Consider the following 57,671-nt stretch of genomic DNA (forward strand, 5'->3'; position numbering starts at 1 on the left):
CTGACGGCGCTTAGTGCTGAATTCACTATCGGCGAAGGTGAGTTGATGGCTCATGATGTCCCTCTGGGATGCGCTCCGGATGAATATGATGATCTCATATCAGGAACTTGTTCGCACCTTCCCTAGTTGTCTTATAGCGTTGTAAACGCTGTCTTAATTTTTCCCTAAGGAAAGAGAGATACTTTGATATAAGTTTATGGTTCGTTGAAATAAACGGGCCAGCATTTGGTTAATATCAAAAACGTGCCATTTTGATTGCAAGGAAATTAATAATGAGTGATTTTCTGCCTTTTTCGCGACCGTCGATGGGCGCTGAGGAAATTGCGGCGCTTCAGGACGTTTTGATGTCGGGCTGGATCACCACTGGGCCTAAGAATCAGGAACTCGAAGAGGCATTCTGTCAGCTTACCGGGAATCAACACGCAATTGCCGTCTGTTCCGCCACCGCGGGAATGCACGTCACGCTGATGGCGCTGGATATTGGCCCTGGCGATGAAGTCATTACCCCCTCCCAGACCTGGGTCTCCACTCTGAATATGATCGTATTGCTGGGCGCCACGCCGGTCATGATTGATGTGGATAAAGACACATTAATGGTGACGCCAGAAGCCGTGGAAGCCGCTATTACTTCGCGTACCAAAGCCATTATTCCCGTTCACTATGCCGGCGCGCCGTGTGAAATCGACGCCATTCACGCCATTGGTGAACGTCACGGTATTCCGGTGATTGAAGATGCGGCCCATGCCGCCGGAACGTACTACAAAAACCGTCACGTTGGCTGGAAGGGAACGGCAATTTTCTCCTTCCACGCCATTAAAAACATGACCTGCGCGGAAGGCGGCCTGGTGGTCACCGATAATGCCCAGCTGGCACAGCGGATCCGCAGTCTGAAATTCCATGGCCTGGGCGTAGACGCCTATGATCGTCAGACGCACGGCCGCGCGCCGCAGGCGGAAGTGATCGCACCGGGCTATAAATACAACCTGGCGGACATCAACGCCGCGCTGGCGCTGGTGCAGTTAGGCAAGCTGAAAGAGGCCAACAAACGCCGCCAGGAAATCGCTGAACGCTACCTGCGGGAGCTTGCCGATACGCCGTTCCAGCCGCTCACCATCCCGTCATGGCCGCACGTGCACGCCTGGCACCTGTTTATTATTCGCGTTGATGAAGCGCGCTGCGGGATCTCACGCGACAACCTGATGGCGGCGCTGAAAGAGAAAGGCATCGGTACCGGCCTCCATTTCCGCGCGGCGCACACCCAAAAATACTACCGCGAGCGTTTTCCTGATGTATCGCTCCCGAATTCTGAATGGAATAGCGCGCGTATTTGTTCTCTCCCTCTTTTCCCGGACATGACTCATGACGACACAACCCGCGTCATTACCGCACTCCATCAGCTTGCAGGACATTGATATGTTCAGTGCACCGCCTGTACAAAAAGTTTCCGTGGTAATCCCGGTTTACAACGAGCAGGAGAGCCTGCCCGAACTGATCCGCCGTACAACGGCCGCCTGCGACACGATGGGCAAAGCCTACGAAATTCTGCTCGTGGATGATGGCAGTAGCGACAATTCCGCGCTGATGCTGACCGAAGCCGCACAGGCTGAAGGCAGCCACATTGTGGCCGTGCTGCTCAACCGTAACTACGGCCAGCACTCGGCGATTATGGCGGGGTTTAGCCACGTCACGGGCGATCTAATCATCACCCTGGACGCGGACCTGCAGAACCCGCCGGAAGAGATCCCGCGCCTGGTTGCCAAAGCCGACGAAGGCTATGACGTGGTCGGCACGGTACGTCAGAACCGCCAGGACAGCCTGTTCCGTAAGCTCGCCTCGCGTACCATCAACCGTCTGATCCAGCGCACGACCGGTAAAGCGATGGGCGATTACGGCTGCATGCTGCGCGCCTACCGCCGCCATATTGTCGACGCCATGCTGCATTGCCATGAGCGCAGCACCTTCATTCCGATTCTGGCGAATACCTTTGCCCGTAAGGCAACTGAAATCCCGGTCCTGCACGCCGAGCGCGAGCACGGGGAATCGAAGTACAGCTTTATGCGTCTCATCAACCTGATGTACGACCTCATCACCTGCCTGACCACCACGCCGCTGCGTCTGCTGAGCGTTTTCGGCAGCATCATCGCCGTTGCCGGTTTTGGGCTGTCCGTTCTGCTGGTGGTACTGCGACTGGTCTTTGGTCCGCAGTGGGCGGCGGAAGGGGTCTTCATGCTCTTTGCCGTGCTGTTTATGTTCATCGGCGCCCAGTTTGTCGGGATGGGTCTCCTCGGTGAATACATTGGCCGTATCTATAACGACGTTCGCGCGCGTCCGCGCTACTTTATTCAACGTGTTGTCCGTCAGGAAAACAAAGCATCTCAAGAGGAAATTCACCCATGAAAGCTGTTGTATTTGCCTATCACGATATGGGGTGCACGGGCACGCTGGCCCTGCTGGAAGCGGGCTATGACATTGCGGCAATCTTTACCCATCCGGACACGGCTGGAGAGAACAACTTTTTCGGCTCCGTGGCGCGTATCGCCGCCGAGCGTGGAATTCCGGTTTATGCGCCGGACGACGTCAACCACCCGCTGTGGGTGGAGCGCATTCGCGCCCTCGCGCCTGACGTCATCTTCTCGTTCTACTATCGCAACCTGATCTGCGACGAGATTTTAGGCCTGGCCGCAAAAGGCGCCTTTAATCTTCATGGTTCTCTGCTGCCCGCCTACCGTGGCCGCGCCCCGCTGAACTGGGTGCTGGTTAACGGTGAAACGGAAACGGGCGTGACGCTGCACCGCATGGTACGCCGTGCGGATGCGGGCGCTATCGTGGCACAGCAGAAGGTCGCTATTGATGCGGACGAGACCGCGCTGCAGCTGCATCAAAAGCTGAACGCGACGGCACAGACGCTGCTGCGTGATGCGCTGCCGGGTATCCTTAACGGTAACTTCAGCGAAACCGCACAGGACGAGAGCAAGGCAAGCTGCTTTGGCCGCCGCGCGCCGGAAGATGGTCGTCTGGACTGGAACAAACCGGCACGCCAGCTGCACAACCTGGTGCGCGCCGTAACCGATCCGTGGCCGGGCGCCTACAGCTTTGCGGGCGTAAGCAAATTCATCGTCTGGAAATCCCGCGTGCGTGACGACATCCCGGCCGCTAAACCGGGCACCGTCGTCTCCGTCTCCCCGCTGATTGTGAGCTGCGGCGAGCAGGCGCTGGAGATCGTCACAGGACAAACCGACAACGGCCTGTACGTTCAGGGCACCCAGCTGGCGCAGTCTCTGGGCCTGGTGGCCGGGGCGCTGATCACCAGCGCGCCGGTTGTTGCCATCAAACGCCGCACCCGCGTGCTGATCCTCGGCGTGAACGGCTTTATCGGTAACCACCTGACCGAACGTCTGCTCAAGGACGATAACTACGAAATCTACGGCCTGGATATTGGCGCGGATGCAATCAGCCGTTTCCTCGACAACCCGCGCTTCCACTTCGTGGAAGGGGACATCAGCATCCATTCCGAGTGGATTGAATACCATATTAAAAAATGCGACGTGGTGCTGCCGCTGGTCGCCATTGCCACCCCGATTGAGTACACCCGTAACCCGCTGCGCGTGTTCGAACTGGACTTCGAAGAGAACCTGAAGATCATCCGCGACTGCGTGAAATACGACAAGCGCATCATCTTCCCGTCCACCTCTGAAGTGTACGGCATGTGTACCGATAAGAACTTCGATGAAGACACCTCTAACCTGGTGGTCGGGCCGATCAACAAACAGCGCTGGATTTACTCCGTCTCCAAACAGCTGCTGGACCGCGTGATTTGGGCCTACGGTGAGAAAGAGGGCCTGCGCTTTACCCTGTTCCGTCCGTTCAACTGGATGGGGCCACGTCTGGATAACCTGAACGCGGCGCGTATCGGCAGCTCCCGTGCAATCACCCAGCTGATCCTGAACCTGGTGGAAGGCTCGCCAATCAAGCTTATCGAAGGCGGGAAACAGAAACGCTGCTTTACGGATATCAGCGACGGTATCGAAGCGCTGTTCCGCATCATCGAAAACAAAGATAACCGCTGCAACGGTGAAATCATTAACATCGGTAACCCGGACAACGAAGCGAGCATTCGCGAGCTGGCCGAGATGCTGCTGGCCAGCTTTGAGCGCCATCCTCTGCGCGATAAATTCCCGCCGTTTGCCGGTTTCCGCGAAGTGGAAAGCAGCAGCTACTATGGTAAGGGCTACCAGGACGTTGAGCACCGTAAGCCAAGCATTCGCAACGCGAAGCGCTGCCTGAACTGGACGCCGACGGTGAAGATGGAGCAGACCATTGATGAAACGCTCGATTTCTTCCTGCGCACCGTGGAGCTGTCGGAACAGGTCTCATGAAAAAAGTCGGTTTACGCATTGATGTCGACACCTTCAGGGGAACGCGTGACGGCGTACCCAAACTGCTGGAACTGCTGAGCAAGCACGGCGTGCGCTCCAGCATTTTCTTCAGCGTGGGGCCTGACAACATGGGGCGCCATTTATGGCGTCTGATTAAACCGGCATTTCTGTTCAAAATGCTGCGCTCGCGCGCAGCATCCCTCTACGGCTGGGATATTTTGCTGGCAGGCACCGCCTGGCCCGGCAGACGCATCGGCGCGGGTAATGAAGCGGTTATCCGTGAGGCGGCGCAGCATCATGAGGTGGGGCTGCACGCCTGGGATCACCATGCCTGGCAAGCCTGGGCGGGCGTTTGGGATATCCCGCGCCTGTCCCGTGAGGTCGAGCGTGGGATGCTGGAGTTGGAGGCCATTATCGCCCAGCCCGTGCGCTGCTCCGCCGTGGCGGGATGGCGTGCGGATCAGCGCGTGGTGAAAGCTAAAGAGGCCTTCGCGTTTCGCTACAATAGCGATTGCCGCGGAACCGGGCCCTTTTTACCGCTGTTAGGCGAAAATCGCTACGGTACGGTGCAAATTCCGGTCACGCTTCCTACCTGGGATGAAGTGGTCGGGCGCGAGGTGAAAGCGAATGAGTTCAATCGCTACATTCTGGACCGCATTCATCGTGACGCCGGCACGCCGGTGTATACCATCCATGCCGAAGTGGAAGGGATTGCGTATCAGCATGATTTCGACGAACTGCTGACCATGGCCGCTCAGGAGGGCATCGAATTCTGCCCGTTGAGCGAGCTGCTGCCAGACGACCTCAGCACCCTGCCCGTAGGCAAAGTTGTCCGTAATGAAATGGCTGGCCGGGAAGGCTGGCTTGGCTATCAACAAATCGTGAGTCCGGCCCCATGAAAACAGCCCGTTATGGCTTAGCGCTTCTCGCACTGTTTATCGTTTACTACCTCATTCCGGTCGATATCCGCCTGCTCTGGCAGCCTGATGAAACGCGCTATGCGGAAATTAGCCGCGAAATGCTGGCCTCCGGAGACTGGGTAGTCCCGCATTTTCTGGGGCTGCGTTACTTTGAAAAGCCGATTGCTGGCTACTGGATCAACAGCATCGGACAGATGCTGTTCGGGCACACGAACCTCGCCGTGCGCGCCGGGTCTATCTTCTCTACCGGCTTAGCCGCGCTGCTGGTCATCTGGATGGCCTGGCGTCTCTGGCGGGATAAGCGGACCGCCATTTTCTCCGGGCTGATCTTCCTGACCCTGTTCCTGGTGTATGGCATCGGCACGTATGCGGTACTGGATCCTATCATCACCCTGTGGCTGGTGGCGGCGATGTGCAGCTTCTGGCTCGCATCACAGGCCCAAACCGTTGCCGGAAAAGCGGGTGGCTATGTGCTGCTTGGGCTGGCCTGCGGGATGGGGGTGATGACCAAAGGCTTCCTGGCGCTGGCGGTACCGGTGATTGGCGTGCTGCCGTGGGCGATCGCCCAGAAGCGCTGGAAAGAGGTGCTGATTTTTGGCTGGCTCGCGATCCTGAGCTGCGTGCTGATTGTTCTGCCATGGGGGCTGGCCATTGCGCAGCGTGAGCCTGACTTCTGGCGTTACTTCTTCTGGGTGGAACATATTCAGCGTTTTGCCCAGAGCGACGCGCAGCATAAAGCCCCGTTCTGGTACTACGTGCCGTTCCTGATCGCGGGTAGCCTGCCGTGGCTGGCACTGCTGCCCGGCGCTTTTCGTCTCGGCTGGAATGACCGACAAAACGCGGGCGGTGGGTTCTATCTGCTGGGATGGGTGGTGATGCCGCTGCTGTTCTTCAGCATCGCCAAAGGCAAGCTGCCGACCTACATCCTGCCGTGCTTTGCCCCGCTGGCGATCCTGATGGCGCGCTATGCCTGCCTCGCGGCGGAGAAAGGCGCCAGAGCGTTGCGCATTAACGGCGGAATTAACCTGGCGTTTGGCGTTATCGGCGTGGTGGCCGCGCTGGTGGTCTCGCCGTGGGGGCTTTCTAAGCATCCGGTCTGGACCTCGGTCGAACTGTATAAAGTGTTCTGCGCGGTGGTCGCGTTCCTCATCTGGGCGGCGGTAGGCTGGTTTACGTTCCGGCAGAGCCAGCAGCGCTGGTGGCTGGCGGCTCTGTGTCCAGCAGGCCTGGCGCTGCTGATTGGTTTTGCTATTCCTAACCTGGTGGTGGATTCCAAACAGCCGCAGTCGCTGGTCGATACCGTGCGCGAGCCGCTGCAGGAGAGCCGATTCGTGCTCGCCAATAACGTAGGCGTGGCGGCTGGCCTGGCGTGGGAGCTGAAGCGCAATGACATCACGCTGTTTGGTCAGAGCGGCGAACTGCGCTACGGGCTGGATTATCCCGATGTGAAAGATCGTTTTGTCAGTGAAGACGACTTCGCGCAGTGGCTGGTAACGCATCGTCAGCAGGGGCGCGTGTCGCTGGTCATGCTGCTCTCAAAACGCGACGATATTTCACGGGCGAATTTACCGCAGCCGGACAATCTCTATATCCAGGGGCGTCTGGCCTTGCTGGAGTACCTGCCAAAGTGATGACCTGGATCTGGCTGATACTGGCAAGCCTGCTCAGCTGCGCGGGTCAGCTGTGTCAGAAACAGGCTACCCGTCCGGCGAAAGCCGGGCGGCGCGGGACGCACATCGCGCTGTGGCTTGGTCTGGCACTGCTGGCGCTGGGCAGCGGGATGCTGGTCTGGCTGGTGGTGCTGCAACGCCTGCCTGTCGGCATCGCGTACCCTATGCTGAGCCTCAATTTTGTCTGGGTGACGCTCGCGGCCAGGGTATTCTGGCGTGAAAACGTCGCGTCGCATCACTGGCTGGGGGTGGGGTTCATCATCATGGGGATTGTTATCCTGGGAGGGAGCCTGTGAAAGGGACTTTCTGGGCCTTATGCAGCGTGCTGTTAGTCAGCGCGGCGCAGCTGTTGCTGCGCGAGGCCATGCAGGCACTGCCGCCGGTCAGCGATGTTCTGGCGCTTATTTCCGCGCTGTGGCACTTCTCATCCGGTACGGGGGCGCTGCTGCTGGGGTTGATGGGGTATGTGGCCTCCATGGGCTGCTGGTATCTGGCGCTGCATCGTATGGCGCTCAGCAAAGCGTATGCCTTGCTGAGTCTTAGCTACATCCTGGTGTGGGCCGCGGCGATCCTGCTGCCCGGCTGGGGAGAACGCTTCTCCTGGCACGGGCTGGTGGGCGTCGGGTTTATTATTCTGGGTGTGTTAGTGATTTTTCTGCCCCGAACGTCCCGACGTGAATAATCGATTCGTGGGTCAGGGTGTAAGGGGTCGATGTACAGACGGCAAGGCTCAGCGAACCGACCTGTAGCTGGCTGACCGCGTGCGTCTGCGCCGTGCTGTCGATGCTGACAATCTGCCAGGCGCTGCCGCCGCGCTGCTTTATGATTGCCTCTTTTCGCGTCCAGATGCGCCAGAAGGCGGCAAGCCGTTCCTCTGGCGCTTCGCGCTCAAGCTCATCATGCTCCGTCATGCTGAAGACCGCATTCGCCAGCGCCTGCCAGTTTTTCCTGGGGCGAATCACTTCGATATCGCAGCCGACTTCGCCTTCATCGCTCATCAGCAGGGCGATATCGTCACCGCTGTGGCTCAGGTTAAACCACAGCGGATGACCCTTCGCAAAGGCCGGTTTCCCCTGCTCGCCGTAAATAATGTCGGGGAGTGGGTGAGGGGATAACGTTCTCGCGAGCAGCGTCCTCCCGGCCAGCCAGGAGGCCTGTTGGGCACCCTGAGGTGCCCTGTCTGCGAGCGTTGACGCCAGCGGGTCCGCGCAAAGGGTGGAGATTTTTCCCAGTACAAACTGGTACATAGTTACGCCCAGCGTTTAATGATAATCGAGGTATTGATGCCGCCAAACGCGAAGTTATTGCTCTGCAAATACTCGCAGTCAATCTGACGGGCTTCTCCCATAATATAATCTAAAGCACCGCATTGCTCATCCGGCTGCGTTAAATTGAGCGTCGGGGCAAACCAGCCTTCACGCATCATCTGCAGGCTCATCCACGCTTCCAGCGCGCCGCAGGCCCCAAGCGTATGGCCAAAATAGCTCTTCAGCGAGGAAACCGGCACGTTATCACCGTAGATAGCGGCAGTGGCCTGGCTTTCGGCGATATCGCCGCGATCGGTGGCGGTACCGTGCGCGGAAATATACCCCATATCCCGGGCGCTTAATCCCGCCATAGCCAGCGACTGCTCCATGCAAATCTGCATGGTGTCGCGCTGAGGCTGGGTGATATGGGCCGCGTCACAGTTGGTGGCAAAGCCCACGATCTCGCCATAGATTGTGGCCCCGCGCGCTCTGGCGTGCTCCAGCTCTTCCAGAATCAGGGTGCCAGCGCCTTCCCCAATGACCAGACCATCGCGCTGCGTATCGAACGGTGAAGGGGTGGTTTTGGGTTCGTCGTTACGCTGGCTGGTGGCAAACAGCGTGTCAAACACCGCTGCTTCAGACGGACACAGCTCTTCAGCGCCACCCGCGACCATCACGGTCTGATACCCGTGGCGAATCGCCTCCCAGGCATAGCCAATCGCCTGGCTGCCGGAGGTACACGCGCTCGACGTCGGGATCACGCGGCCGCGCAATCCAAAGAACAGGCCGGTATTCACCGCGGTGGTGTGCGGCATCATCTGGACGTAGGTTGTCCCGGTGATGTTATTGGTGTGCTTTTCGGTAAGCATGGTCGCGAATTCGCTGACCGGGCCGGTGCTGCCTGTCGAAGAACCGTAGGCGATACCCGTTTGACCATTGGTGAGCACCGCTTCGCCAATCAGCCCCGCCTGCTCCAGCGCCAGCTCGGTGGCGCGGGTCGACATCAGCGACACCCGGCCCATGGCGCGAATACGCTTGCGGGTATAGTGTTCCGGCAGCGTGAAATCATCGATCGGCGCGCCGAGCAGGGTATGCAGGCCATCATAGATCTGCCATTCCGGCATTTTACGCACCGCGTTTTCATACGCCAGCAGCCTGCTGGACACGGATTGCCAGTTTTCGCCAAAGGCGGTCACGCCGCCCATGCCCGTAATCACCACGCGACGCGTCATAGCATTCCTCCGTTAATGGAAATGACCTGGCGGGTAACGTAGCCCGCGATATCCGACATCAGATAGCTTGCCAGCCCGGCGACTTCTTCAGCCTGGCCCATACGTTTCATTGGAATGATGGACATCGCTTCCTTCAGCGCGGCTTCTTCCATCTCAATCATGCCGGTATCAATCAGCCCCGGTGCAATGCAGTTCACGGTGATTTTGCGTTTTGCCAGCTCAATCGCCAGCGCTTTGGTGGCGCCGATAATGCCCGCTTTTGCCGCGCTGTAGTTCACCTGCCCGCGGTTACCCATCACGCCGGACACGGACGATAAGGTGATAATGCGTCCTCCTTTACGGGTGCCAATCATCGGCATAATGCAGGGGTGAATGACGTTATAAAAACTGTCGAGATTGGTGTGGATCACGCTGTCCCAGTCGTCTTCGCTCAGCGCCGGAAAGGCGCCGTCGCGGGTAATTCCGGCGTTGCTGACAACGCCATACCATGCGCCATGGGTTTCAATCTCCTGCTCCAGCACCTCGCGGCACTGTTCGCGGTTGCCCACATCAAAGGCGAGTAGACGACCGTTCCCACCCGCCTGCGTGATGGCGTCCAGCGTCTCCTGCGCGCCTGCGGCATCACGATGGTAATGCACGCCTACGGTAAACCCGTCGGCGGCAAGCTGGCGGGCAATGGCGCGCCCTATGCCTTTGCTGGCCCCTGTGACCAGTACGGAACGACTCATGCGTTAGATCCCTGATTAAATAGCGATGTTAATTCTTCTGCGCTCGGCTGGAAGGTATTGACCCGGCCCGTGGCCAGCGTCTCTTCATTAGCGGAAATTGCGCATTCAAAACTGCCGAAGCGTTCGTCCTGCATCAGCAGCTTAACGGTAATGTCCAGCGTCAGGCCTGCGGCGAAATGCCCGCTGGCGCAGACCAGCTCGCGCGCGCCGAGCACCATGCCCAGCGCGATATGTTCCTGCCCCTGCTGCTGACGATGCCAGCCTGACCAGACGCCAACGGTCTGCGCCATTAGCTCAAGCGCGTACCAGCCCGGCAGGTCGCCATCGGCATTGAGAAACGGCGCCAGCACGCTTTGCCCGTTGACTGCCACGCGGCAGACCGCCATCTCGTCCGTAACTTTCTCTACGGACCCCAGCAGCATCATCGGCGCCTCGTGCGGCAGATAGGCTTCGGGTGATAAGTAGCTCATGAGGCTCTCCCCAGCAGAATGCTGGCGTTGTTGCCGCCAAACGCGAACGAGTTAGACAGAATAACCGGCTTTTTCAGCGCGATGTGCCGGTGCAGCAGGCCGCACGGCGCCAGCGTGTCGTCGGGCGCGTAGCGGGCGAAGTCCTGCGGCGGCAACGGTAGATCGCGCGAAAGAATCAGCCAGCTCAGGGCCGCTTCGGTAATACCGGCAGCGCCCAGCGTATGGCCGGTAAGGTGTTTGGTTGAGCTGCACGGCACGCTTTCCCCGAAGAGATCGTGTACCACCTGCGATTCAATCTGATCGTTAAGCGGCGTGGCCGTGCCGTGCAGGTTGATGTAGCCGATATCCTCCGGCTGCATGCCCGCTTCGTTAAGCGCCTGAGTAATCGCCCTTATCGCCCCTTCACCCTGCGGATGCGGGGCGGAAATATGGTACGCATCGCTGGATTCACCCGTCCCGAGCAGCGCCACGTCGGCGGGCTCGCGGCTCAATACCATCAGCGCGGCGGCTTCTCCGATGGTGATCCCCTTGCGGTCGCGACCAAACGGTTCGCAGAGCGTAGGGGAGAAGGATTCAAGGCTGTTAAAGCCGTTGACGGGCATCCGGCTCAGGGTATCTGCTCCGCCGACGATGGCGATGTCAACCAGCCCGGCTTCAATCAGACGTTTGCCGCCGATCATCGCCCGCGCGCTGGAAGAGCAGGCTGTTGAAATCGTATAGGCCGGGCCTTCGAGCTGAAGCCAGTTGGCGAGGAAGCGGGACGGATCGCCAAGCTCCTGCTGCGGATACTGCCAGCGCGTGCTTGCTTCGCCACGGGTCATGCGCTGCACGTGCTCATCGCCTTCATCCAGCCCGGATGTGCTGGTTCCCAGCACCACGGCCACACGGTCGCGACCGACGCGGGCGATAGCCTCGTCGACGGCTGGCTGAATCTGCGCCAGCGCGGCCAGCAGCAGCTGGTTATTGCGGGTGCGGTGTGCGGAGAAGGTGTCCGGGATGGGCGGCAATTCGCCTTCAACGCCGCCCAGAACGGCTTCGGGTGAGTCCTGCAACCAGCCGGTCCGGGCGTGCATACCCGGCGCCACGCCTGCCACCAGGTTCGCGGCAATCATATCAGGCGAGTTGCCCAGCGCGTTGACCATGCCAACAGCGGAAATATAAATCATCTCAGTCACCCAGATATTGAATGGTGATGTGGTATTTGAATACGTGTTGCTCGATGCTGATCGGCTCGCGCTTGCCTTTACGCTGCAGGTAGACAATCTCCGTCACCAGCTTGCCGCTGGCGTTACGCAGCTCGCGTCGATCGCCATTGTCCGTTAGCGTCCAGCCCTTCGGCAACTGCGGCTGCCAGGCGCTAATCGGCCAGTGGCTTAGCATCACGTCCGCCAGCACCTGGCTTGCGGGCGGCAGCTGCGGCACAACGATCGACTGTTCGGTATGAATACCGGTCTCATCGTACGTCGCCAGGAACAGACGGATCCCCACGGAAGAGAGCCCGGCCAGCGTCACCTTATGCGCATCCGCGTTGAGCATCACCAGCAGGGACTGCGTTTGTCCGTTAAAGCTGCCGGTCAGCAGCTGCTGGGAGCTTACCGCCGGGCTAATGCCGGGCGGCGGGAGCGTCACTCTGGTTCCCGGCTGGAGCCAGGCCTGAGGACGCGTCTCTTTGGTATCGGTCGAATGGCTGCAGCCTGCCAGCAGCAGCGCTGCGGTTAGCGCGACGGCGCGGTAAAAAGGGTTCATTTACGTTTTCTCTCTTTCTTATCCGGCATCGCCAGCGGCGCCAGCAGGAAGGCGGTAAAAATACCGCTCACCAGCACGATACCAAAGCTGCTGATGGCCTGGGTGGCGCTGAAGACGAGCATGCCCAGCGTCAGCAGCGTGGTCATCATGGCCAGCGTAATCGCCAGCATTGAGGTGAGCGGCGTACCGCGCGGATTGCTGAAAAACAGCGTGTAGTTAATGCCAATGCCGAGCACCAGTACCAGCGCCAGAAGTGAAAACAGATTCACCGGGTGGCCCGTTGCGGCCAGGACCGACAGCCCGCAGGTCAGCGACAGCAAGGACGGCACCAGGCTTATCAGCCCTTTACGCCAGCCGAGGCGCAGCATCGCCCCGCAGGCAATCACCGCCAGCGCCGCAAACAGTAGCCCCGTCAGCAGCGTGCGATAGAGGGCAAACAGGCTGTCAAAGCTGGCTTTGCGATCGACCCAGACGACGCCGTCATGGCGCGCGGCTAGCTCACCGAGGTAAGCGTTGTTTTTCGCACCGTCCACCGGCACAAGCACGCCGCTTTCCCCGTCGGGCAGGGTCAGCCAGAGCAGACGCCAACCTTCGCTCGCCGGGCTTTTAAGCCACGCGTCCACGCTGACCGGCATGGCGTCGAGATTCGGGGCGACGGCGTTGAGCCCGGCGCTTTTCAGCACGTTCATTACCGCAGGCGCGGCGTTCTGTAGAAGCGTAAGATCGCTTTTCTGGCGGGCCAGCGAGTTCAGCGGCAGGGTGCGCCAGCGGGCAATTTCTCCCGCTTTTTGCGCCTTCGCCAGCGCCGGGGTAAAGGCTTCCAGCCGCTCCAGCGTTTGCTGAGGCGAGGCGCCATGAACCACAAACCATTTCTGATCGACGCTCTGTCCGGTCAGGGCGGTAATGGCCTTCTCCTGCGCCAGAATATCTTTCGGCAGCGCCTGCAGCTGGGCGATGTCGTCGTCCACCCTCAGCGCACTCATCCCCACGGCGGAGAGCAGCGCCAGCGCGACGGGCAAACCAACGGACAATTTTTTACTGCGCCGCCAGGCGGCCAGCCAGCGCAGCATCAGGACCATAAATGGAACCGGGCGAACCGGTAACCCGCGGCACAGCCACGGATGCCAGAAAATCACCGTCAGGCAGGAGGCGCTCAGCCCCACGGCGGCGAACACCGCCATCTGGCGGATCCCGGGGAAGGGGGCCATCATCATAATCAGGTAGGCGGCGACCGTCGTCAGCAGCGCCATCAGCAGCGCATTGCGAACTTTGTCCAGGCTTTGCCAGGGGGAAAACTCCGCGCCGTGCACCATCCGTTCGGTCAGGTAGTAGAGCGTGTAGTCGGCTGAAATACCGATGATGCTCATGCTCATCACTAGCGTCATCAGATGCAGCTCGCCAAAGAGCAGCAGCGTCACCACCGTGCCCGCCAGCGCGCCGATGGCAATCGAGAGCACGCTCAGCAGCAGCGGACGCAAAGAGCGGAACACCGCCACGATGAGCAGGAACACGCCAAGCAGAGTGGCGATACCCAGCGTCGAGACGTCGCGTTTGGCCTGCTGGCTGGCGTAATCGCTGTAAAACACCGTCCCGCGGGAAAGCAGCTGCGCCTGCGGGTAACGCGCTTTTAGCGTCTCCTGCAGGGCGTTAAGCGTCGTCACGAGCAGGTGGGTCTGCTGCATATCAAATGACGAGCCCGCCAGCTCGCCGTGGAGCAGATACCAGTAGTTTCCCGCCTCATCTTTTGTGACCAGCCAGCCGTCCATCAACCGCAGCTTCTGGCCGTTTTGCGCCAGAGCGAGCTGCGAGCCGCGCATCAGCATCAGGGGATCGTTTTGCAGCTCTTTGCCGCTGACGCCGGAAAAGGCCGAATAAAGCTGAGATAAAATCCACTGCGCCTGCGCTTCTCCGCCGTTTTGCAGGCGGGCGCGGGTGGCGGGATCGATAAGGCCATTTCGGTGCTGCCAGAAGAACTCTCCCCAGGCCTTTTGCCCGGCGGCGTCCATCTGGCCTTTGACCTCGCTGAGCGCGTCGCTGCTTTGAAGCAGCGCCAGCCACTGCTGCGCCACGCGCGGATCGGGCTCTTTGCCGGGGCTGACCAGCCATACCAGCTGGCGGTCGAGACGCTGCATAAACCCGTCGTTGAGCGCCGGCGGGATCGCCCCCAGCGTCTGCTTCGGCAGCATGGCCAGCACGCTGCTGTTCAGACGCGCGCCGGGCAGCAGCGACAGCAACACGCCCAGCAGAATCAGGCATAGCGTGGCCCACAGCAGCGCCGGGCGCAGGGATTTACGGTGCGGCAAAGCGTTGGCGTTCGTCATCGGTCAGGCTGGCGGGCGTCAGTTGGTGGCGTGAAAGGGCGATATCGGTACGGTCGCCCTGTTTGTCGTTAAGGCGAATCGTCTCCAGATAGGTCGCTCCGCCCAGATCGAGGGTGGCGAAAATCTTGTCCAGCGGCGTCGTTTTTGGCGTAAGCACCAGCGACCAGCGGCCCGCTCCCAGGTCTTTAAAATCAATGCGGAAGTTCTCTTCCAGCACCTTGCGGTCGGCCTGGAACAGGGCGCGCAGAAGATGATTGAACTGGAACATCTGCGGATTATTGTCGGCAGTGATGGTCTGCGGCGGCTGGCCGTTGATTGCCTGAACCATCCGCTTGTCGTCCAGCAGCAGCGTCATCGGAAACGGCGCTTTTTGATCCCACAGCAGGCCGCTGTCGCGGGCGATCAGCATTTCGCCCTGCGAGCGCAGCGGCTGCGGCATATCTTTTATGGTGCGAACCTGTTCGAAGTGCGCGCGCACCACGGGCTGCTCGGTGAAGCGCTGCTGCAGCTCATCCAGCGTCACGGCGCTGACCAGCGGGCTGACGATCAGCGCCAGCAAAGGCAACCATTTCATGGCGTTACTCCCATACGTTCAAACAGTATTGCCGGGCTCACAAAGCACATTTCGCGGGTGGCTTCTTCCACCGCCACCTGGATGGTGTAACCGGTGGTCGTGCGTTTGCCGGTCTGCGCATCGAAAATTTGATAGGCAATGCGCAGGCGATTTTCATACTCTTCAACGTGCGCGCGGACGCGAATACGCTGCTCAAAGGTCACCGCATCGCGGTATTTCACCCGCGTGTCGACGACGGGCCAGACGTAGCCGGAGGCCTTCATCTGGCGATAGCCATAGTCAAACTGATTGAGCAGCGCCTCGCGGGCGATCTCAAAGTAGCGGAAATAGTTACCGTGCCAGACCACGCCCATCATATCGACGTCGTGGAACGGAACGGTGATCTCGACTTCAGTCGTAAAGCGGGGATCGGTCAGCACCCTTTACTCCTTTTCACTGGACTCTGGCAGATGCCAGAAATCGAAAAAATTAAACCAGTCGAGCGGCGACATGAGGGCGTAATGCTCCAGCCGCTGCGCGTAGCGATCGACGGTATCCTGCAGCGCCTGCTGGCGTTCACCGCGCGGCAGGCGCAGCGGATCTGCAAACGGTTCACAGTGCAGGACGAGCTTACCCTGCTGGCGCAGGGCAAAAATCAGCACCACCGGGCAGCGCAGGATGGAGGCCAGGATAAATGGCCCCTGTGGGAACGGCGCTGGCTGGCCCATAAACGTACTCCAGATCACCCGCCACTCGCCGCCACGCTGCGGATTCACCGCGATGCGATCGCCCACAATCGCGACCCATTCTCCCCGCTCAAGCTTCTCTTTGATGGCAATCGCGGTGTCCGGGCCGATGTCGGTGACCGACATCAAATTCACGCTGGCCTCGGGCGCCATTTCGCTCATGATCTGCTTAAAGCGCTGGGCGTTCTCGCTGAAGACCAGGGCGGTGATAATTTTGCTGCCGTCCAGCTGAGCCAGAGCCCGGCAGGCTTCTACGTCGCCAAGATGCGAGGCCAGCAGCAGCTTGCCCTGCGGCGCCGCGATATTAAGCGTTTCGCTCGCACCGGCGGCAAAGACCACGTCGCGATCAAACTTCAGCTCGCCGCGCCAGCCGGCGACCTTATCCAGCATCGCGTTGCCGAAGCGCATAAAATGGAAAAAGCTGTTGAGCCGTGAGGGAACGGGCATGTTCCGCTTATGCAGTTCTTGCTTGACCCTTCCAATCCACTGCCGCGAGGCCTGCCGTGCGGGACGTGCGATAAGCCAGTACACGCCGATCACCGGCCACAGCAGCACGGTAAAGGCCCGCCGACCCAGCAGTTTCCAGACGCGCAGCATCAGGCGCATCCCCCACAGACCCTTGACCTCGTCCTGCTGCGCCCAGTGCTGGCGGCGTCGACGGAAAAGCAGGCCGGGCATGCGGGGCAGCATGCCGAAGAAGAGTCGGGTATGCATCAGGGAGATCCGCACGTTATCTTTTAACGCATCGAAGTGGGACAAGCCGTCCTGTGGGTAAGTGACGCGGGTGGGCAAAAAGACGCTGGTGTTGCCCTGCCAGTAAAGACGGACCATCACTTCGGTGTCAAAGTCCATCCGTTTACCGAGCGTTTCACGCGCTGCCAGCCGCAGCGTGGGCGAGACCGGGTAGACCCGAAAGCCGCACATGCTGTCTTTAAGCTGCAGGGATAAGGTCTCAATCCAGACCCAGACGTGTGTTATCCAGCGCCCGTAGAGTCGCGAGCGCGGAATGGAATCATCGTAAATGGGCTGGCCGGAAATCAGCGCGTCCGGGTGGCGCTCCGCCAGCGCCAGCAGTTTGGGGATATCTTCGATGGCGTGTTGGCCGTCCGCGTCCACCTGCACGGCGTGGGTATAGCCCGCGCGCGCGCACTCTTCCAGCCCCCTGATGACCGCGGCACCTTTTCCGGCGTTTTGCGCCAGACGGACCAGCGTCATCTGCGGGTGCTCAGCCGCCAGGCGCTCAAGCTCCTGACGGGTGACTGCGTCGCTGCCGTCATCCACCACCAGGCACGGCAGGCCGAACGGCGCGAGACGTGAGAGCACGCTGGCGATCATGGCGCCGTGGTTGTAGCACGGGATCAGCACGCAGGGGCGGAAGGTTACTGACATAGCCGAATTTTCCCGCTGCTGGCGGTATGGCGCTCAGCCCCTGCGTGACGCTGGTAGCTGAAGGTCAGCATCTGACGTTCAGCATGCCACTCAAGCATCAGCGTCACCGTGGTTTCCGGCAGCAGAGGTGCCTGGAACTTCACGTTTTGAATGCTGTGAAAGCGGTAGCCCGGTGCCAGTAACGTCGTGGCGTAGTGCATCACCCAGTCAAGCTGCGCAACGCCGGGCAGCAGCGGCTGTACGGCAAAATGGCCCTGAAACCAGAACAGCGCCGCGTCGAGATGCAAAACGATCTCCAGCTTCTCCGGCTGTGTCTGGTGGCGCTCAATTTCATGAATTTTCATGAAATAACTCCTCTAACTGCGCATAGACACGCTTGTTCATACTGTTTACCGGCATTTCATCGACAATACGCCAGTAGCGTGGAACGGCGACCGGCTCAAGCCACGGCAGCAGGGCGCGACGCCAGGCGAACTCCTGCGCTTTTTTATCCTGCATATACCCGCGCTGGCGAACCGCTTCGTCCAGAACCAGCAGGGCGCCAATCCCCTGACGGCCCCCGCGCGTGACTGGCAGTGCCGCCGCTTCGCAAATGCCGTCGAGCTCCAGCAGGCGACGTTCGATCTCGTTAAGCGAGATGCGCTTTTCTTCAATTTTGACCACCCGCCCGCGACGCCCGGCGATGCTGAAAAGCCCCTCGCTGTCGAAGTGGAGGATATCGTCCAGCTGGAGTCCTTCAGCCTCGTGGATCAGTGGCGACGTGACGCGACAGGCGTCATCTTCCTGCTGGAAGATAACGCCGGGGAAGGGTTGCCACGGGACGTTATCCTGCTGGCGATGGCGCCAGGCGAGGATCCCGGTTTCGGTACTGCCATAAATTTCATCCGGGCAGATGTTAAGCCAGCCCGCGGTGGTGGCGACGTCACACCAGGGCAGCATTCCACCTGCTGAAATCAGCATCCTGACGGGCGGCGCGGGCAGTTCCGTATCCAGGCGCTTCAGGAACGCCGGGCTGCTGATGAACAGGTAATGCCGGTCATGAGGAAGGGCGGCCAGCTGCTCTGCGTAGTAGAGCATCGCAGCATGCAGCGGCAGGCCCAGCGCCATCGGCAAGACGATGCGGAAGGTCAGGCCGTACAGATGTTGCGGTACGACCGAAGCGACAACGCTACAGCCAGTCAGACGCTCGCCGAAGCGGTCAGCCAGCAGACGGGCTTCGCGATCCAGACTGAGGATGTGCTTAATCACCCGACGCGGCGTTCCCGTGGAGCCGGAGGTGAACAGTTCAACAAAGCGGCTTTCGTCAATGTCCGGCAGGGGCGCCCAGTGGCGAGCAGTCTGATGGCTGGAGGCCACCACAATCAGCTTGCCATGGAAATCGAGAGTCCTGTCGCTCAGGACGCCGCTAAACAACGACTGCTGTTCTTCAAGCTGCGAGACGCGGCTATGGCCGGGAATGACCGGCGTTTTACCGGCATGCAGCGAGGCCAGCAGCGCAACGATAAACAGGTAGCTGTTTTCAAAGCACAGCGCCCAGCGCTCGCCTTCCTGCTGACGCAGGGTGTCGACCAGCAAGGTCACGTCGTGGCGCAGCTGGCCCAGCGTCCAGGTACGATCGTCAAGCCAGGCAACGGGCATGTCGTCAGGGCGCGGGGCGTTTAACCACTGGCCCAGCGGAAGGGGGTTAGTCATTGTGCATCTCTTTTTTTATCACCCGCTGGCGGACCAGCCACTCGGTCACCATCAGCATTCCCATCAGGATATAAGCCACCATACCGTTCCACAGCGTCCACAGATGCAGGTCGCCGTGGAGAACGGTGAACAGCGCCATTGCGCCGTTTCCGATGAAAAAGCCGCACCAGACGAGGGTCACCCTGCGGGTATAGCGCACGCCCTCCGGGGGCAAATCCGGCTCGCGCAAGCGCGCCAGCCGTTCGACCAGCGGCATCGCGGTCCATAGCGAACCGCCAAACACGGCCAGCATCACAAGGTTGACGACCACCGGGTAGAACAGCAGCCACTGGTGGGTTTTCAGCAGGTAGCTTGCCGCGCAGAGCGCAATGCCCGCGAGCGCCACGCACTGCACCACATACCGCATCGGGCCACGGTTCCGCTGTGCCTGACGCAGCCGCAGCAGCAACATCAGCGCCATCACCGGTAACAGCCACTGCAGGCTGTTGTGCGTCAGCCCAAATCCAATCAGTAAAGGCCACGCCAGCAGCATCAGACCCGTCAGCAGTGGGATGACCGGGAACGTCCGTCCACCATGCACGACGTCTTACTCTTCGCGCAGAAGCTGTTCGACGGCGTCTACCACATCCTGAACGGTACGAACCGATTTGAAGGTTTCCGGCTTGATTTTCTTACCGGTTTTCTTCTGCAGGTGAACGATCATGTCCACCGCGTCAATGCTGTCCAGCTCCAGGTCTTCATAAAGACGGGCTTCGGGCGTAATGTCCTGCGGGTCGATTTCAAAGAGCTTGGTCAGAAGGCCGCAGACTTCCTGATAAATAGTTTCTTGTTCAGTCATCGTTCACATCTCAGGCGCGTTGAGCGTTGATAAAGGACGCCAGCGTGGCGACGGAAAAGAAGTGCTGGCGCATCTCTTCGCTTTCGGCAGAAAGCACCACGCCATACTGGTTTTTCACGGCCAGACCCAGTTCCAGCGCGTCAATGGAGTCCAGACCCAGCCCATCGCCAAACAGCGCGGCATCGGTATCAATATCCTCTGCGGTAAGCTCGTCCAGATTCAGCGTGGTGATAATGAGATTCTTAATTTCAAGATAAAGCGCTTGCATCATTAATTCCTGACAAAGATTGAAGGCCTGATGTTAATCGATGCTCCAGATGCCGGTTTAACTGCCTTGCCGCCAGCGCCGGTTCTTGTTCATTTGCATCGTAAAATTCGTCGATGTTCACGCGGTCGCGGACATCCACGGTGAAAACAGGTTTTTCTGGCGGTACATCATACCAGTGACTTTTTTTATCCAGCAGATGTTCGCTACAGTGGATCAGCACCACCCGCAGATCGCTGTTACAGCGCACGGCGATATTAGCCGCGCCGCGCTGGAGGGAGATAGCCTCGCCAAACCGGGTTCGCGTGCCTTCCGGAAAGATCAAAAGCGTGTCGCCCTGAGCCAGACGCTGCTGGCTGGCCGCGAGCAGGGGCTCGGCTTCGCTGTTAATCAGGTAATCCGCCGCGCGGATGACGCCGCTGACAAAGGGATTACGCAGCAGCGCACTCTTCACCAGACAGTCGGTTTCTGGCATCACCGACGCCAGGATCACGTAGTCAATTAACGTGGGGTGGTTAGCTACCACCAGACAACCCCGATCGCTGCGCAGCGCGTCAAGATTGTGAATGCGATAGTCCAGTACCCCGAGGCCGCGCGCAACGGTCAGGAAGAAACGGAAGCTGGCCGCAATGCTGCGACGCGCCAGACGGCGACGGTTGGCGCGGTCGCGCTGGACGATCAGCAGCAGGTTGAACCAGACCAGCGACAGCAGCAGTCCGCCCACGCCAAACAGCGCGAAGCAGAATCCGGTCATCACCAGACGCCATAACCAGTTGATACGGGCAGCCAGGTGGTTCATGCGCGCGTCCATTGCCACAGCAAACGTTCGCCGGGCACTACAAACTGACGTTCCTCGCTGAGATAGCGCTGCAGGAACATCAGGCTTTGCGGCAGGGCGGGTTCTTCACCCGTGCTGCCGCTGTGGGTTTCACACTGCAATTCCTGGCCGGATTCAATGACCAGCGCCAGCGCGTAGGGCCAGGTGGGCATCTGCTGCGGTAACGCCGGATGGTAAAATTCCGGCAGCGCGCCGTCAAAATCGACCAGCAAGACGCGGGAGTAGCCGGCATGCAGCAGGCTTAGCACTTCACATAAAGCCTGCTGGAAGGTGTCCAGCCCGGCAGAAATGGATGACGAGACGATGGGCTGGCGTGCGGTAATCGTGAGATTGCCCACCGCCGAGTTGTGCACGGACATGGCGAAGTCGGTGGGCGATACGGACTGGCTGGTTGCCAGAGCATGCAGAATACGGTAGTTGCGCTCCAGCTCGCCGTGGCGGCTGGAATAGACGACGGCATCAATGGCGTGGTTTTGCAGCATGGCAAGACCAATATCCACCGCCAGCTTACTGCCTGAATTGAGGCGGCGCGCGGTCATCATAGGTAAAGCGGTCAATCGGGGAAGCGGGGCAGCTGGATCGACGGCCAGCTGCAGGCGAGACCACGCCTGCCACTCTGTGGCATCGCTGAGTCCTGGCGCTCTGGCCTGCCAGTCGATAATGTTCAGTGAAAATTTCATCTACGCGCGTCCGCGAAAAAAACCGTATTCAAAAGGCAGACTGGGCCACCCGGGCAGCTAAGCTGCTCTATTGTTCACGTTTGGTGCATATCAGCAGGGTATGACCGACCCCAAGATTGTCCAGCCGCTGTTCAACGCTGAAACCTGCGCTCTCCAGGTAGCGATAAAACTTTTCTACGCTGTAAAACCGGCTATTGCCATTCGCCATACAGGTGAAATAGAGCGAGGTGGCATTCAGGCTGAAAGAGGCTGCTTCAAATTTCTGAGCATCCCAGAAAAGCTCCATAATGCACAAACGTGCGCCTGGCTTCATGGCCTGTGCGACGCGCGTCAGCATGGCGACAATCTGATCCGGAGAGAAACAATCCAGGAACTGGCTCATCCACCAGACGTCGGCGTCACCCGGCAATGTTGCTGGGCTAAGCATATCGACAGCATGGAATGCAATACGATGAGAAAAACCTGCTTTTGCGATGTTTTCCTGCGCCAGCGCTATCTGCTGCGGCAGATCGAGGATCGTCACGGCAACATTTTCGTCATAGCGGCAGCAGCGTAACGACCATTTACCCGTATTTCCGCCCACATCGTACAATTTTGTCGGCGAGCTTGCGAATATATATGGCAAAGCAGCGTCAAAAGCGGCGTCAGAATAGTAATGATCAAAGGCGAACCAGCTATCCTTCGCCGGAGCAGGTAATTGGGATAAAGCCGGGTAGATGGTTGGCCAGTTGCCAAACACGGCTAATCCGGCAGGTTTTTCTTCCTGCAGGGCGTCCGCCAGGTGAAATAGCCCCTGGTAACAAACGTCCTGGGTGAAATCCATATTTACGCGGGTCATTTCGTCGTGCAGTAAAAAATGGCCCACTTTCGCCAGGAAATAACGTCCATGCTGTTGGGTTACGATTCGACCGCTTAATCCCATATCCAGCAGTACGCTGACACCATAGCTACCTAGCGTGCTGTGTTCTGTTATTTCCTCAAGGCTGGCACCTTCTTTCCCTTGTTTATCGAGCCAGGCGAGAACGCCTGAGTTACGCAGACAAAGCGCAGTCTGGAATAACATCGGGGCAAAAGCGATGCGTTGCGCTTCGGTAATGGCATCCAGTGCGCTGAGTGGGTCCTTTTCGTACATTACTACGTAACCTTTGAGGATAATAAAGAGAGGTTATCGGGCCATACGCGGCCCGACTTTAGAAAAATATTACAGCGTGGCGCCTGCGGAGAGGTTCAGCTGAATATCGTGGTCGAGGTTATTCACCCAGCGGTTATAATTTTTGTGAATTTTACCGTCTGCCGCTTTCAGATTAAGGCTGTTTTCATAGTTGATTGAATAGCTTGTTGCCGTATACGGAATACTCACCTGGACCGAGTGATCGCGCGACTGCAGACGCCCCTTAATCATTCCCGGGCCCGCTTCCGTCATGATCCAGTCACGTTTTTGGCCTGCTTTCAAAATTGCCGTTTTTACCTGATCGGCAGTATGACCCGCGCTTACAATAGAGTGAACCTGAGCGATTGGGGCGGTACGCGCACAGCCAGCCAGTGCGCCAACGAATACGGCAGCAGCACACCATTTAACGATCTTTTTCATCAACAACTCCATATCAATATTAACAATTAAAGGTAGTGGTTTTTACAAATAATATTCATCCGGCTATCCGTTGGCGCCAGGCGTATTTTTAATCAATATTAATGTTTGCATTACGATGAAGCGAAGACGGAAATAATAACATGGAAAATAAGTAACTATTTCATTTTTTATAATTTGCGTTAAATCATAAATTGCGTTTGAGCGTAATGCGCACGACGTAAATAAAACAGGGTGAATATCGCCTTAACGCAAATAAAATACCGCGACGGATTAAGGACGCGGTAATTTACGGTGTATTACTGATGGTTTAAACCTACCTGTACAGGTAGGTCGGTTATCCGGGTAATCGGCTTTTCGGCCTCCCCGGACCGAGCAGGATCGCCAGCTTGCTGCCGCCTTTGGTGGTTTCCATCCAGATTTTACATACACTGGTCAGGGGGACCGACAGCAGCATACCGACCGGGCCCAGCAGCCATCCCCAAATCAGTAAGGATAAAAATACCACCAGCGTCGACATGCCCAGACGGTGTCCCATCATGCGCGGTTCAAGAATATTGCCCAGCACCATATGCACGACGAGGAACAGCGCGCCGACCAGCATGCATTCGTAGAAACCGTTGAACAGAAACGCCTGAATCATCGGCGGCACGGCGGAAAGCACCGCGCCAATATTCGGCACGTAGTTCAGCAGAAATGCCAGCACGCCCCACATCAGCGCGAACTGCACGTCCATCAGCATCAGCCCCAGCCAGACAATGACCCCGGTCCAGACGCTCAGAAGCGTTTTCAGCGCCAGATATTTTGAGACGCCCTTCAGTGCCCGGTGTAATCCGGCAATGTGAATTTGTGGGTTGTTCAGTGCAAAGCGCAGCTTATAGGGAACGTGGCGGACTTCGAACAGCATAAACACTACCGTCATGACCAGCAGCAGAATGCTGGCCATCGCGCCGGAAAGCCCCGTCATCAACGTGGTGGCGTAGGTCATGACCTTCTCGGAGTCCATTCTGCGCAGCATCCGTTCGGGTGAAATATGCAGATTAAGAAAGGGTACCATCTCCTGCAGCGCGACAATCTTACGCGTCAGCTCTTTGTTGTACTGTGGCAGCATGGTGGAGAATTCGCTCAGCGATGCCGCCAGTACGCCGAAGAGCGCCGTCAGGCCAATCAGCATAACAATAACCACAATGGTGATGGCTACCGGGCGGCTGACGCCCCGACGTAAAAACCAGGTGACCAGAGGATTAAGCACAATGGCAAAAAAGAGCGCCAGAAGGAGCTGAACAATAATGTCGGCGGCAGCATGAATACCCGCAAGGATAACCACCAGACAGGCGAGTTTTAATAAGATGTGAAGTCCTGCTTTGTCGGACGGGTTAGCGATCATGCGTGTTCCTTAATATGATGACCCGGTAAGTGTAGTGCCCGGGCTTCGCTTCGTCTGGAGCCGTTAATCTGAAAGTCGGTGCTGATTTTCTTATTGCGCCGTGGTAATAGTGAAACACGGTTGTAAAAAATCCAGGTAAAACCCCATGCCCGAACCTGCCGCTGAACCGGCACTGAGCGGATTGCGCCTCAATCTGCGCATCGTTTCCGTTGTGATTTTCAACTTTGCCAGCTATCTGACCATTGGCCTGCCGCTGGCGGTCCTGCCGGGCTATGTCCATGACGTGATGGGCTTCAGCGCCTTCTGGGCGGGGCTGGTCATCAGCCTGCAGTATTTCGCCACGCTTCTGAGTCGCCCCCATGCCGGGCGCTACGCGGACCTGTTCGGTCCAAAAAGCATTGTGGTGGTGGGTTTATGCGGCTGTTTCCTCAGTGGTCTGAGCTACCTGCTGGCTGCCGCAACCAGCCACTGGCCGCTGGTCAGCCTGGCGCTGCTCTGCCTGGGCCGCGTCATTCTCGGCATCGGGCAAAGTCTGGCGGGAACCGGCTCGACGCTCTGGGGCGTGGGGGTGGTAGGTGCGCCGCACATTGGCCGGGTGATCTCCTGGAACGGGATTGTCACCTACGGGGCAATGGCGCTTGGGGCGCCGCTCGGCGTGGCCTGCTATGCGCTTGGCGGGCTGTATGGGCTGTCTATCACCATTATGGCGGTCGCGCTGCTGGCAATTCTCTTTGCGCTGCCGCGTCCGAAAGTAAAGGCCAGCAAAGGCAAGCCGCTGCCGTTTCGGGCGGTGCTGGGGCGCGTCTGGCCGTACGGCATGGCCCTGGCGCTGGCAACCACCGGCTTTGGCGTAATTGCGACCTTCATCACCCTGTTTTACGACGCCAAAGGCTGGGACGGCGCGGCCTTTGCGTTAACCCTGTTTAGCTGTGCGTTTGTAGGTGCCCGCCTGCTTTTCCCTAACGGCATCAACCGTCTCGGCGGGCTGAATGTGGCGATGATCTGCTTTGCGATAGAGATTGTCGGGCTGCTGCTGACCGGAATTGCGATGGTGCCGTGGGTCGCCAAAGTGGGCGTGTTCCTCGCGGGGGCTGGCTTTTCCCTGGTCTTCCCGGCGCTGGGCGTGGTGGCGGTAAAAGCCGTGCCGCAGCAGAATCAGGGGGCGGCGCTGGCGACCTATACGGTATTCATGGATATGTCTTTAGGCATTACCGGCCCGCTGGCGGGGCTGGTGATGGCCTGGGCAGGCGTGCCGGTGATCTATCTTGCCGCGGCGGGTCTGGTTGTTATTGCGCTTCTGCTGACGTGGCGACTAAAAAAATGGCCCCCGGTGCAGGCACCGGAGGCCACGTCATCGTCGTGAGGCGTTACTGGATCACGATGGTGTTAATGATGTTTTCAGCGGCTGTCTGCGCTTTCTGCTGATCTTCCGCTGGCAGGGTGATCTGCAGGGTCAGCAGTTTGTTATCGACCTTGCCCAGCACGACAGAGGAGTAAGCGGTCTGGCCTTTTGCGGAGATGATGCTATCGAGCTGCTGCAGCTTATGGCCTTTCAGCTCGATGGATTTATTGGTCACGACCTGAAGCTGTGGGTCGCGTCCGCGCTGCTGATCTTCAAGACGTTTGGACAGGACGGCCAGGTCTTCGCTGGTGTCGTCGCCCACAATCACAATGACCGCTTTCTGCCCGGTTGCGTCGGAGTAAACGTGCATGTTGTTCGCCTGGGTGCCCAGCTTGCCGCTCTGGTCAGTCATATCGGCTGGCAGAGAGAAACTGAGTTTGCCATCCATCAGATTCACCGGCTGGCCGGTCGCATTGCTTTCTGCGGATGTGCCCTGAGCAGGCGTTTTCGTGTCGCTGTTATCACAGGCTGCAAGACCCACAACCAGCAGGCCAATCCCGACATATTTAACCAGATTGCGCATTGACTTCTTCCTTTCGATAAACGGCCATAACGGCTCATTCGCTCATCTTATCACAACTGATAAAGCGAACTCTTAACCAGCCTGCAATGCTGTGATTTCAGATTTATCTGCCAGCCTTTTCAGCAGCATATTGAGCAGCACGCCGTACATCGGCAGGAAGAAAACAATGCTGATGAGGACCTTGAAGCAGTAGTCCACCAGCGCGATTTCCATCCAGTGCTCGGCCATGAACGCATCCGGGCTGCGCCAGAAGGCGATGAAGAAGAAGGCCAGCGTATCGCTCACGTTACCGAACAGCGTGGAGGCGGTTGGCGCCATCCACCAGCGATGATTCTGACGCAGGCGGTTAAACACATGCACGTCGAGGATCTGCCCCAGCGCGTAGGCCATAAAGCTTGCCGCGGCGATACGGGCAACGAACAGGTTGAAGTGGGTTAACGCCTCAAAGCCCTGCCAGCTTCCCATATAAAACAGAGACGAAATCACGTACGAGATGAACAGCGCCGGGAGCATGACCGAAAAAATAATACGGCGAGCCAGCGGTGCGCCAAAAATACGCACGGTCAAATCCGTCGCGAGGAAAATAAACGGGAAACTAAACGCGCCCCAGGTGGTATGGAAACCAAAGATGGAGATCGGGAGCTGCACCAGATAGTTGCTGGAGGTGATCACCAGCAAATGGAAAAGCGAAAGCCAGAACAACGCTTTTACGCGCTGAGATTCAGAAAACTGCGTCATAATGTGACCTTTTTATACGTTGGGGTGAGGGAACCCAATAAAAACCGCAGCATGATACTGCTTTGTCAGGACATTGCAATGGTTAGTTTTTACGCAATCGTTAACCTGGTTTGCATTGATCGCAACCGGGCGTAAACTACAGCCGTTTTTATCAGACCGAGAAGATCATGACCGACCTGTTTTCCAGCCCAGACCACACTCTTGATGCCCAGGGCCTTCGCTGCCCGGAACCGGTAATGATGGTACGTAAAACCGTGCGCAACATGCAGACCGGTGAAACGCTGCTGATCGTTGCCGACGACCCGGCCACCACGCGCGATATTCCCGGTTTTTGTACCTTTATGGAGCATGAGCTGGTGGCACAGCAGACGGAAACGCTGCCGTACCGGTATTTGATTCGTAAGGGTTGAGTGGGCGCCTCTGCGGCCTGATACCCTCACCCCGGCCCTCTCCCACAGGGAGAGGGAGAAAGTCATCCCTTCATCCACGCCCGAATGCCGTCCAGGAACATCTGCGTTGCCATCATTACCAGAATCAGCCCCATCAGGCGCTCCAGCGCGTTTACCCCTTTTTCGCCCAGCAGGCGCAGGAACAGGGATGACTGCAGCAGGATAATAAACGTTCCGCCCCAGGCAATCAGCAGGGCAATGACCAGATGGCTCATCTGGTTCGGATACTGGTGCGACAGCAGCATCAGCGTGGCCAGAATGGTCGGCCCGGCAACGAGGGGAATCGCCAGCGGCACAATAAACGGCTCTTCACCCGCAGGCAGGCCGCTGCTGCTGCCTTCCGCGCTTGGGAAAATCATCTTAATCGCAATCAGGAAAAGAATAATCCCGCCGGAAATTGACACGGTTTCGGCGCGCAGGTTCAGGAATGCGAGGATTTTTTCACCCGCAAACAGGAAGATAAACATCACCAGCAGGGCGATGAGCAGCTCGCGGATCATGATCGCACGGCGGCGCTTCGGTTCGGTGTGCTTCAGCACCGACATGAAGATCGGCAGGTTACCCAGTGGATCCATAATCAGGATCAATAAAACCGCCGCGGAAATGATTTCACTCATCTTTAAATTATCCCTGATACTTAGTAGTGTTATTTCGATGATTAGCGCTTTTTCTGATTGCCGGGCAATCATCGATTAATTTCGCTTGCGACTTTGGCAGCATTTTGTAATGTGAAGCATATCCCAGTTCAATACTGGCTTGCACAATCAGCACACACCCTCAGCAGGAAAAAAATGCTATGAAAAACGTTGGTTTTATCGGCTGGCGCGGTATGGTCGGCTCTGTACTCATGCAACGCATGGTTGAAGAGCGCGATTTCGACGCTATCCGCCCGGTCTTCTTCTCCACTTCCCAGCTCGGCCAGGCTGCTCCGTCCTTTGGTGGTACCACAGGCACGTTGCAGGATGCTTACGATCTGGAAGCGCTGAAGGCACTCGACATTATTGTGACGTGCCAGGGCGGCGATTATACCAACGAAATCTATCCAAAGCTGCGTGAAAGCGGCTGGCAGGGCTACTGGATTGACGCGGCTTCTTCGCTGCGCATGAAAGATGATGCCATCATTATTCTCGACCCGGTGAACCAGGGCGTGATCACCGATGGCCTGAACAACGGCGTAAAAACTTTTGTTGGCGGCAACTGCACCGTCAGCCTGATGCTGATGTCCCTCGGCGGCCTGTTCGCTCAGGATCTGGTGGAGTGGGTCTCCGTGGCGACCTACCAGGCCGCGTCCGGCGGCGGCGCGCGCCATATGCGCGAGCTGCTGACCCAGATGGGCCAGCTGCACCAGAGCGTTGCGACCGAGCTGGCAAACCCGGCATCCGCTATTCTGGATATCGAGCGTAAGGTCACCCAACTGACCCGCAGCGGCGAGCTGCCGGTGGATAACTTTGGCGTACCGCTGGCCGGCGGTCTGATCCCGTGGATCGACAAACAGCTGGATAACGGCCAGACCCGCGAAGAGTGGAAGGGCCAGGCTGAGACCAACAAAATCCTCGCGACCGCGAACACCATTCCGGTTGACGGACTGTGCGTGCGTATCGGCGCGCTGCGCTGCCACAGCCAGGCCTTCACCATTAAACTGAAAAAAGATGTGTCTATTCCGACCGTGGAAGAACTGCTGGCCGCGCACAACCCGTGGGCGAAAGTGGTGCCAAACGATCGCGATATCACCATGCGCGAGCTGACCCCGGCTGCCGTTACCGGCACGCTGACCACGCCGGTTGGCCGTCTGCGCAAGCTGAACATGGGGCCGGAGTATCTCTCCGCGTTCACCGTCGGCGACCAGCTCCTGTGGGGTGCCGCCGAGCCGCTGCGCCGCATGCTGCGCCAGCTGGCGTAATAATTTGTTAACTACCGGGGGTGATTTTCACCCCTTTTTTTTGCGTACTACATGGAGTAACACGCGTATGTCTTATTTTTTATCAGGAGTCATCTAGAGCGTTGGCTATGCTTTAAGGAAGAGTCATTTCTTACCTGAGGTTCGAACGGAGCAGAATGGATGCACATTTTTGTGCTGTCCCGTTCAGGTCACATTAAAAGTCGTCCCGGAGCGCTTAAAAAGGACGACATAAAAAACAGGATGAATACCATGTCCGATCGTGTGGATAGAGACGTGATTAATGCGCTTATTGCGGGTCATTTCGCTGACCCCTTTTCTGTGCTTGGGATGCATCGTACTGAGGCGGGTCTGGAAGTTCGGGCGCTATTACCGGATGCCACAGAAGTCTGGGTGATTGAACCCAAAACCGGCCGCAAGGTCGGTAATCTTGAATGCCTCGATTCGCGTGGCTTCTTCTCGGGCGTAATGCCCCGTCGTAAAAACCCTTTTCGCTATCAGCTCGCCGTTCTCTGGCACGGTCAGCAAAACCTGATTGACGATCCTTACAGCTTTGGTCCGCTCTTAAAAGAGATGGACGCCTGGCTGCTCTCCGAAGGGACGCATCTTCGACCTTATGAAACGCTGGGTGCCCATGCCGATACCATGGACGGTATTACCGGCACGCGGTTCTCCGTGTGGGCACCTAACGCCCAGCGCGTCTCCGTTGTCGGCCAGTTCAACTACTGGGACGGTCGCCGCCATCCGATGCGCCTGCGCCGGGAAACCGGCATCTGGGAGCTGTTTATCCCCGGGGCGCACCCCGGGCAGCTTTATAAATTCGAGATGATCGACGCCAACGGCAAGCTACGCATTAAAGCCGACCCGTATGCCTTCGAAGCGCAGATGCGCCCGGATACCGCGTCGCTGATTTGCGGCCTGCCGGAAAAGGTTATCCAGACGGAGGAGCGTAAACAGGCCAACCGCTTTGATGCGCCGATCTCCGTCTATGAAGTCCATCTCGGCTCCTGGCGCCGCCACACCGATAACAACTTCTGGCTGAGCTACCGGGAGCTTGCCGACCAGCTGGTGCCGTACGCCAAATGGATGGGCTTTACTCACCTTGAGCTGCTGCCGGTCAATGAACACCCGTTCGACGGCAGCTGGGGCTATCAGCCCACCGGGCTGTATGCGCCAACGCGCCGCTTCGGCACGCGCGACGACTTCCGCTATTTCATTGATGCCGCGCACGCCGCCGGGCTGAACGTCATCCTCGACTGGGTGCCGGGCCATTTCCCTGCGGATGATTTCGCGCTGGCAGAATTTGACGGCACGAAGCTGTACGAGCATAGCGATCCGCGCGAAGGCTATCACCAGGACTGGAACACGCTGATCTACAACTACGGTCGTCGTGAGGTCGCCAACTATCTGGTCGGGAATGCCCTGTACTGGATCGAGCGGTTTGGTATTGATGCCCTGCGCGTCGATGCGGTGGCGTCGATGATCTACCGCGACTACAGCCGCAAAGAGGGGGAGTGGATCCCGAACGAGTTTGGCGGCCGTGAAAACCTGGAAGCCATTGAGTTCCTGCGCAATACCAACCGCATTATCGGCGAGCAGGTGGAGGGTGCCGTGACCATGGCGGAAGAGTCGACCGACTTTGCAGGCGTCTCCCGTCCGCCGTCATTGGGCGGCCTGGGGTTCTGGTATAAGTGGAACCTGGGCTGGATGCACGACACGCTCGACTACATGAAGCTGGACCCGGTTCACCGTAAGTATCATCACGATAAGCTGACGTTCGGGATGCTCTACAACTACACCGAAAACTTCATGCTGCCGCTGTCGCACGATGAGGTGGTACACGGTAAAAAATCGATTCTCGACCGCATGCCTGGCGACGCGTGGCAGAAGTTTGCCAACCTGCGCGCCTATTACGGCTGGATGTTTGCCTTCCCGGGTAAGAAACTGCTGTTCATGGGCAATGAGTTCGCCCAGGGACGCGAGTGGAACCACGACGCCAGCCTCGACTGGCATCTGCTGGAAGGCGGCGACAACTGGCACCACGGGGTGCAGCGTCTGGTGCGCGATCTGAACCTGACCTATCGCCACCACAAAGCGCTGCACGAGCTCGACTTCGATCCGTACGGCTTTGAATGGCTGGTGGTGGACGACCATGAGCGCTCGGTGTTTGTCTTTGTGCGACGTGACAAAGCGGGTAACGAGATCATCGTCGCCAGCAACTTCACCCCGGTGCCGCGCGAACACTACCGCTTCGGCATTAACCAGCCGGGCAAATGGCGTGAAATTCTGAATACCGATTCGATGCACTACCACGGCAGCAACGCCGGTAACGGTGGGCTGGTACAGAGTGACGCCCTAGAAAGCCACGGGCGACCCAACTCCCTGAGCCTGACGCTGCCGCCGCTTGGCACCATCTGGCTGATGCGGGAGGGCGAATGACGCAGCTTACGGCAGGTAAACCCGAACCGCTCGGGGCGCGTTTTGACGGAAAGGGTGTCAATTTCACCCTCTTTTCCGCTCACGCCGAGCGGGTTGAACTGTGCGTGTTTGACGGGGAAGGTAACGAGCACCGTTACGATTTACCCGCGCGCACGGGGGATACCTGGCACGGCTACCTGGCCGGGGGACGGCCCGGCATGCACTATGGCTTTCGCGTTCACGGTCCGTGGGATCCGGCGCAGGGTCACTGGTTTAACCCGGCGAAGCTGCTGATTGATCCGTGCGCGCACCGGGTGGACGGTGAGTTTAAAGATGACCCTCTGTTCCACGTAGGCTACGGCGAGCCCGACCACCGCGACAGCGCGCCCGTCGCGCCTAAAAGCGTGGTGGTGAACGATCTTTATGACTGGGAAGACGATGCCCCGCCGCAGACGCCGTGGGGCAATACCGTCATTTATGAAGCCCACGTTAAAGGGCTGACGTACCTGCACCCGTCGATCCCCAAAGAGATGCGCGGCACCTATAAGGCACTCGGGCATCCCACCATGATCGCCTACCTGAAACATCTCGGTATCACCGCCCTGGAACTGCTTCCCGTTGCCCATTTTGCCAGCGAGCCGCGCCTGCAGCGGCTGGGGCTCAGCAACTACTGGGGCTACAACCCGCTGGCGATGTTCGCGCTCGAGCCGCGCTATGCCGTCCATCCGGAAAAAGCGCGGGACGAGTTCCGCGATGCGGTGAAGGCTCTCCACGCGGCGGGCATTGAGGTCATTCTGGACGTGGTGCTCAACCACAGTGCAGAAAGCGATCTCGACGGTCCAACGCTCTCCATGCGCGGAATTGATAACCGTAGCTATTATTGGATCAGGCAGGATGGCGATTATGAGAACTGGACCGGCTGCGGTAACACGCTCAACCTCAGCCATCCGGCGGTCACGCATTTTGCGTATGAATGCCTGAAATACTGGGTGGAGACGTTCCACGTCGACGGTTTTCGTTTCGACCTGGCGCCCGTGATGGGGCGCACGCCGGCGTTCAGCCGGCAGGCTCCGCTGTTCGAGGCGATAAAAAACTGTCCGGTGCTCTCGCAGGTGAAGCTCATTGCCGAGCCGTGGGACATTGGCGAAGGCGGTTATCAGGTCGGGAATTTCCCGCCGCTGTTTGCCGAGTGGAACGATCACTACCGCGACGCCGTACGCCGCTTCTGGCTGGAGCGGAACCTGTCGCTGGGGGAATTTGCCGGGCGCTTTGCCGCGTCGAGCGATCTTTTTAAGCGCGACGGCAAACGCCCGTCGGCCACCGTCAACCTGTTGACGGCGCACGACGGTTTTACGCTCAGGGACTGCGTTTGTTTCAATCAGAAACACAATGAGGCGAACGGCGAAGAGAATCGCGATGGCACTAACAATAACCATAGCTTTAATCATGGTATAGAAGGGTTAGGCGGAAGTCTGGATGTGATAGAGCGGCGACGCGCCAGCGTTCATGCGCTGCTGACAACGCTTTTACTGTCGCAGGGCACGCCGATGCTGCTGGCAGGCGATGAGCATGGTCACAGCCAGCACGGTAATAACAATGCGTATTGCCAGGACAACACCTTAACCTGGCTCGACTGGGGGGAAGCCAACAGCGGGCTGATTCATTTCACCGCTGCGCTGATCCATCTTCGCCAGCAGATCCCCGCGCTGACCGCCAACAGCTGGTGGGAAGAGGGTGACGGCAACGTTCGCTGGCTGAATAAAGACGCGCAACCTTTAAGCGCGCAAGAGTGGCAACACGGCGTACCACGCCTGCAAATCCTGCTGTCGGATAAATGGCTGGTCACGCTGAACGCGACGGATGACGTCGCAGAGATTGTTTTACCTGACGGGGAGTGGCGCGCCGTTCCCCCCTTTGCCGGAGCGGATAATCCGGTAGTAATGGCTGTCTGGCACGGGCCTGCGCACGGAGTGTGCGTATTCCAAAGATGATAAAAAAGGAGTTAGTCATGGTTAGATTAGAGAAGAACGATCCCTTAATGTTGGCACGCCAGCTACCATTAAAAACGGTTGCCCTGATCCTTGCGGGTGGGCGTGGTACCCGTCTGAAAGATTTGACCATCAAGCGCGCCAAACCGGCTGTTCACTTTGGTGGTAAGTTCCGCATCATCGACTTTGCGCTCTCCAACTGCCTGAACTCGGGCATTCGCCGCATCGGCGTCATTACGCAGTATCAGTCGCACACGCTGGTTCAGCATATCCAGCGCGGCTGGTCATTCTTCAGCGAAGAGATGAACGAGTTTGTCGATCTCCTTCCTGCTCAGCAGCGCGTTCACGGCGAGAATTGGTACCGCGGTACGGCGGATGCGGTGACCCAGAACCTCGACATCATTCGTCGCTATAACGCGGAATACATCGTGATCCTCGCCGGGGACCACATCTACAAGCAAGATTACTCCCACATGCTGATCGACCACGTCGAAAAAGGGGCGCGCTGCACCGTGGCGTGTCTGCCTGTGCCCGTTGCCGAAGCGACGGCGTTTGGCGTCATGCACGTGGATGCCGACGACAAAATTATCGACTTCGTTGAAAAACCGGCGAATCCGCCAACCATGCCGGGCGATGACACCAAATCGCTCGCCAGCATGGGGATCTATGTCTTTGACGCAGATTATCTTTATGAGCTGCTGGAAGAAGACGACAAAGACGAAAACTCCAGCCACGACTTCGGTAAAGACATCATTCCGAAAATCACGAAAGCTGGCATGGCGTATGCACATCCATTCCCGCTGTCCTGCGTACAGTCCGATCCGAATGCGGAACCCTACTGGCGCGATGTGGGTACGCTGGAAGCCTACTGGAAAGCGAACCTCGATCTGGCATCGGTCACGCCTGAACTGGATATGTATGACCAGAACTGGCCGATTCGTACCCATATGGAGTCGCTACCGCCGGCCAAATTCGTGCAGGACCGCTCCGGCAGCCACGGTATGACGCTGAACTCGCTGGTGTCCGGCGGGTGCATTATCTCCGGTTCGGTCGTGGTGCAGTCGGTGTTGTTCCCGCGCGTGCGGATAAATTCATTCTGTAATATCGATTCGGCAGTCTTGTTGCCGGATGTCTGGGTAGGGCGCTCGTGTCGTCTGCGTCGTTGCGTGATCGACCGTGCCTGCGTCATCCCTGAAGGGATGGTTATTGGGGAGAATGCGGAAGAAGACGCGCGTCGTTTCTACCGTTCGGAAGAGGGGATCGTGTTAGTCACACGGGAAATGTTGCGGAAGCTGCAGATCAAACAGGAGCGATGATGCAGGTTTTACACGTATGTTCTGAGATGTTCCCGTTATTAAAAACGGGCGGACTGGCAGATGTGCTTGGCGCATTACCGGCGGCGCAAATCGCCGGAGGCGTGGATACCCGAGTCCTGCTGCCCGCCTTTCCGGATATCCGGCGCGGTATACCCGATGCAAAAGTGGTGACCCGCCGTGAAACGTTTGCCGGACGCATTACCCTGCTGTTTGGACATTACAATGGCGTAGGGATTTACCTGATCGACGCGCCGCACTTATACGATCGCCCGGGCAGCCCGTATCACGATACGAACCTGTTCGCCTACACCGACAACGTGCTGCGCTTTGCGCTGCTCGGCTGGGTTGGAGCAGAAATGGCGACGGGGCTGGATCCGTTCTGGCGTCCGGATGTGGTGCACGCGCATGACTGGCACGCCGGGCTTGCCCCGGCGTATCTCGCCGCGCGCGGCCACCCGGCGAAATCGGTCTTTACCGTGCATAACCTGGCGTATCAGGGGATGTACTACGCCCATCACATGAATGACATCGATCTGCCATGGTCGTTCTTTAACATGCACGGTCTGGAGTTTAACGGGCAGATCTCGTTCCTGAAGGCGGGTCTGTACTACGCCGATCACATCACGGCGGTGAGCCCAACCTACGCGCGTGAGATCACCCAGCCGGCGTTTGGCTATGGCATGGAAGGGTTGCTGCAGCAGCGCCATCGCGAAGGCCGCCTGTCGGGCATTCTGAACGGCGTGGATGAACAGATCTGGAGCCCGGAAACCGATCTCCTGCTGGCGGCGCGCTATGGCCGTGATTCCGTTGAAGACAAAGCGGAAAACAAACGCCAGCTGCAGATTGCGATGGGCCTGAAGGTTAACGATAAAGTGCCGCTGTTCGCCGTCGTGAGCCGCCTGACCAGCCAGAAAGGGCTGGATCTGGTGCTGGAGGCGCTGCCCGGTTTACTGGAGCAGGGCGGACAGCTGGCGCTGCTCGGCGCGGGCGACCCGGTGCTGCAGGAAGGTTTCCTTGCCGCCGCCGCGGAACACCCGGGACAGGTAGGCGTGCAGATTGGCTACCACGAGGCGTTCTCTCACCGAATTATGGGCGGCGCGGACGTCATTCTGGTGCCAAGCCGTTTCGAACCCTGCGGCCTGACGCAGCTTTATGGTCTGAAATACGGCACGCTGCCGCTGGTGCGCCGCACGGGCGGACTGGCGGATACCGTATCCGACAGCTCTCTGGAAAATCTGGCGGACGGTATCGCCAGCGGATTTGTCTTTGAGGACAGTAATGCCTGGTCGCTGCTTCGGGCGATTCGGCGTGCTTTCGTCTTGTGGTCCCGTCCATCACTCTGGCGTTACGTTCAGCGTCAGGCGATGTCCATGGACTTTAGCTGGCACGTCGCGGCGCAGTCATACCGCGATCTCTATCAACGCTTGATGTAACGAGGCGAAGTTACTGATATGAACGCTCCATTTAGCTACTCTTCACCCACGCTCAGCGTTGAGGCGTTAAAGCACTCCATCGCCTACAAGCTGATGTTCACCATCGGGAAAGATCCGGTTATTGCCAACAAGCACGAGTGGCTGAACGCCACCCTGTTTGCCGTGCGTGACCGCTTAGTTGAACGCTGGCTGCGCTCAAACCGCGCCCAGCTCTCGCAGGAGACGCGTCAGGTTTACTACCTGTCGATGGAATTTTTGATTGGCCGCACGCTGTCCAACGCGCTGCTGTCGCTCGGTATTTATGACGATGTCAAAACCGCACTCGAAGAGATGGGGTTAGATTTAGAAGAATTGATCGACGAAGAGAACGACCCGGGCCTCGGCAACGGCGGTCTGGGGCGTCTCGCCGCCTGCTTCCTCGACTCGCTGGCGACGCTGGCGCTGCCGGGCCGCGGCTACGGTATTCGCTACGACTACGGTATGTTCAAACAGAACATCGTCGACGGGCGTCAGAAAGAGTCGCCGGACTACTGGCTGGAGTACGGCAACCCGTGGGAGTTTAAGCGCCACAACACGCGCTACAAGGTGCGCTTTGGCGGGCGTATCCAGCAGGAAGGGAAAAAATCCCGCTGGGTGGAAACGGAAGAGATCCTGGCCGTGGCCTACGACCAGATTATCCCCGGCTACGACACCGACGCCACCAACACGCTGCGCCTGTGGAGTGCCCAGGCCAGTAGCGAAATTAACCTCGGGAAATTTAACCAGGGTGACTACTTCGCGGCGGTGGAGGATAAAAACCACTCCGAGAACGTGTCCCGCGTGCTGTACCCGGATGACTCGACCTACTCGGGTCGCGAGCTGCGCCTGCGTCAGGAGTATTTCCTCGTTTCGGCGACCATTCAGGACATCCTCAGCCGCCACCATCAGCTGCACAAAACCTACGCCAACCTGGCGGAGAAAACCGCGATCCACCTTAACGACACCCACCCGGTGCTCTCAATTCCGGAACTGATGCGCCTGCTGATCGACGAGCATAAGTTCAGCTGGGATGACGCCTTTGAGGTGACCTGTCAGGTGTTCTCCTACACCAACCACACGCTGATGAGCGAAGCGCTGGAGACGTGGCCGGTGGACATGCTCGGCAAAATCCTGCCGCGCCACCTGCAGATTATCTTTGAGATCAACGACTACTTCCTCAAGACGCTGCAGGAGCAGTATCCGAACGATACCGGCCTGCTGAGCCGCGCGTCCATCATTGATGAGTCGAACGGTCGTCGCGTGCGCATGGCCTGGCTGGCGGTTGTCATCAGCCACAAGGTCAACGGGGTGTCTGAGCTGCACTCGAACCTGATGGTGCAGTCGCTGTTTGCGGACTTCGCGAAGATCTTCCCGACGCGGTTCTGCAACGTGACCAACGGCGTCACGCCGCGCCGCTGGCTGGCGCTGGCCAACCAGCCGCTCTCTGAGGTGCTGGACGAGAATATCGGCCGCACCTGGCGTACCGATTTGAGCCAGCTGAGCGAGCTGGAACAGCATATTGATTTCCCGACGGTGAACAAAGCCGTACGGGAAGCAAAGCTGCTGAACAAAAAGCGTCTGGCGGTCTGGCTGGCGATGCACCTCAACGTGGTCGCTAACCCGAAAGCGCTGTTCGACGTGCAGATCAAACGCATCCACGAATACAAGCGTCAGCTGATGAACGTGCTGCACGTGATCACCCATTACAACCGCATCAAGGCCGATCCGACGGCTGAATGGGTGCCGCGCGTGAAGATCTTCGCCGGTAAGGCGGCTTCCGCCTACTACATGGCGAAGCACATTATTCATCTCATCAACGACGTGGCGAAGGTGGTTAACCAGGATCCGGACATTGGCGACAAGCTGAAGGTGGTGTTCATTCCGAACTACAGCGTCAGCCTGGCGCAGCTGATCATCCCGGCGGCGGATCTCTCTGAACAGATTTCCACGGCGGGAACGGAGGCATCCGGTACCAGTAACATGAAGTTTGCCCTCAACGGCGCGCTGACCATCGGCACGCTGGACGGGGCGAACGTCGAGATGCTGGAGCACGTGGGCGATGAGAATATCTTTATCTTCGGTAATACGACGGAAGAGGTGGAGGCGCTGCGCAGGAAAGGCTACTCGCCGCGTCAATATTACGAAGAGGATGAAGAGTTGCGTCAGGTGCTGACGCAGATCGCGACCGGCGTGTTTAGCCCTGATGAACCTAGCCGCTACCGCGATCTGGTGGATTCGCTGATTAACTTTGGCGATCACTACCAGGTGCTGGCGGATTATCGCAGCTACGTGGACTGTCAGGATAAGGTGGACGAACTTTATCGCCAGCCGGAGAAGTGGACCAGCGCCGCGATGTACAACATCGCCAATATGGGCTATTTCTCGTCAGACAGGACCATCAAGGAGTATGCCGAGACGATCTGGCATATTGATCCGGTGAGGCTATAAAAGCAAAACGGCAACCTCGGTTGCCGTTTTTAGTGTTTGTTCCCTCTCCCTGTGGGAGAGGGGCAGGGTGAGGGCATCAGTCCGCACCGGTCGTATTACGACGCCAGCGACAGCTCACGCTTCCCCGCATTTTGCAGTAACCACTGCGCCACGCGAGACTGCTGCTCGGCGTTGAGCCACATCCCTTCTTTGGTACGGCGCCAGATAGCATCGTCCAGACGACGCACCCACTCGTGCTCAACCAGGTAACGCAGTTCGGCTTCGTACAGCTCGTGGCCGAAATGCTCGCCCAGATCCGCCATGTCCTTCGCATCGCCCAGGATCAGCTCGGTATTGCTGCCGTAGGTGCGGGCATAGTGGCGCGCCATTCCTTCGGTGATGAACGGGAACCGACGGCGCAGCTTCGCGGCGTAATCATCGCGGTTATCGCCGATATCACCGCCGGGCAATACCGCGCCCTTGGTCCATGCCGGGCCAATGCCTTTATAGTACGGCGCCAGTTTTTCCAGCGCGTGCTCGGCCAGCTTGCGGTAGGTAGTGAGCTTACCGCCAAACACGGAAAGCAGCGGCGCCTGACCGTCAACGTCGTGAATATCGAGCGTATAGTCGCGGGTAATGGCCTGCGGTGAATCAGACTCGTCATCGCACAGCGGACGCACGCCGGAGTAGGTCCAGACAACGTCGTCGCGCGACAGCTGTTTCTTAAAGTGCGCGTTATACACTTTGAGCAGGTAGTTCACTTCGCTCTCGTCGATCTCGACGTTCTTCGGATCGCCTTTGTACTCCACGTCGGTAGTACCGATGATCGAGAATTCGTCCATCCACGGGATCACAAACACGATGCGCTTGTCTTCGTTCTGCAGGATGTAAGCCTGCTTCTGGGTATGCACGCGCGGCACCACAATGTGGCTGCCTTTGATCAGGCGAATGCCGTATGGAGAAGGCAGATGCATGCCGTCGTCGAAGAACTGCTTCACCCACGGGCCGGTAGCATTCACCAGGCCGCGCGCTTTCCAGCTGAATTTCTCGCCGGTATCAATGTCTTCCGCTTCCACAATCCACAGGCCATTTTCACGACGGGCAGCGGTTGCGCGGGTGCGGGTTTTCACCTCGCCACCTTTCTTCTCAACCATCTGCGCATTCGCCAGTACCAGGCGGGCATCATCCACCCAGCAGTCGGAATATTCGAATCCGCGCACGATTTCCGGCTTAAGGACCGATTCTGAGCCAAAACGCAACCCTTTCGAACTCGGGAGGCTGGTGCGTTTACCCAGATGATCGTACATAAACAGACCGATGCGAATCATCCACGCCGGACGCAGATGCGGGCGATGGGGCAGGCGGAAGCGCATGGGAATCGCCAGATGCGGGGCCATTTTCAGCAGCACTTCACGTTCGGCCAGCGCTTCACTGACCAGGCGGAATTCGTAGTGTTCCAGGTAGCGCAGGCCACCGTGAATCAGTTTGGAGCTGGCGGACGACGTCGCGCAGGCGAGATCGTTAGCTTCCAGCATCAGTACGGACAAACCGCGTCCTGCGGCATCGACCGCAATACCGGCACCGTTGATGCCACCGCCTATCACAATCAGATCTTTGGTTTCCATAACACCCTCATGCACTTTCGTTAAAGCTCAGAAATGTTCGATATCGCTCATAATAGCAAAGGAACGCGCTTTTGGTAACATCAAAAAAACAATTTAGAGTGATATGGATAACATAATGGCGTTTACCCGCCGCCAGGACGTACACTACGGGGTAAAATCTTGTCGTTGACCACTGTAAAGAGAACACCATGGATCAGTTTGAATGTATTAACGTAGAAGAAGCCCACCAGAAGATGCACCAGGGAAAAGCGGTGCTGGTGGACATCCGCGATCCGCAGAGTTTTGCGATGGGCCATACGCCGGGCGCGTTCCATCTCACCAACGACACGCTGAGCGCGTTTATGCGCGATAACGACTTCGACACGCCGGTGATGGTCATGTGTTACCACGGCAACAGCAGCAAAGGCGCGGCGCAGTATCTGCTTCAGCAGGGTTACGACGCGGTTTACAGCGTCGACGGCGGTTTCGATGCCTGGCATCGTCATTTCCCGGCGGAAGTGGAATACGCTTTTGAGCGCTGATCCCGCTATACTGTCCTCTTTTGTGTGGAAATAAGCGACCGCTGCCCATGTTGATGATCACCTCTTTTACTAACCCGCGCGTCGCCCAGGCGTTTGTCGACTATATGGCGACGCAGGGCGTTATTCTGACTATTCAACAACATACGCAGACCGACGTCTGGCTGGCCGATGAGAGCCAGGCCGGACGGGTAAACGAGGAGCTGGCGCGTTTTCTTGAGAACCCTGGCGACCCGCGCTATCTGGCGGCCAGCTGGCAGTCCGGCCAGACCGGCAGCGGATTGCATTACAGCCGCTTTCCTTTCCTCGCCACCATTCGCGAGCGCGCGGGCCCGTTTACGCTGCTGCTGATGGCGGCCTGTATCATCGTCTTCATTATCATGAACGTGGTCGGCGACCAGAGCGTAATGATTACCCTGGCGTGGCCCTATGACTCGTCTCTTGAGTTTGACGTCTGGCGCTACTTTAGCCACGCGCTGATGCATTTCTCGGTGATGCATATCCTCTTTAACCTGCTCTGGTGGTGGTATCTCGGCGGTGCCGTTGAAAAGCGTCTGGGCAGCGGCAAGCTGATCGTTATCACCATCATCAGCGCCCTGTTAAGCGGCTACGTGCAGCACAAGTTCAGCGGGCCGTGGTTCGGCGGGCTGTCGGGTGTCGTGTATGCCCTGATGGGCTACGTCTGGCTTCGCGGGGAGCGCGATCCGCAAAGCGGCATCTATCTGCAACGCGGATTGATAACCTTTGCATTAATATGGCTAATTGCCGGATGGTTTGATCTGTTTGGTATGTCTATCGCCAACGGTGCGCACGTCGCCGGGCTGGCCGTGGGGCTGGCGATGGCCTTTGCCGACACGCTCCATGCGCGAAAACGAACATAATTCTCAGGGATAATTGATGAAACAAACACAACGTCATGACGCCATTATCGAACTGGTAAAAAAACAGGGATACGTCAGCACCGAAGAGCTGGTGGAGCAGTTTGCCGTCAGCCCACAAACCATCCGTCGTGACCTGAACGACCTGGCCGATCAGAACCGTATTCTTCGCCACCACGGCGGCGCGGCGCTGCCGTCCAGCTCGGTCAACACCTCCTGGCACGACCGTAAGGCGACGCAGACGGCAGAGAAAGAGCGCATTGCCCGCAAGGTCGCCAGCCAGATCCCGAACGGCGCGACGCTGTTTATTGATATCGGCACCACGCCGGAAGCGGTTGCCCATGCGCTGCTGGATCACGAGAACCTGCGCGTGGTCACCAACAACCTGAACGTGGCCAATACCCTGATGCAGAAAGAAGACTTCCGCATCATCCTCGCGGGCGGCGAGCTGCGCAGCCGCGACGGCGGGATTATCGGCGAAGCGACCCTCGACTTTATCTCGCAGTTCCGCCTCGACTTCGGCATTCTGGGGATAAGCGGTATCGACAGCGACGGCTCGCTGCTGGAGTTTGATTACCACGAGGTGCGCACCAAGCGCGCGATTATTGAAAATTCACGCCACGTGATGCTGGTGGTGGATCATTCCAAGTTTGGCCGTAACGCGATGGTGAATATGGGCAGCATCAGCATGGTGGATGCGGTCTATACCGACGTGATGCCGCCGGCGGGCGTGATGCAGGTAATTAAAGATAATAATTTGCAGTTAGAGTTGTGTTGAAAAGCCGTGCGCCCTCTCCCTGTGGGTGAGGGCCGGGGTGAGGGCGTCAGGCCGCACAAACCTAAACGCCGTACCCCATCATCTTCAACAGCTGCTGCGCATGCTGTACCGCATCCTGACGATGCGCCACGCCCAGCTTCTGATACAGATTGCGGATATGCGTTTTGATGGTGGTCGCCGCCACCGCAAGCTCACCGGCAATCTGCTCGTTGCTGTAGCCTGAATAAATCAGCCCCAGAACCTGCCATTCGCGCTGGGTGAGCGGGCTGGTGCGGATAAGTTCCGGCACTTCCGGGTGGTTCAGCAGACGTTCAACAAAGTTCTCATCGAAATGCGCGAACTTGTGCCGATGATGCTGGTTAATCTCGCGCAGAATGCGCTGGGCGCGATGCTGATCCAGTTCCGGCAGCGTGTTGAGCTGAATCAGCTGGCGCAGCTGCTGCGCCATCACTTCCCCTTCAATTACAAAGTGGCTGATAAACCCGGTGCGGTTAGCCAGCTGCAGCGCTTCCAGAAGCACACGCTGGGCATCATTTTTACGACCCGCCTGCCAGTAAAGCTGGTTTTGCAGCAGCAGGTTGCGGTTCAGGTCGCTCATCAGGCGCAGGCTGCGCGCGTTCTCGTTCAGCTCCTCCAGCACAATCTCAGCGGGCTCTAATTCACCGAGCAGGATCTGCGCGCGGGCAATATTGCGCCACTGGCTCTGCAGGAAGTGGTTGTTGGCAAATTCCGGTTTTGGCGTCTGGCGCAGCCAGTTGGCGGCGGATTTTTTATCGCCGGTCATCTGCCAGTAAATCACCCGGACCCTGTCGGCGTTTGACACCCAGTCGCTATGATACTGGCCGTTGCCGAGCAGGTTTTCCAGGCGGTTAAGATGGTTGCGGGCGTTGTCGAGATCGCCGCGCGCCAGCGAGCACTGCACCAGCAGCGCCAGGCACTGCAGCTGCTGTTGAGGCTGGAAGCTGGAAAGAACATCCACACCCTGACGGGCGCAGCTTTCCGCTTCATCCAGACGCGACCATGCCCACAGCAGCTGAGCGCGAATACGCAACAGGAACTCGTGCATCGGCAGCTGTTCCAGATGCTGTTCACGAATCAACTGGAACGCTTTTTCCTGGTTTTCCCAGGCGGCCTGCAGGAACCCCTGCGCGAATAAAATCTCGCTCTGTTGGATCAGGCTCCACAGGGCGTAATGCCAGACATCATGACGACGCGCCATCTGTTCGGTTTGCTGCATCAGTGAAAGTGAACGCGTGAGGTCGCCTTTGCAGTGCAGCACTTCGCCGTGCACGGAGGTCGCCACGATACGGCTGTAGAAGTTTGCCAGCGGCAGTTCATCCAGCGCGACCATCGCCAGCCGTTCAGCTTCGTCCGGGTCGCCATCGTTAATCGCCACCTGAGCGCGCAGCGCGTTGAACTCGCCGTGCAGGGTGGTATCCATTTCGCTTTCCATCTCCTGCTCGGCGCGCGCCAGCAGGGTGTTCACTTCGCTGTAGCGATGCTGGCTCTGCATCAGCCAGGCCTGCAGCAGCACCAGACGCGGATTCTCAAGCAGGCTTTCCCACGGCAGGGCTTTGAGGGATTCTTCCAGCAGCGTCAGCTCGCTGTGGTTAAACAGGCCCCACGCATGATTGAGGAGAATATCGCGCAGCATGTTGGCATCACCGGCGGCCAGCGCGTGGTGGATGGCTTCGCTCGGGAAGCCTTGCGCCATCCAGCTTTCGGCAGCGGCGCGGTGGATCTCCGGCAGTTCAACCGCCAGCTCCCACTGACAGCGCTGGCGCAGGAAGCTGCCGAACAGCGGATGATAGCTAAACCACTCGCCCGGATCGTCCATGCGCGTCAGGAAAAGGCCTTGACGTTCAATTTCTTCGAGCTGCAGCTGGCCGTTTTCACAGCCCGTCACCCGCACGATGAGCGCATCGTTCATGGAGCGCAGCAGAGAGCTTTTCAGCAGGAAATTACGCGTTGAGGGATCGACGCTGTCCAGCACCTCATCCACGAGATAGTCAGAAAGGTGGCTGGCGTTGATGCCCGCCAGGCGCCGCGCAGACTGATGTGCCGGACTGTTATTTTGCCGGGCTGAGAGGGCAATCAGCTGCAGCGCCGTGGCCCAGCCGGCAACGTCATCACACAGGCGGCTGCTTTCGGCGGCCTCAATCGGTGAGTTCAGGCGGCAGTCAAAGAACTGTTTCGCTTCCTGGTGGGTAAAGGCCAGCTGCTGGCTGCCCACTTCCAGGAGCTGATCGCGCACGCGCAGGTTGGCAATACCCAGCTGCGGCAGGTTGCGTGACAACACGACTAAGGTCAGGTTTTCCGGCTGATGGCGCAGGAAGAAACGCATCGATTCATGAATTACCGGGTTAGTGATGAGATGGTAATCATCTATCACCACGTAAAGCGGGCGATGCCATTCGGCCAGTTCGATAAACAGCTGAGAGAAAAGGGAGGACAGGCTTGCGTACTGGCGCTTTTGCACCATCACCTCACTGGCGACGCAGTGTCCATGGGTTGCTTGCTGTATGGCGGCAATCAGATAGCTGGCAAAACGCTCTTGCTGGTTATCGCCCTCGTCGAGGGAATACCAGCCAAGATCGCTCTTACCCGCGGCCCATTGCGAAATGAGCGTTGTTTTTCCATAACCTGCAGGGCTCGTAACCAGCGCCAGTCGGAAATTATGCGCGCCGGAAAGTTTAGCCAACAGACGCTCGCGGACCACTGTATGGTCAAGGCGAACCGGGCGACTTAATTTAGACGGAATCAACATAGGTTTCACTTCACTGTGGGGAACGAGAGATTTTATTTTTTTTGCGCTTCGTAATTAATAGGATATAAGGTCGAACAGAAAGAGAACTATTGCAAGTTATGTCTGGGTTTTGTGGCTCTGAATTTGCACTCTGTCACAAAACATTCAGGCAAATGTTGGAACTTTCTCAGAAGGGGTTTAACGCCGCGTCACAGCTGGTTTGTCTGGATACATTGCCGCTGCGCTGAAACTGGTTTCAGAAAGGTATAGTGACGTCAAATTTAATAAAGTGCGGGTAAAGTTGAGTGAGAGTAATAGTCTCCTGAGGTGCACCCCGATGGCTAAATTATTATTCTACGTAAGTAATCATTTCAGAACGTTTTAATTTCACCCAAAACTGCATTTCATTTCTTTGACATTCTCCCGGGTTACTTTTTTATCTTACGGGCACACTCGAACTATGCTCTGAGAGTGGCCTCGATCACACTTTTATGCTCATCCCCGCTACTCCTCCCTGTCTAATCCCCCTCGGGAGGAGGAAGAGGGGAAATGAGCCAGGCACACTAGCGCCAACTTGTGTTTTCTTTCTAAAGGATGCCGATCCCCTATGTCACAGCCTACCTTCAACAAAGCTCAATTCCAGGCTGCCCTGACGCGTCAGTGGCAGCGTTTTGGCCTTCATGCTGCAAACGAAATGACGCCTCACCAGTGGTGGCAGGCAGTGAGCGGTGCGCTCGCAGAGCAGCTGGATGCTCAGCCCCTGGCAAAACCGGTAAAAGGCCAGCGCCATGTAAACTACATTTCAATGGAATTCCTGATTGGCCGTCTGACGGGCAACAACCTGTTGAACCTCGGCTGGTATCAGGAGGTCGGTGACGTTCTTAAAGAACACGACATTAACCTGACCGACCTGCTGGAAGAAGAGATTGACCCGGCGCTGGGCAACGGCGGCCTGGGACGCCTGGCGGCCTGCTTCCTGGACTCCATGGCGACCGTCGGCCAGTCGGCGATTGGCTATGGTCTGAACTATCAGTACGGCCTGTTCCGTCAGTCGTTTGCCGACGGGCATCAGATGGAAGCGCCGGACGACTGGCATCGCAATACCTATCCGTGGTTCCGCCACAACGCGCAGCTGGACGTACAGGTTGGCATTGGCGGGAAAGTGACAAAGCAGGGCCTCTGGGAACCGGCGTTCACCATCACCGGCGAAGCCTGGGATCTGCCGGTGCTTGGCTACCGTAACGGCGTGGCGCAGCCGCTGCGTCTGTGGCAGGCGAAGCACGCGCATCCGTTTAACCTGACCAAATTCAACGACGGCGATTTCCTGCGCGCCGAGCAGCAGGGCATCGACGCCGAGAAGCTGACCAAAGTCCTCTATCCGAACGACAACCACCTGGCCGGTAAAAAGCTTCGCCTGATGCAGCAGTACTTCCAGTGCGCCTGCTCCGTGGCGGACATTCTGCGTCGCCATCACCTGGCGGGCCGCAAGCTGGCGCAGCTGCCGGACTTTGAAGTGATTCAGCTCAACGACACGCACCCGACCATTGCCATCCCGGAGCTGCTGCGCGTGCTGATCGACGAGCACCAGCTGAGCTGGGATGACGCCTGGGCCATCACCAGCCGTACCTTTGCCTACACCAACCACACCCTGATGCCAGAAGCGCTTGAATGCTGGGATGAGAAGCTGGTGAAAACGCTGCTGCCGCGCCACATGCAGATCATCAACAAGATTAACGACCAGTTTAAACAGCTCGTGGATAAAACCTGGCCGGGCAACAAGGCGGTCTGGGCGAAGCTGGCGGTGGTTCATGATAAGCAGGTGCGCATGGCGAATATGTGCGTGGTCAGCGGCTTTGCGGTGAACGGCGTGGCGGCGCTGCACTCGGATCTGGTGGTCAAAGATCTCTTCCCGGAATACCACCAGCTGTGGCCAACCAAATTCCACAACGTGACCAACGGCATCACGCCGCGTCGCTGGATCAAGCAGTGCAACCCGCTGCTGGCCGACCTGCTGGATAAGACCCTGAAGAAAGAGTGGGCCAACGATCTGGACCAGCTCATCAACCTGGAAAAATACGCTGACGACGCGAAATTCCGCGAGCAGTACCGGGCGATCAAGCTGGAGAACAAGGTTCGCCTGGCGGAGTTTGTGAAAGTGCGTACCGGGATTGAGATCAACCCGAACGCCATATTCGATATCCAGATCAAACGTCTGCACGAGTACAAACGCCAGCATCTGAACCTGCTGCACATTCTGGCGCTGTACAAAGAGATCCGCGAGAACCCGCAGGCCGACCACGTGCCGCGCGTGTTCCTGTTCGGTGCGAAAGCGGCGCCGGGCTACTACCTGGCGAAAAACATTATCCTCGCCATCAATAAAGTAGCGGCGGCGATCAACAGCGATCCGAAAGTGGGCGACAAGCTGAAGGTGGTGTTCCTGCCGGATTACTGCGTCTCGGCGGCGGAAATGCTGATCCCGGCGGCGGATATCTCCGAGCAGATCTCAACCGCAGGGAAAGAAGCCTCCGGTACCGGCAACATGAAGCTGGCGCTGAACGGCGCGCTGACCGTCGGCACGCTCGACGGGGCGAACGTCGAAATCGCCGAGAAGGTAGGCGAAGAGAACATCTTTATCTTCGGCCACACCGTGGAAGAGGTGAAAGCCATCAAGGCCAAAGGCTATGACCCGGTGAAATGGCGTAAGAAAGACAAAGTCCTCGATGCGGTGCTGAAGGAGCTGGAGAGCGGTAAATACAGCGACGGCGATAAGCACGCGTTTGACCAGATGCTGCACAGCATGGACAAACACGGCGGTGACCCGTATCTGGTAATGGCGGACTTCACGGCCTACGTTGAAGCGCAAAAGCAGGTCGACGTGCTGTATCGCGACCAGGAAGCGTGGACCCGCGCGTGCATCCTGAATACCGCCCGCTGCGGTATGTTCAGCTCTGACCGCTCAATCCGTGATTATCAGGCCCGTATCTGGCAGGCAAAACGCTAAGGAAGCGCGATGGAGAGTAAACGTCTGGACAGTGCCGCGCAGGCGGCGGGAATTAGCCTCAGTTACATCAATGCGCACGGCAAACCGCAGTCTATTGGTGCGGACACCAAAAGACGTTTGCTGGATGCCATGCACAAAACCGACGCGAAAGCGTCGGCTGCTCCGGTGCCGAACGTGAAGGTATTCACTGCAGGCAAAAAGATGCCGCTGGCGGTGGAGGGGCGCGGCGAGTTTAGCTGGCTTCTTACCACCGAAGAGGGGCATCAGCATAAAGGTCACGCCACCGGCGGCAAAACGTTAAACCTTCCGGCAAAGCTGCCGGAGGGGTATCACACCTTAACGCTCACCCAGGACGATCTGCGTTTCCACTGCCGGGTGATCGTCGCGCCAAAACGCTGCTACGAGCCGCAGGCGCTGCTTGAAGGCAAAAAGCTGTGGGGCGCCTGCGTGCAGCTCTACACTCTGCGTTCCGACAGCAACTGGGGCATCGGTGATTTTGGCGATCTGAAAAAGATGCTGGCATCCGTGGGCGAGCGCGGCGGCGCGTTTATCGGTCTCAACCCAATCCACGCGCTCTATCCGGCCAACCCGGAGAGCGCCAGCCCGTATAGTCCGTCGTCCCGTCGCTGGCTGAACGTTATTTATATCGACGTTAACGCCTTAGATGATTTCAAAAACAGCAAAGAGGCGCAGGCGTGGTGGAAACTCAGCACCACACAGCAGGCGCTGAAGCAGGCGCGCGAAGCCGACTGGGTGGACTATTCCACCGTCACGGCGCTGAAAATGGCCGCGCTGCGTCTGGCGTGGAAAGGCTTTTCGCAGCGCGATGACGAGCAGATGGCGGCGTTCCGCCAGTTCGTGACGCAGGAGGGCGAGAGCCTGTACTGGCAGGCGGCGTTCGATGCGCTGCACGCATATCAGGTAAAAGAGGACGAAATGCGCTGGGGCTGGCCGGTCTGGCCCGAAGCGTATCAGAGCGTCGACAGGCCTGAAGTGAAAGCGTTCTGTAAAAAAAATGCCGATGAAGTGGACTTCTACCTGTGGCTGCAGTGGCTGGCTTATAGCCAGTTTGCCGCCTGCTGGCAGGTGAGCCAGGGCTATAAAATGCCGATTGGCCTGTACCGCGATCTGGCCGTGGGCGTGGCGGAAGGCGGCGCGGAAACCTGGTGTGACCGTGAGCTTTACTGTCTGAAAGCCTCTGTCGGCGCGCCGCCGGATATCCTTGGCCCGCTGGGCCAGAACTGGGGATTGCCGCCGATGGATCCGCACGTCATGGCGGAGCGCGCCTACGAGCCGTTTATCGACCTGCTGCGCGCTAACATGCAGAACTGCGGCGCGCTGCGTATTGACCACGTAATGTCCGTGCTGCGTCTGTGGTGGATCCCGTACGGTGAAACGGCCGATCACGGGGCGTATGTGCAGTATCCGGTTGACGATCTGCTGTCGATCCTGGCCCTGGAAAGCAAGCGCCATCAGTGCATGGTGATCGGTGAAGATCTCGGTACCGTGCCGGTGGAAATTGTCAGCAAGCTCCGCGACAGCGGCGTCTATTCCTATAAAGTGCTCTATTTTGAAAACGACCATGAGAAAACCTTCCGCGCGCCGCAAGCGTACCCTGAACAGTCAATGGCAGTCGCGACGACGCATGACCTTCCTACGCTTCGTGGCTATTGGGAAAGCGGCGATCTGACGCTCGGCAAAACGCTGGGCCTGTATCCTGATGAGGAGGTGTTACGCGGCCTGTATCAGGATCGCGAGCTTTCCAAACAGGGGCTACTGGATGCTCTGCACAAGCAGGGCTGTCTGCCGAAACGTGCGGGACATAAAGCGTCATTGATGTCGATGACCGCGACCCTCAATCGTGGTTTGCAGCGCTATATTGCCGACAGCAACAGCGCGCTGCTGGGGCTGCAGCCGGAAGACTGGATTGATATGGCGGAGCCGGTGAACATCCCAGGCACCAGCTATCAGTACAAGAACTGGCGTCGAAAGCTGTCCACCACGCTTGAGGCGATGTTTGCCGATGATGGGGTGAACAGGCTGATCAAGGATTTGGATAAGCGGCGAAAAGCTGCTGGTAAGAAGTAATAAAAAACCCGCCAGTGGCGGGTTTTTTATTATCAGGCAGTGCTCATGTAGGTCGGGTAAGGCGTAGCCGCCACCCGACTTAGGGCATCAGACCACCATGTTGAGCAGCAGCACCCCGACCAGACCACACACCGAAATAATGGTTTCCAGCGCGGACCAGGACCTGATGGTTTCACCGATCGTCAGGTTGAAGTACTCCTTGAACAGCCAGAAGCCAGGGTCGTTAACGTGAGAGAAAATCACGCTACCGGAACCGACGGCGATAACCATCAGCTCAGGGCTTACGCCCGTGGTCGCAATCAGCGGGGCAACGATACCGCCTGCGGTGATCGCCGCAACGGTCGCTGAACCCAGCGCAATACGCAGAACCGCGGCAATAGACCAGGCCATCAGAAGCGGCGATACGTTGGTTTCATGCATCATGGCGGCGATGTATTTGTCCACGCCGCTGTCGACCAGAACCTGCTTGAATGCACCGCCACCGCCGATGATCAGGAGCATCATGGCAATGATTTTGATTGAAGAGGTCAGCGTGTCGTTGATCTGATCCATGGAGCGGCCACGGTTCAAACCGAAGGTGAACATCGCGATCAGCACGGCAATCAGCGTTGCCATCACCGGGTCACCCAGGAATTCCGCCACGGACAGGAACGCATGACCTTTAGGCAGGATCATCTCCGCCACGGCGCGCATCGCCATCAGGATCACCGGTACCAGGGAGGTCCAGACGCTGACGCCAAAGCCCGGCATCTCTTCTTCGGTGAAGGTTTTGGCGCTGTACAGACCTTCCGGAATCGGCTTATCAATGCCTTTCAGGAAGCGGGCATAAACCGGGCCGGCCAGAATCACCGTCGGGATCGCCAGAATCGTACCGAACAGCAGGGTTTTACCCATATCCGCGTGGAAGATGGTCGCGATAGCGGTTGGACCCGGGTGCGGCGGCAGGAAGCCGTGGGTCACGGATAGCGCCGCAGCCATGGGCACGCCGACATACAGCAGCGGGATGCTCGCGGCAGCCGCAATGGTGAACACCAGCGGCAGCATCAATACGAAGCCCACTTCATAGAACAGCGCGAAACCAACGGTAAAGCCGGTTAACACCACTGCCCACTGAATGTTCTTCTTACCGAATTTGTCGATAAGCGTGGTGGCAATACGCTGCGCGCCCCCGCAGTCCGCCAGCATTTTACCGAGCATGGCGCCGAAGCCCATGATCAATGCCAGGCTGCCGAGCGTGCCGCCGACACCGGCTTTAATCGAGCTGATAACTTTCACCAGCGGCATCCCCTGCATCAGACCGACTGCAAGTGCCACCAGAACCAGAGCGATAAATCCGTTCATTTTGAAACGGATCATCAAGAGCAGTAATAACACAACACCGATAGCAACGATGACTAATGGCATGATTTACCTGGCCTTTGAATTGTTATGGGTAACGTCATTGTTTCAACGACAAATTCCGATTGTCCCAACTGGGAACAGAGAAGTAACGGCACTAATACTGATGCCTTTTAAACGATTAAGTTTAGTCGGCTGTTATGGGTGTGCTTAGTGCCCATGAGAATGATACGGGTAACATGACGTGATTGAGAATCACCCTGGCAGGCAAAATGTGAATTATGAGACGCAGGTCAACATATAGAGGGGAGCGAAGAGGGGGAGCAGGGTTTTGTAGGCCCGGTAAGCGCAGCGCCACCGGGCAATACAGATGGGCAATGAATCAGTAGTAAGAGTGCTCGCCGCGCTGGTGTTCGGTCAGGTCACGCACGCCTTTCAGTTCCGGGAACTCGTTCAGCAGCTGCTTCTCGATCCCTTCTTTCAGGGTGACATCGACCATTGAACAACCGTTACAACCGCCGCCAAACTGCAGGATAGCAAAACCTTCGTCGGTGATTTCCATCAGGGAAACACGGCCGCCGTGGCCCGCCAGCTGTGGGTTGATCTGGGATTGCAGCAGATACTCAACGCGCTCCATCAGAGGGGCATCGTCAGACACTTTACGCATTTTCGCGTTCGGCGCTTTCAGGGTCAGCTGAGAACCCAGCTGATCGGTGACGAAGTCGATCTCCGCATCTTCAAGATACGGTGCGCTCAGCTCATCAACATAGGCGGTGAGCTGTTCAAACTTAAGGGCAGTGTCGGTAGCTTCCACAGCGTCCGGAGGACAATAAGAAACACCACATTCTGCATTCGGAGTGCCTGGATTAATCACAAACACGCGGATCTGCGTCCCTTCTTCCTGATTTGCCAGCAGTTTGGCAAAGTGCGCTTGTGCAGAATCGGAAATACGGATCATAGCTTTGGCCTAATAGTTGACTAAATTACCTGGGTATAATCATACGCCCATTGAAGAAGGGCTACAAGGTACGGCACAGACACCATACCTGAACCGACGCGGCGCCGCTTTGCAAAAGCAGTCGGGAAAGTTCAGCAACGGTACTGCCTGTGGTGACAACATCATCCACAATCGCGATATGGAGCCCGTCGACCGGCAATTCAAGGCGAAAGGCATTTTTGAGGTTTCTTTTGCGAAGCCGGGCGCTGAGCTGATGCTGGATGGCGGTGGCATGAACACGTGTCAGCGCGCGGGCATCATACCGACAGCCGAGCCACCGTGCGAGGGGACGGCAGAGCAGGTCACTCTGGTTATAGCCGCGCCGCCAGTGACGACGCCGGTATAGGGGGACACTCACCACCATGTCGATTTTTGGCAGAGCCCGCTGACGTCGCGCCTGCAAAACCGCCAGCAACAGCAGGCGAGCAAGGGGCTGTGCCAGCGAGCTCTGCCCGGAAAACTTCAGCGCGTGGATCAGCCTGTTCAGCGGCGGAACATAATCATCCACCGCCACCATCGCGCTCCACGGCGGGGACTTTTTCAGGCAACGGCCACAGGGCAAAGCGGGATTCGTGGCCGGTAAACCACATTGTGGGCAGATCCCGATACGCCATTGCAGCGATCGCGTACAGACGGAGCAGATGCCCCACCCGCCTAGTGCCAGCGGCATTCGGCATAGCCAGCACAACCCAGGTACTGTTAGCATGTGCAACCTCCATGTGAAAAAAGAGAACAGTAACTGATGAAGACGCTGTGGTGGCAGACCGTCGGGACAGGAAATTGCCATCTTGTGCTGCTGCACGGATGGGGACTGAATGCTGAAGTATGGCGTTGCGTAAGCGAGGAACTCGCCTCGCATTTTACGCTGCATCTGGTGGATTTGCCGGGGTATGGCCGCAGCCGCGGTTTTGGGGCCATGTCGCTTGATGAGATGGCGGAGCAGGTTCTGAACGCTGCTCCGCAAAATGCCATCTGGCTGGGCTGGAGCCTGGGCGGGCTGGTGGCGAGCCAGATTGCGCTGTCGAGACCTGACCGCGTAAAAGCGCTGGTGACCGTGGCGTCGTCGCCCTGTTTTAGCGCGCGGGACGCGTGGCCCGGTATCAAGCCAGAGGTGCTGGCGGGGTTCCAGCAGCAGCTGAGCGACGATTTCCAGCGGACAGTAGAGCGGTTCCTCGCGCTGCAGACGATGGGTACTGAAACCGCGCGTCAGGATGCCCGTACGCTGAAGCAGACCGTGCTGTCGCTGCCGATGCCGGAGGTTGAGGTGCTAAACGGCGGACTGGAACTCCTGAAAACGGTTGACCTGCGCGAGCCGCTGGCCGCCCTGACGATGCCGCACCTGCGTATCTATGGCTACCTCGACGGAATTGTCCCGCGCAAAGTGGCTCCGCTGCTGGATTCGCTCTGGCCGGACAGCGAATCGCAGATCGTTGCCAAAGCTGCACATGCCCCGTTTATCTCTCATCCGACGGAATTTTGTTCAGCGCTGATTGCGTTAAGTCAACGTTTCGACTGATTATTTTCTATCCTGCCTGGAAAAAGTAACACACCGCAACCATACTCCAGATGTCGTTGCGGTTGTTCTGCCTACGATAATCAAAACAACAATCCTATGGAGAGTCAGGCTATGAAACTTGTTACAGGTATTGTCACTTCTCTGGTTATTGGGTCACTGTCATTTGGCGTCTTTGCGGCAAAAGAGCTGGAAAAAGATAAAGTTGCCAGCATGAATCTGACGAAAATTGGTGAAATTTCTACGTCTGACACCACCGCGCCGATGGATGCTCGCAGAGAGCTCTCGAAGAAAGCGGATGAGCTGGGCGGAACGTACTACGTCGTCACCAGCGCAGAAAAACAGACCAAAAACGTACGCGCAACGGCGGACGTCTACAAGTAATACGACAAAGCCAGGCAGCAATGCCTGGCTTTATTAACGCAGTGCCCACCACTCCCTGAGGCAGGCCTTTCCTTCCGGGCAGCTTTTACAACTGCCGGAGAGACAGCCGTCAGCGTCTTCCTGAATCCGCACGGCTTTCCCCATGGCTTCCAGTCTTTCCAGCATGGCATCGATCATCGGCTGCGGCGTATGCAGGCTGAGGCTCAGCTGTTTCGCCTCCATTCGCCCCTGCAGAGCAAGCAGGTCACGAACCTGAATCAACGATGCCATGCGGTGTACTCCTTAGTGACAGTCGCCCGCCGGGCTGCTGCAGCAGGTCGCGGCGGTTTTACGGTTTGCCAGCAGGTCGATGTCGACGCGGCTGCGCGCCCGCCGCAGCAGACCGAGCACGACCACGTTAAACAGCACAACCGCAAGAATGCAGACCAGGCTGTAGCGCGGATGCTGGTTGAAGTTAACGGTTTGATAAAACAGCGTCGCCAGCGAGTAAGCGATATTCAGCCCCCACAGGATGGAGAAGCCCATCCAGCCGCGGCTGGACTCGCGAGCAATCGCCCCCATCACGGAGATGCACGGAATGTAGAGCAGAACAAAAATGAGGTAGCTGTAGGCCGCAGACGCGCTGCCAAATTTCTCGCTCATCACCCCCATGGCACCCGTCGCCATTTCGCCGTCGCCTTTACTCGCTTCAATCGGGTTCGCCAGCACGCTCAGGCTGAAGGTGTCCTTCAGGCTCTGCCAGGTTTCCTCTACGGCACCCAGCAGTTCATCACCGAGATGAAACTCAGCCGGATTAAATTCCTGCTCCTGAATGTTCTCGGCGGTGTAGAGCGTGTTCAGGGTACCGACAACCACCTCTTTTGCCATTGCGCCGGTAAACAGGCCGACGGTTGCCTGCCAGTTATCCTCATGCACGCCAATCGGTTTGAAGACCGGCGTGATGACGCGGCTGACGGAGGCGAGGGCAGAGTCGTTAATGTTATCTGCCGCCTGTCCGCTGAGGGTGAAGCTGTTCAGCGCGCTCAGGAAAATACTGACGATGACAATCACCTTACCGGCGCGCAGGACGAAGCCTTTCAGGCGCTGCCAGGTCTGGATCGCCAGGCTTTTCAGATGGGGGACGTGGTACACCGGCAGCTCCATCACGAACGGTGACGCTTCACCGCGCATGATGGTGTGTTTCAGCATTAAGCCGGTGAGGATCGCCATCACGATGCCCAGCACGTAGAGCGAGAAGACCGCCAGCGCGCCCTGCTGGCCAAAGAAGGCTGCCGCAAAGACCGCGAAGATCGCCAGTCGGGCACCGCAGGACATAAACGGCGCCATCATAATGGTCATCAGACGTTCACGCGGCGCATCCAGGGTGCGTGCGCCCATCACCGACGGCACGTTACAGCCGAAGCCGACGATCAGCGGGACGAAGGATTTACCCGGCAGGCCCAGCGCCTGCATCAGACGATCCATCACGAACGCGGCGCGGGCCATGTAGCCGGAATCTTCCAGGAACGAGAGGAACAGGTACATCATGCCGATCTGCGGCACCAGAGGCAGAACGGTATTAATACCGCCGCCGATCCCCTGCGCGAGGAAGATGGTGAGCCATTCCGGGAAGTGCAGAGTGTAACCCACCCACTGGATCCCGTGGACGAAGATCGCGACGGAACCGGCGTCAAAAATCGGCTGCAGTGCGCCACCGATGTTAATGGCGAGCAGGAACATCACGTACATCACCAGCAGAAAGATCGGCAAACCCAGGAAGCGGTTAAGCACGACCTTATCCACCGCCGCCGTAAAGCGGCTGGGTTCCGCCGTCAGCGCGTTACTCACCACGTCGCAAATCGAGGCGATGGCCTGGTAACGGGCATCGGCTATGTGCAGCGCCGGGTCGTCCAGCTCGTCGCTAAGACGAGCCATCGTCGCGTCCAGCTTCTCTGCTGCATGCCCGGCGTAAGCGCGGCTGTAGATATCCCCTTCCAGCATCTGCAGGCCAAGCCACAGGCGCTGTTTTGCTGGCATACCGGTGTCCATCTCCTGCGCCAGCACTTTGGCTTCACGCAGGAGGGGCTTCGCGTAATGCACCAGCTCAACGTCGCGATTTCCCGCATGACGGTCAATGGCCAGCTTCAGCGCATCAATACCGCGAGCCCGCGTCGAAACCAGCGGAACGACCGGGCATCCCAGGCGCGCGGAGAGGGCATCGACGTCGATGCGCAGCCTTTGTTTCTCTGCGATGTCGAGCATGTTGAGCGCCACGATGCAGGGGATACCCAGCTCCAGCAGCTGCAGCGTCAGATAGAGGTTACGCTCGAGGTTTGAGGCATCGACCACGTTGATCAGCAGATCCGCGTCGCCGCCAAGAATATAGTGACAGGCGATTTGCTCATCGAGCGAGGTTTGTGACGAAATGGTGGTTAAGGAATAGGTGCCGGGAAGGTCAACCAGTGTCACCTGGTTGTCTGTCGTCGTGAACTGGCCCTCTTTACGCTCAACCGTCACGCCCGCCCAGTTGC

At 58.0% G+C, this 57,671-nt stretch carries 52 protein-coding genes (1 of these 52 running past the window's edge); 22 read left to right on the plus strand and 30 right to left on the minus strand.

Features of this window, described 5'->3' with window-relative positions; all coding sequences use genetic code 11:
- Positions 1-272 precede the first annotated feature (272 nt).
- The 7 genes from arnB to arnF are packed head-to-tail and all read left to right on the plus strand — an operon-like array spanning position 273 to position 7,648.
- Positions 273-1,412: a UDP-4-amino-4-deoxy-L-arabinose aminotransferase gene (gene arnB / locus ACWYRJ_RS02805; RefSeq protein ID WP_249576317.1), complete on the plus strand. Its 1,140-nt coding sequence runs from the start codon at positions 273-275 to the stop codon at positions 1,410-1,412.
- 1 nt (position 1,413) lies between these two features.
- Positions 1,414-2,397 (plus strand): undecaprenyl-phosphate 4-deoxy-4-formamido-L-arabinose transferase, encoded by a 984-nt coding sequence (gene arnC, locus ACWYRJ_RS02810; protein WP_149367193.1) that lies wholly within the window; start codon positions 1,414-1,416, stop codon positions 2,395-2,397.
- Complete coding sequence (gene arnA / locus ACWYRJ_RS02815) at positions 2,394-4,376, plus strand: bifunctional UDP-4-amino-4-deoxy-L-arabinose formyltransferase/UDP-glucuronic acid oxidase ArnA (protein WP_455507380.1); 1,983 nt, start codon at positions 2,394-2,396, stop codon at positions 4,374-4,376. Before arnC ends, arnA begins: the two co-directional genes overlap by 4 nt.
- A complete protein-coding gene (arnD, locus tag ACWYRJ_RS02820; RefSeq protein WP_455507381.1) occupies positions 4,373-5,275 on the plus strand; it encodes a 4-deoxy-4-formamido-L-arabinose-phosphoundecaprenol deformylase in 903 nt (300 codons plus the stop codon). Before arnA ends, arnD begins: the two co-directional genes overlap by 4 nt.
- Complete coding sequence (gene arnT / locus ACWYRJ_RS02825) at positions 5,272-6,927, plus strand: lipid IV(A) 4-amino-4-deoxy-L-arabinosyltransferase (protein WP_455507382.1); 1,656 nt, start codon at positions 5,272-5,274, stop codon at positions 6,925-6,927. The genes arnD and arnT overlap by 4 nt, the downstream gene beginning before the upstream one ends.
- A complete protein-coding gene (gene arnE, locus ACWYRJ_RS02830) occupies positions 6,927-7,262 on the plus strand; it encodes a 4-amino-4-deoxy-L-arabinose-phosphoundecaprenol flippase subunit ArnE (protein WP_244599418.1) in 336 nt (111 codons plus the stop codon). Before arnT ends, arnE begins: the two co-directional genes overlap by 1 nt.
- The gene (gene arnF / locus ACWYRJ_RS02835) at positions 7,259-7,648 is read left to right on the plus strand and encodes a 4-amino-4-deoxy-L-arabinose-phosphoundecaprenol flippase subunit ArnF (RefSeq protein WP_127732535.1); all 390 of its coding nucleotides are present in this window, start codon (positions 7,259-7,261) and stop codon (positions 7,646-7,648) included. Before arnE ends, arnF begins: the two co-directional genes overlap by 4 nt.
- Here arnF and acpT read toward each other — a convergent pair.
- From acpT to ACWYRJ_RS02935, 20 genes are all read right to left on the minus strand, one after another.
- Positions 7,596-8,213, minus strand: coding sequence for a 4'-phosphopantetheinyl transferase AcpT (acpT, locus tag ACWYRJ_RS02840; protein WP_115876828.1), 618 nt, complete (start codon positions 8,211-8,213; stop codon positions 7,596-7,598). The genes arnF and acpT overlap by 53 nt on opposite strands.
- Before the next feature lie 2 nt (positions 8,214-8,215).
- Positions 8,216-9,445: a beta-ketoacyl-ACP synthase gene (locus tag ACWYRJ_RS02845; protein ID WP_455507383.1), complete on the minus strand. Its 1,230-nt coding sequence runs from the start codon at positions 9,443-9,445 to the stop codon at positions 8,216-8,218.
- Positions 9,442-10,173, minus strand: a complete 732-nt coding sequence (locus ACWYRJ_RS02850) for a 3-ketoacyl-ACP reductase FabG2 (RefSeq protein WP_111963734.1) — start codon at positions 10,171-10,173, stop codon at positions 9,442-9,444. Before ACWYRJ_RS02850 ends, ACWYRJ_RS02845 begins: the two co-directional genes overlap by 4 nt.
- Positions 10,170-10,643 carry an ApeP family dehydratase gene (locus tag ACWYRJ_RS02855; protein WP_115876830.1) on the minus strand — a complete coding sequence of 158 codons (474 nt, stop codon included), beginning with the start codon at positions 10,641-10,643 and terminating at the stop codon, positions 10,170-10,172. Before ACWYRJ_RS02855 ends, ACWYRJ_RS02850 begins: the two co-directional genes overlap by 4 nt.
- Positions 10,640-11,809, minus strand: coding sequence for a beta-ketoacyl-[acyl-carrier-protein] synthase family protein (locus tag ACWYRJ_RS02860; RefSeq protein ID WP_455507384.1), 1,170 nt, complete (start codon positions 11,807-11,809; stop codon positions 10,640-10,642). The genes ACWYRJ_RS02855 and ACWYRJ_RS02860 overlap by 4 nt, the downstream gene beginning before the upstream one ends.
- Position 11,810: 1 nt before the next feature.
- Positions 11,811-12,389, minus strand: a complete 579-nt coding sequence (locus tag ACWYRJ_RS02865; protein WP_249576311.1) for a DUF3261 domain-containing protein — start codon at positions 12,387-12,389, stop codon at positions 11,811-11,813.
- The gene (locus ACWYRJ_RS02870) at positions 12,386-14,710 is read right to left on the minus strand and encodes an MMPL family transporter (RefSeq protein ID WP_455507385.1); all 2,325 of its coding nucleotides are present in this window, start codon (positions 14,708-14,710) and stop codon (positions 12,386-12,388) included. Before ACWYRJ_RS02870 ends, ACWYRJ_RS02865 begins: the two co-directional genes overlap by 4 nt.
- Complete coding sequence (locus tag ACWYRJ_RS02875; protein ID WP_008503088.1) at positions 14,679-15,284, minus strand: LolA family protein; 606 nt, start codon at positions 15,282-15,284, stop codon at positions 14,679-14,681. Before ACWYRJ_RS02875 ends, ACWYRJ_RS02870 begins: the two co-directional genes overlap by 32 nt.
- Entirely contained in the window at positions 15,281-15,703 is a 423-nt protein-coding gene (locus ACWYRJ_RS02880) for an acyl-CoA thioesterase (RefSeq protein ID WP_023309526.1), read from the minus strand. The genes ACWYRJ_RS02875 and ACWYRJ_RS02880 overlap by 4 nt, the downstream gene beginning before the upstream one ends.
- A 3-nt stretch (positions 15,704-15,706) precedes the next feature.
- Positions 15,707-17,398: a glycosyltransferase family 2 protein gene (locus ACWYRJ_RS02885; RefSeq protein ID WP_149367167.1), complete on the minus strand. Its 1,692-nt coding sequence runs from the start codon at positions 17,396-17,398 to the stop codon at positions 15,707-15,709.
- Positions 17,389-17,742 (minus strand): ApeI family dehydratase, encoded by a 354-nt coding sequence (locus ACWYRJ_RS02890; RefSeq protein ID WP_111963741.1) that lies wholly within the window; start codon positions 17,740-17,742, stop codon positions 17,389-17,391. The genes ACWYRJ_RS02885 and ACWYRJ_RS02890 overlap by 10 nt, the downstream gene beginning before the upstream one ends.
- On the minus strand, positions 17,729-19,090 hold the full coding sequence (locus tag ACWYRJ_RS02895) for an AMP-binding protein (protein ID WP_455507386.1): 1,362 nt from the start codon (positions 19,088-19,090) through the stop codon (positions 17,729-17,731). The genes ACWYRJ_RS02890 and ACWYRJ_RS02895 overlap by 14 nt, the downstream gene beginning before the upstream one ends.
- Positions 19,083-19,670, minus strand: a complete 588-nt coding sequence (locus ACWYRJ_RS02900) for a hypothetical protein (RefSeq protein WP_455507387.1) — start codon at positions 19,668-19,670, stop codon at positions 19,083-19,085. Before ACWYRJ_RS02900 ends, ACWYRJ_RS02895 begins: the two co-directional genes overlap by 8 nt.
- A gap of 6 nt (positions 19,671-19,676) precedes the next feature.
- Positions 19,677-19,928 carry an acyl carrier protein gene (locus ACWYRJ_RS02905; RefSeq protein WP_024908875.1) on the minus strand — a complete coding sequence of 84 codons (252 nt, stop codon included), beginning with the start codon at positions 19,926-19,928 and terminating at the stop codon, positions 19,677-19,679.
- A 10-nt stretch (positions 19,929-19,938) separates the two neighbouring features.
- Positions 19,939-20,196 carry a phosphopantetheine-binding protein gene (locus tag ACWYRJ_RS02910; protein WP_008503081.1) on the minus strand — a complete coding sequence of 86 codons (258 nt, stop codon included), beginning with the start codon at positions 20,194-20,196 and terminating at the stop codon, positions 19,939-19,941.
- Positions 20,177-20,992, minus strand: a complete 816-nt coding sequence (locus ACWYRJ_RS02915; RefSeq protein ID WP_133295272.1) for a lysophospholipid acyltransferase family protein — start codon at positions 20,990-20,992, stop codon at positions 20,177-20,179. Before ACWYRJ_RS02915 ends, ACWYRJ_RS02910 begins: the two co-directional genes overlap by 20 nt.
- The gene (locus tag ACWYRJ_RS02920; protein ID WP_111963745.1) at positions 20,989-21,711 is read right to left on the minus strand and encodes a beta-ketoacyl synthase chain length factor; all 723 of its coding nucleotides are present in this window, start codon (positions 21,709-21,711) and stop codon (positions 20,989-20,991) included. The genes ACWYRJ_RS02915 and ACWYRJ_RS02920 overlap by 4 nt, the downstream gene beginning before the upstream one ends.
- A gap of 67 nt (positions 21,712-21,778) precedes the next feature.
- Positions 21,779-22,843, minus strand: a complete 1,065-nt coding sequence (locus ACWYRJ_RS02925) for a methyltransferase (RefSeq protein ID WP_455507388.1) — start codon at positions 22,841-22,843, stop codon at positions 21,779-21,781.
- A gap of 69 nt (positions 22,844-22,912) precedes the next feature.
- Positions 22,913-23,302: a lipoprotein gene (locus tag ACWYRJ_RS02930; RefSeq protein WP_111963747.1), complete on the minus strand. Its 390-nt coding sequence runs from the start codon at positions 23,300-23,302 to the stop codon at positions 22,913-22,915.
- Between the two features lie 334 nt (positions 23,303-23,636).
- Positions 23,637-24,686, minus strand: a complete 1,050-nt coding sequence (locus ACWYRJ_RS02935) for an AI-2E family transporter (protein WP_023309517.1) — start codon at positions 24,684-24,686, stop codon at positions 23,637-23,639.
- A 145-nt stretch (positions 24,687-24,831) separates the two neighbouring features.
- Here ACWYRJ_RS02935 and ACWYRJ_RS02940 point away from each other — a divergent pair, with 145 nt between their 5' ends.
- Positions 24,832-26,049 (plus strand): MFS transporter, encoded by a 1,218-nt coding sequence (locus ACWYRJ_RS02940; protein WP_111963748.1) that lies wholly within the window; start codon positions 24,832-24,834, stop codon positions 26,047-26,049.
- Between the two features lie 4 nt (positions 26,050-26,053).
- Here ACWYRJ_RS02940 and ACWYRJ_RS02945 read toward each other — a convergent pair whose 3' ends face one another.
- Positions 26,054-26,611, minus strand: coding sequence for a DcrB family lipoprotein (locus tag ACWYRJ_RS02945; protein WP_111963749.1), 558 nt, complete (start codon positions 26,609-26,611; stop codon positions 26,054-26,056).
- Positions 26,612-26,683: 72 nt separating this feature from the next.
- Positions 26,684-27,349 (minus strand): 7-cyano-7-deazaguanine/7-aminomethyl-7-deazaguanine transporter, encoded by a 666-nt coding sequence (locus tag ACWYRJ_RS02950; protein ID WP_111963750.1) that lies wholly within the window; start codon positions 27,347-27,349, stop codon positions 26,684-26,686.
- A gap of 167 nt (positions 27,350-27,516) precedes the next feature.
- Between ACWYRJ_RS02950 and tusA the strand changes: the two genes are divergently transcribed.
- Positions 27,517-27,759, plus strand: coding sequence for a sulfurtransferase TusA (gene tusA, locus ACWYRJ_RS02955; RefSeq protein ID WP_017693840.1), 243 nt, complete (start codon positions 27,517-27,519; stop codon positions 27,757-27,759).
- Between the two features lie 62 nt (positions 27,760-27,821).
- Here the strand turns inward: tusA and yhgN are convergent, their stop codons facing one another.
- Positions 27,822-28,415 (minus strand): NAAT family transporter YhgN, encoded by a 594-nt coding sequence (gene yhgN / locus ACWYRJ_RS02960; protein ID WP_003861574.1) that lies wholly within the window; start codon positions 28,413-28,415, stop codon positions 27,822-27,824.
- Positions 28,416-28,594: 179 nt separating this feature from the next.
- Between yhgN and asd the strand changes: the two genes are divergently transcribed.
- From asd to glgP, 6 genes are all read left to right on the plus strand, one after another.
- Positions 28,595-29,698 (plus strand): aspartate-semialdehyde dehydrogenase, encoded by a 1,104-nt coding sequence (gene asd, locus ACWYRJ_RS02965; protein ID WP_033146834.1) that lies wholly within the window; start codon positions 28,595-28,597, stop codon positions 29,696-29,698.
- 249 nt (positions 29,699-29,947) lie between these two features.
- On the plus strand, positions 29,948-32,134 hold the full coding sequence (gene glgB / locus ACWYRJ_RS02970) for a 1,4-alpha-glucan branching enzyme (protein WP_455507389.1): 2,187 nt from the start codon (positions 29,948-29,950) through the stop codon (positions 32,132-32,134).
- Positions 32,131-34,104 (plus strand): glycogen debranching protein GlgX, encoded by a 1,974-nt coding sequence (glgX, locus tag ACWYRJ_RS02975; protein WP_455507390.1) that lies wholly within the window; start codon positions 32,131-32,133, stop codon positions 34,102-34,104. Before glgB ends, glgX begins: the two co-directional genes overlap by 4 nt.
- A gap of 17 nt (positions 34,105-34,121) precedes the next feature.
- A complete protein-coding gene (glgC, locus tag ACWYRJ_RS02980) occupies positions 34,122-35,417 on the plus strand; it encodes a glucose-1-phosphate adenylyltransferase (protein WP_008503066.1) in 1,296 nt (431 codons plus the stop codon).
- Positions 35,417-36,850 carry a glycogen synthase GlgA gene (gene glgA / locus ACWYRJ_RS02985; protein ID WP_008503065.1) on the plus strand — a complete coding sequence of 478 codons (1,434 nt, stop codon included), beginning with the start codon at positions 35,417-35,419 and terminating at the stop codon, positions 36,848-36,850. The genes glgC and glgA overlap by 1 nt, the downstream gene beginning before the upstream one ends.
- A gap of 18 nt (positions 36,851-36,868) precedes the next feature.
- A complete protein-coding gene (gene glgP, locus ACWYRJ_RS02990; protein ID WP_111963752.1) occupies positions 36,869-39,316 on the plus strand; it encodes a glycogen phosphorylase in 2,448 nt (815 codons plus the stop codon).
- 95 nt (positions 39,317-39,411) lie between these two features.
- On the opposite strand, the gene glpD is transcribed toward glgP, so the two are convergent.
- The gene (gene glpD / locus ACWYRJ_RS02995) at positions 39,412-40,920 is read right to left on the minus strand and encodes a glycerol-3-phosphate dehydrogenase (protein ID WP_455507391.1); all 1,509 of its coding nucleotides are present in this window, start codon (positions 40,918-40,920) and stop codon (positions 39,412-39,414) included.
- A gap of 188 nt (positions 40,921-41,108) precedes the next feature.
- Between glpD and glpE the strand changes: the two genes are divergently transcribed.
- The 3 genes from glpE to ACWYRJ_RS03010 are packed head-to-tail and all read left to right on the plus strand — an operon-like array spanning position 41,109 to position 43,094.
- The gene (gene glpE / locus ACWYRJ_RS03000; RefSeq protein WP_115876843.1) at positions 41,109-41,441 is read left to right on the plus strand and encodes a thiosulfate sulfurtransferase GlpE; all 333 of its coding nucleotides are present in this window, start codon (positions 41,109-41,111) and stop codon (positions 41,439-41,441) included.
- Between the two features lie 47 nt (positions 41,442-41,488).
- Positions 41,489-42,319, plus strand: coding sequence for a rhomboid family intramembrane serine protease GlpG (gene glpG / locus ACWYRJ_RS03005; protein WP_455507392.1), 831 nt, complete (start codon positions 41,489-41,491; stop codon positions 42,317-42,319).
- 16 nt (positions 42,320-42,335) lie between these two features.
- On the plus strand, positions 42,336-43,094 hold the full coding sequence (locus ACWYRJ_RS03010) for a DeoR/GlpR family transcriptional regulator (protein WP_223580655.1): 759 nt from the start codon (positions 42,336-42,338) through the stop codon (positions 43,092-43,094).
- Between the two features lie 61 nt (positions 43,095-43,155).
- On the opposite strand, the gene malT is transcribed toward ACWYRJ_RS03010, so the two are convergent.
- Complete coding sequence (malT, locus tag ACWYRJ_RS03015) at positions 43,156-45,861, minus strand: HTH-type transcriptional regulator MalT (protein ID WP_455507393.1); 2,706 nt, start codon at positions 45,859-45,861, stop codon at positions 43,156-43,158.
- A gap of 586 nt (positions 45,862-46,447) precedes the next feature.
- Here malT and malP point away from each other — a divergent pair.
- Together malP and malQ are read left to right on the plus strand one after the other, a co-directional pair.
- Positions 46,448-48,841 (plus strand): maltodextrin phosphorylase, encoded by a 2,394-nt coding sequence (malP, locus tag ACWYRJ_RS03020; protein WP_455507394.1) that lies wholly within the window; start codon positions 46,448-46,450, stop codon positions 48,839-48,841.
- A 9-nt stretch (positions 48,842-48,850) separates the two neighbouring features.
- A complete protein-coding gene (gene malQ / locus ACWYRJ_RS03025) occupies positions 48,851-50,929 on the plus strand; it encodes a 4-alpha-glucanotransferase (protein ID WP_455507395.1) in 2,079 nt (692 codons plus the stop codon).
- Between the two features lie 87 nt (positions 50,930-51,016).
- Here malQ and gntT read toward each other — a convergent pair whose 3' ends face one another.
- The 3 genes from gntT to gntX form a co-directional block, all read right to left on the minus strand.
- Positions 51,017-52,333: a gluconate transporter gene (gene gntT, locus ACWYRJ_RS03030; protein ID WP_325832155.1), complete on the minus strand. Its 1,317-nt coding sequence runs from the start codon at positions 52,331-52,333 to the stop codon at positions 51,017-51,019.
- Positions 52,334-52,649: 316 nt separating this feature from the next.
- Positions 52,650-53,225 (minus strand): Fe-S biogenesis protein NfuA, encoded by a 576-nt coding sequence (gene nfuA / locus ACWYRJ_RS03035; protein ID WP_008503055.1) that lies wholly within the window; start codon positions 53,223-53,225, stop codon positions 52,650-52,652.
- Positions 53,226-53,286: 61 nt separating this feature from the next.
- Complete coding sequence (gntX, locus tag ACWYRJ_RS03040; RefSeq protein WP_127732505.1) at positions 53,287-53,970, minus strand: DNA utilization protein GntX; 684 nt, start codon at positions 53,968-53,970, stop codon at positions 53,287-53,289.
- Positions 53,971-54,006: 36 nt separating this feature from the next.
- Here gntX and bioH point away from each other — a divergent pair, with 36 nt between their 5' ends.
- Positions 54,007-54,780 carry a pimeloyl-ACP methyl ester esterase BioH gene (bioH, locus tag ACWYRJ_RS03045; protein WP_249576301.1) on the plus strand — a complete coding sequence of 258 codons (774 nt, stop codon included), beginning with the start codon at positions 54,007-54,009 and terminating at the stop codon, positions 54,778-54,780.
- 111 nt (positions 54,781-54,891) lie between these two features.
- Positions 54,892-55,161 (plus strand): YdgH/BhsA/McbA-like domain containing protein, encoded by a 270-nt coding sequence (locus tag ACWYRJ_RS03050; protein WP_048976276.1) that lies wholly within the window; start codon positions 54,892-54,894, stop codon positions 55,159-55,161.
- 33 nt (positions 55,162-55,194) lie between these two features.
- On the opposite strand, the gene feoC is transcribed toward ACWYRJ_RS03050, so the two are convergent.
- Both feoC and feoB read right to left on the minus strand, forming a co-directional pair.
- Entirely contained in the window at positions 55,195-55,431 is a 237-nt protein-coding gene (feoC, locus tag ACWYRJ_RS03055; RefSeq protein WP_024907906.1) for a [Fe-S]-dependent transcriptional repressor FeoC, read from the minus strand.
- 12 nt (positions 55,432-55,443) lie between these two features.
- A protein-coding gene (feoB, locus tag ACWYRJ_RS03060) for a Fe(2+) transporter permease subunit FeoB (protein WP_455507396.1) crosses the window boundary here: on the minus strand, positions 55,444-57,671 show its 3' portion. Its footprint extends 91 nt past the window's final position; the window shows 2,228 of its 2,319 coding nt (coding positions 92-2,319); the start codon falls outside the window, past its right edge — the gene reads right to left on this strand; the stop codon is at positions 55,444-55,446.

This window comes from Enterobacter sp. (assembly GCF_977039595.1).

Bases quoted from the DNA above. Each gene is read 5' to 3' on its own strand.
- arnB (WP_249576317.1), top strand. From the start codon at position 273: ATGAGTGATTTTCTGCCTTTTTCGCGACCGTCGATGGGCGCTGAGGAA.
- arnC (WP_149367193.1), top strand. From the start codon at position 1,414: ATGTTCAGTGCACCGCCTGTACAAAAAGTTTCCGTGGTAATCCCGGTT.
- arnA (WP_455507380.1), top strand. From the start codon at position 2,394: ATGAAAGCTGTTGTATTTGCCTATCACGATATGGGGTGCACGGGCACG.
- arnD (WP_455507381.1), top strand. From the start codon at position 4,373: ATGAAAAAAGTCGGTTTACGCATTGATGTCGACACCTTCAGGGGAACG.
- arnT (WP_455507382.1), top strand. From the start codon at position 5,272: ATGAAAACAGCCCGTTATGGCTTAGCGCTTCTCGCACTGTTTATCGTT.
- arnE (WP_244599418.1), top strand. From the start codon at position 6,927: ATGACCTGGATCTGGCTGATACTGGCAAGCCTGCTCAGCTGCGCGGGT.
- acpT (WP_115876828.1), bottom strand. From the start codon at position 8,213: ATGTACCAGTTTGTACTGGGAAAAATCTCCACCCTTTGCGCGGACCCG.
- ACWYRJ_RS02845 (WP_455507383.1), bottom strand. From the start codon at position 9,445: ATGACGCGTCGCGTGGTGATTACGGGCATGGGCGGCGTGACCGCCTTT.
- ACWYRJ_RS02850 (WP_111963734.1), bottom strand. From the start codon at position 10,173: ATGAGTCGTTCCGTACTGGTCACAGGGGCCAGCAAAGGCATAGGGCGC.
- ACWYRJ_RS02855 (WP_115876830.1), bottom strand. From the start codon at position 10,643: ATGAGCTACTTATCACCCGAAGCCTATCTGCCGCACGAGGCGCCGATG.
- ACWYRJ_RS02860 (WP_455507384.1), bottom strand. From the start codon at position 11,809: ATGATTTATATTTCCGCTGTTGGCATGGTCAACGCGCTGGGCAACTCG.
- ACWYRJ_RS02865 (WP_249576311.1), bottom strand. From the start codon at position 12,389: ATGAACCCTTTTTACCGCGCCGTCGCGCTAACCGCAGCGCTGCTGCTG.
- ACWYRJ_RS02870 (WP_455507385.1), bottom strand. From the start codon at position 14,710: ATGACGAACGCCAACGCTTTGCCGCACCGTAAATCCCTGCGCCCGGCG.
- ACWYRJ_RS02875 (WP_008503088.1), bottom strand. From the start codon at position 15,284: ATGAAATGGTTGCCTTTGCTGGCGCTGATCGTCAGCCCGCTGGTCAGC.
- ACWYRJ_RS02885 (WP_149367167.1), bottom strand. From the start codon at position 17,398: ATGTCAGTAACCTTCCGCCCCTGCGTGCTGATCCCGTGCTACAACCAC.
- ACWYRJ_RS02890 (WP_111963741.1), bottom strand. From the start codon at position 17,742: ATGAAAATTCATGAAATTGAGCGCCACCAGACACAGCCGGAGAAGCTG.
- ACWYRJ_RS02895 (WP_455507386.1), bottom strand. From the start codon at position 19,090: ATGACTAACCCCCTTCCGCTGGGCCAGTGGTTAAACGCCCCGCGCCCT.
- ACWYRJ_RS02905 (WP_024908875.1), bottom strand. From the start codon at position 19,928: ATGACTGAACAAGAAACTATTTATCAGGAAGTCTGCGGCCTTCTGACC.
- ACWYRJ_RS02910 (WP_008503081.1), bottom strand. From the start codon at position 20,196: ATGCAAGCGCTTTATCTTGAAATTAAGAATCTCATTATCACCACGCTG.
- ACWYRJ_RS02915 (WP_133295272.1), bottom strand. From the start codon at position 20,992: ATGAACCACCTGGCTGCCCGTATCAACTGGTTATGGCGTCTGGTGATG.
- ACWYRJ_RS02920 (WP_111963745.1), bottom strand. From the start codon at position 21,711: ATGAAATTTTCACTGAACATTATCGACTGGCAGGCCAGAGCGCCAGGA.
- ACWYRJ_RS02925 (WP_455507388.1), bottom strand. From the start codon at position 22,843: ATGTACGAAAAGGACCCACTCAGCGCACTGGATGCCATTACCGAAGCG.
- ACWYRJ_RS02930 (WP_111963747.1), bottom strand. From the start codon at position 23,302: ATGAAAAAGATCGTTAAATGGTGTGCTGCTGCCGTATTCGTTGGCGCA.
- ACWYRJ_RS02935 (WP_023309517.1), bottom strand. From the start codon at position 24,686: ATGATCGCTAACCCGTCCGACAAAGCAGGACTTCACATCTTATTAAAA.
- ACWYRJ_RS02940 (WP_111963748.1), top strand. From the start codon at position 24,832: ATGCCCGAACCTGCCGCTGAACCGGCACTGAGCGGATTGCGCCTCAAT.
- ACWYRJ_RS02945 (WP_111963749.1), bottom strand. From the start codon at position 26,611: ATGCGCAATCTGGTTAAATATGTCGGGATTGGCCTGCTGGTTGTGGGT.
- ACWYRJ_RS02950 (WP_111963750.1), bottom strand. From the start codon at position 27,349: ATGACGCAGTTTTCTGAATCTCAGCGCGTAAAAGCGTTGTTCTGGCTT.
- tusA (WP_017693840.1), top strand. From the start codon at position 27,517: ATGACCGACCTGTTTTCCAGCCCAGACCACACTCTTGATGCCCAGGGC.
- yhgN (WP_003861574.1), bottom strand. From the start codon at position 28,415: ATGAGTGAAATCATTTCCGCGGCGGTTTTATTGATCCTGATTATGGAT.
- asd (WP_033146834.1), top strand. From the start codon at position 28,595: ATGAAAAACGTTGGTTTTATCGGCTGGCGCGGTATGGTCGGCTCTGTA.
- glgB (WP_455507389.1), top strand. From the start codon at position 29,948: ATGTCCGATCGTGTGGATAGAGACGTGATTAATGCGCTTATTGCGGGT.
- glgX (WP_455507390.1), top strand. From the start codon at position 32,131: ATGACGCAGCTTACGGCAGGTAAACCCGAACCGCTCGGGGCGCGTTTT.
- glgC (WP_008503066.1), top strand. From the start codon at position 34,122: ATGGTTAGATTAGAGAAGAACGATCCCTTAATGTTGGCACGCCAGCTA.
- glgA (WP_008503065.1), top strand. From the start codon at position 35,417: ATGCAGGTTTTACACGTATGTTCTGAGATGTTCCCGTTATTAAAAACG.
- glgP (WP_111963752.1), top strand. From the start codon at position 36,869: ATGAACGCTCCATTTAGCTACTCTTCACCCACGCTCAGCGTTGAGGCG.
- glpD (WP_455507391.1), bottom strand. From the start codon at position 40,920: ATGGAAACCAAAGATCTGATTGTGATAGGCGGTGGCATCAACGGTGCC.
- glpE (WP_115876843.1), top strand. From the start codon at position 41,109: ATGGATCAGTTTGAATGTATTAACGTAGAAGAAGCCCACCAGAAGATG.
- glpG (WP_455507392.1), top strand. From the start codon at position 41,489: ATGTTGATGATCACCTCTTTTACTAACCCGCGCGTCGCCCAGGCGTTT.
- ACWYRJ_RS03010 (WP_223580655.1), top strand. From the start codon at position 42,336: ATGAAACAAACACAACGTCATGACGCCATTATCGAACTGGTAAAAAAA.
- malT (WP_455507393.1), bottom strand. From the start codon at position 45,861: ATGTTGATTCCGTCTAAATTAAGTCGCCCGGTTCGCCTTGACCATACA.
- malP (WP_455507394.1), top strand. From the start codon at position 46,448: ATGTCACAGCCTACCTTCAACAAAGCTCAATTCCAGGCTGCCCTGACG.
- malQ (WP_455507395.1), top strand. From the start codon at position 48,851: ATGGAGAGTAAACGTCTGGACAGTGCCGCGCAGGCGGCGGGAATTAGC.
- gntT (WP_325832155.1), bottom strand. From the start codon at position 52,333: ATGCCATTAGTCATCGTTGCTATCGGTGTTGTGTTATTACTGCTCTTG.
- nfuA (WP_008503055.1), bottom strand. From the start codon at position 53,225: ATGATCCGTATTTCCGATTCTGCACAAGCGCACTTTGCCAAACTGCTG.
- gntX (WP_127732505.1), bottom strand. From the start codon at position 53,970: ATGCTAACAGTACCTGGGTTGTGCTGGCTATGCCGAATGCCGCTGGCA.
- bioH (WP_249576301.1), top strand. From the start codon at position 54,007: ATGAAGACGCTGTGGTGGCAGACCGTCGGGACAGGAAATTGCCATCTT.
- ACWYRJ_RS03050 (WP_048976276.1), top strand. From the start codon at position 54,892: ATGAAACTTGTTACAGGTATTGTCACTTCTCTGGTTATTGGGTCACTG.
- feoC (WP_024907906.1), bottom strand. From the start codon at position 55,431: ATGGCATCGTTGATTCAGGTTCGTGACCTGCTTGCTCTGCAGGGGCGA.